At 73.0% G+C, this 56,319-nt stretch carries 51 protein-coding genes (2 of these 51 cut by a window edge); 27 read left to right on the top strand and 24 right to left on the bottom strand.

The features are described 5' to 3' along the window. The 6 genes from dacB to folE form a co-directional block, all read left to right on the top strand. A protein-coding gene (dacB, locus tag ACSURM_RS16580; RefSeq protein ID WP_436955891.1) for a D-alanyl-D-alanine carboxypeptidase/D-alanyl-D-alanine endopeptidase crosses the window boundary here: on the top strand, nucleotides 1-1,432 show its 3' portion. 113 nt of this gene lie to the left of the window's left edge; 1,432 of the gene's 1,545 nt are visible here — the last part of the coding sequence; its start codon lies beyond the left edge, outside the window; it ends in the stop codon at nucleotides 1,430-1,432. 93 nt (nucleotides 1,433-1,525) lie between these two features. Further along, entirely contained in the window at nucleotides 1,526-2,659 is a 1,134-nt protein-coding gene (locus tag ACSURM_RS16575; protein WP_436955890.1) for a zinc-dependent metalloprotease, read from the top strand. 192 nt (nucleotides 2,660-2,851) lie between these two features. Next, nucleotides 2,852-3,880 (top strand): tRNA lysidine(34) synthetase TilS, encoded by a 1,029-nt coding sequence (gene tilS / locus ACSURM_RS16570; RefSeq protein WP_359047386.1) that lies wholly within the window; start codon nucleotides 2,852-2,854, stop codon nucleotides 3,878-3,880. A gap of 126 nt (nucleotides 3,881-4,006) precedes the next feature. Next, nucleotides 4,007-4,567 carry a hypoxanthine phosphoribosyltransferase gene (gene hpt / locus ACSURM_RS16565; protein ID WP_030606186.1) on the top strand — a complete coding sequence of 187 codons (561 nt, stop codon included), beginning with the start codon at nucleotides 4,007-4,009 and terminating at the stop codon, nucleotides 4,565-4,567. 196 nt (nucleotides 4,568-4,763) lie between these two features. Beyond that, complete coding sequence (gene ftsH / locus ACSURM_RS16560) at nucleotides 4,764-6,803, top strand: ATP-dependent zinc metalloprotease FtsH (RefSeq protein ID WP_436955888.1); 2,040 nt, start codon at nucleotides 4,764-4,766, stop codon at nucleotides 6,801-6,803. 134 nt (nucleotides 6,804-6,937) lie between these two features. Then, nucleotides 6,938-7,543, top strand: a complete 606-nt coding sequence (folE, locus tag ACSURM_RS16555) for a GTP cyclohydrolase I FolE (protein WP_436955886.1) — start codon at nucleotides 6,938-6,940, stop codon at nucleotides 7,541-7,543. Between the two features lie 25 nt (nucleotides 7,544-7,568). Here the strand turns inward: folE and ACSURM_RS16550 are convergent, their stop codons facing one another. The 6 genes from ACSURM_RS16550 to ACSURM_RS16525 form a co-directional block, all read right to left on the bottom strand. Continuing rightward, nucleotides 7,569-8,057 carry a DUF3180 domain-containing protein gene (locus tag ACSURM_RS16550; protein WP_189755623.1) on the bottom strand — a complete coding sequence of 163 codons (489 nt, stop codon included), beginning with the start codon at nucleotides 8,055-8,057 and terminating at the stop codon, nucleotides 7,569-7,571. Nucleotides 8,058-8,135: 78 nt separating this feature from the next. Beyond that, complete coding sequence (folK, locus tag ACSURM_RS16545) at nucleotides 8,136-8,747, bottom strand: 2-amino-4-hydroxy-6-hydroxymethyldihydropteridine diphosphokinase (RefSeq protein ID WP_359047381.1); 612 nt, start codon at nucleotides 8,745-8,747, stop codon at nucleotides 8,136-8,138. Further along, nucleotides 8,744-9,103 carry a dihydroneopterin aldolase gene (folB, locus tag ACSURM_RS16540; RefSeq protein WP_189997850.1) on the bottom strand — a complete coding sequence of 120 codons (360 nt, stop codon included), beginning with the start codon at nucleotides 9,101-9,103 and terminating at the stop codon, nucleotides 8,744-8,746. Before folB ends, folK begins: the two co-directional genes overlap by 4 nt. A 264-nt stretch (nucleotides 9,104-9,367) precedes the next feature. After that, complete coding sequence (locus tag ACSURM_RS16535; RefSeq protein WP_436955883.1) at nucleotides 9,368-9,898, bottom strand: nuclear transport factor 2 family protein; 531 nt, start codon at nucleotides 9,896-9,898, stop codon at nucleotides 9,368-9,370. Next, nucleotides 9,895-10,809, bottom strand: a complete 915-nt coding sequence (folP, locus tag ACSURM_RS16530) for a dihydropteroate synthase (protein ID WP_359047376.1) — start codon at nucleotides 10,807-10,809, stop codon at nucleotides 9,895-9,897. Before folP ends, ACSURM_RS16535 begins: the two co-directional genes overlap by 4 nt. 95 nt (nucleotides 10,810-10,904) lie before the next feature. Continuing rightward, nucleotides 10,905-12,740, bottom strand: coding sequence for a phosphatidylglycerol lysyltransferase domain-containing protein (locus ACSURM_RS16525; protein ID WP_436955881.1), 1,836 nt, complete (start codon nucleotides 12,738-12,740; stop codon nucleotides 10,905-10,907). Nucleotides 12,741-12,942: 202 nt separating this feature from the next. Here ACSURM_RS16525 and ACSURM_RS16520 point away from each other — a divergent pair, with 202 nt between their 5' ends. Further along, the gene (locus ACSURM_RS16520; RefSeq protein ID WP_436955880.1) at nucleotides 12,943-14,070 is read left to right on the top strand and encodes an alpha/beta hydrolase; all 1,128 of its coding nucleotides are present in this window, start codon (nucleotides 12,943-12,945) and stop codon (nucleotides 14,068-14,070) included. 97 nt (nucleotides 14,071-14,167) lie between these two features. After that, nucleotides 14,168-15,484 (top strand): hypothetical protein, encoded by a 1,317-nt coding sequence (locus ACSURM_RS16515; protein ID WP_436955879.1) that lies wholly within the window; start codon nucleotides 14,168-14,170, stop codon nucleotides 15,482-15,484. 76 nt (nucleotides 15,485-15,560) lie between these two features. Here ACSURM_RS16515 and ACSURM_RS16510 read toward each other — a convergent pair whose 3' ends face one another. Continuing rightward, nucleotides 15,561-16,868 (bottom strand): PH domain-containing protein, encoded by a 1,308-nt coding sequence (locus ACSURM_RS16510; RefSeq protein WP_436961114.1) that lies wholly within the window; start codon nucleotides 16,866-16,868, stop codon nucleotides 15,561-15,563. 134 nt (nucleotides 16,869-17,002) lie between these two features. After that, nucleotides 17,003-17,506, bottom strand: coding sequence for a PH domain-containing protein (locus ACSURM_RS16505; RefSeq protein ID WP_436955877.1), 504 nt, complete (start codon nucleotides 17,504-17,506; stop codon nucleotides 17,003-17,005). Between the two features lie 31 nt (nucleotides 17,507-17,537). Here ACSURM_RS16505 and ACSURM_RS16500 point away from each other — a divergent pair, with 31 nt between their 5' ends. Beyond that, a complete protein-coding gene (locus ACSURM_RS16500; RefSeq protein ID WP_436955876.1) occupies nucleotides 17,538-18,689 on the top strand; it encodes an NADH-quinone oxidoreductase subunit D in 1,152 nt (383 codons plus the stop codon). 24 nt (nucleotides 18,690-18,713) lie between these two features. Here ACSURM_RS16500 and ACSURM_RS16495 read toward each other — a convergent pair whose 3' ends face one another. After that, entirely contained in the window at nucleotides 18,714-19,835 is a 1,122-nt protein-coding gene (locus tag ACSURM_RS16495) for an SAM-dependent methyltransferase (protein WP_436955874.1), read from the bottom strand. A gap of 118 nt (nucleotides 19,836-19,953) precedes the next feature. Between ACSURM_RS16495 and ACSURM_RS16490 the strand changes: the two genes are divergently transcribed. After that, entirely contained in the window at nucleotides 19,954-21,159 is a 1,206-nt protein-coding gene (locus ACSURM_RS16490; RefSeq protein WP_436955872.1) for a sensor histidine kinase, read from the top strand. 71 nt (nucleotides 21,160-21,230) lie between these two features. Continuing rightward, nucleotides 21,231-21,902, top strand: a complete 672-nt coding sequence (locus ACSURM_RS16485; protein WP_181797495.1) for a response regulator — start codon at nucleotides 21,231-21,233, stop codon at nucleotides 21,900-21,902. Between the two features lie 222 nt (nucleotides 21,903-22,124). On the opposite strand, the gene ACSURM_RS16480 is transcribed toward ACSURM_RS16485, so the two are convergent. Continuing rightward, a complete protein-coding gene (locus ACSURM_RS16480; RefSeq protein WP_436955870.1) occupies nucleotides 22,125-23,228 on the bottom strand; it encodes a DUF5937 family protein in 1,104 nt (367 codons plus the stop codon). Between the two features lie 163 nt (nucleotides 23,229-23,391). On the opposite strand from ACSURM_RS16480, the gene ACSURM_RS16475 reads away from it, so the two are divergent. Then, nucleotides 23,392-23,598: a hypothetical protein gene (locus ACSURM_RS16475; protein ID WP_436955868.1), complete on the top strand. Its 207-nt coding sequence runs from the start codon at nucleotides 23,392-23,394 to the stop codon at nucleotides 23,596-23,598. A gap of 33 nt (nucleotides 23,599-23,631) precedes the next feature. Here the strand turns inward: ACSURM_RS16475 and ACSURM_RS16470 are convergent, their stop codons facing one another. Then, nucleotides 23,632-24,828 carry a threonine aldolase family protein gene (locus tag ACSURM_RS16470; protein ID WP_436955866.1) on the bottom strand — a complete coding sequence of 399 codons (1,197 nt, stop codon included), beginning with the start codon at nucleotides 24,826-24,828 and terminating at the stop codon, nucleotides 23,632-23,634. 179 nt (nucleotides 24,829-25,007) lie between these two features. Here ACSURM_RS16470 and ACSURM_RS16465 point away from each other — a divergent pair, with 179 nt between their 5' ends. The 10 genes from ACSURM_RS16465 (at nucleotide 25,008) to ACSURM_RS16420 (ending at nucleotide 33,413) form a co-directional block, all read left to right on the top strand. Further along, nucleotides 25,008-25,964 carry a Rossmann-like and DUF2520 domain-containing protein gene (locus ACSURM_RS16465; RefSeq protein ID WP_436955864.1) on the top strand — a complete coding sequence of 319 codons (957 nt, stop codon included), beginning with the start codon at nucleotides 25,008-25,010 and terminating at the stop codon, nucleotides 25,962-25,964. Then, nucleotides 25,961-26,953, top strand: coding sequence for a pantoate--beta-alanine ligase (gene panC / locus ACSURM_RS16460; RefSeq protein ID WP_436955863.1), 993 nt, complete (start codon nucleotides 25,961-25,963; stop codon nucleotides 26,951-26,953). The genes ACSURM_RS16465 and panC overlap by 4 nt, the downstream gene beginning before the upstream one ends. After that, entirely contained in the window at nucleotides 26,950-28,671 is a 1,722-nt protein-coding gene (locus ACSURM_RS16455; RefSeq protein WP_436955862.1) for an L-aspartate oxidase, read from the top strand. Before panC ends, ACSURM_RS16455 begins: the two co-directional genes overlap by 4 nt. A gap of 5 nt (nucleotides 28,672-28,676) precedes the next feature. Next, nucleotides 28,677-29,654 (top strand): carboxylating nicotinate-nucleotide diphosphorylase, encoded by a 978-nt coding sequence (nadC, locus tag ACSURM_RS16450; protein WP_436955860.1) that lies wholly within the window; start codon nucleotides 28,677-28,679, stop codon nucleotides 29,652-29,654. A 5-nt stretch (nucleotides 29,655-29,659) separates the two neighbouring features. Further along, a complete protein-coding gene (locus ACSURM_RS16445; RefSeq protein WP_362200543.1) occupies nucleotides 29,660-30,457 on the top strand; it encodes a type III pantothenate kinase in 798 nt (265 codons plus the stop codon). Nucleotides 30,458-30,636: 179 nt separating this feature from the next. After that, nucleotides 30,637-31,269: a hypothetical protein gene (locus ACSURM_RS16440; protein WP_436961113.1), complete on the top strand. Its 633-nt coding sequence runs from the start codon at nucleotides 30,637-30,639 to the stop codon at nucleotides 31,267-31,269. 153 nt (nucleotides 31,270-31,422) lie between these two features. Further along, the gene (locus ACSURM_RS16435) at nucleotides 31,423-31,599 is read left to right on the top strand and encodes a hypothetical protein (protein WP_359047345.1); all 177 of its coding nucleotides are present in this window, start codon (nucleotides 31,423-31,425) and stop codon (nucleotides 31,597-31,599) included. Between the two features lie 309 nt (nucleotides 31,600-31,908). Beyond that, nucleotides 31,909-32,331, top strand: coding sequence for a BlaI/MecI/CopY family transcriptional regulator (locus ACSURM_RS16430; protein WP_391343548.1), 423 nt, complete (start codon nucleotides 31,909-31,911; stop codon nucleotides 32,329-32,331). Nucleotides 32,332-32,340: 9 nt separating this feature from the next. After that, a complete protein-coding gene (locus ACSURM_RS16425) occupies nucleotides 32,341-32,874 on the top strand; it encodes an amino-acid N-acetyltransferase (protein ID WP_030781644.1) in 534 nt (177 codons plus the stop codon). A gap of 203 nt (nucleotides 32,875-33,077) precedes the next feature. Beyond that, on the top strand, nucleotides 33,078-33,413 hold the full coding sequence (locus ACSURM_RS16420) for a histone-like nucleoid-structuring protein Lsr2 (protein WP_030606126.1): 336 nt from the start codon (nucleotides 33,078-33,080) through the stop codon (nucleotides 33,411-33,413). Here the strand turns inward: ACSURM_RS16420 and ACSURM_RS16415 are convergent. Further along, nucleotides 33,392-34,084, bottom strand: coding sequence for an SCO3374 family protein (locus ACSURM_RS16415; protein ID WP_436955856.1), 693 nt, complete (start codon nucleotides 34,082-34,084; stop codon nucleotides 33,392-33,394). The two genes, ACSURM_RS16420 and ACSURM_RS16415, sit on opposite strands and share 22 nt — an antisense overlap. Nucleotides 34,085-34,514: 430 nt before the next feature. Between ACSURM_RS16415 and ACSURM_RS16410 the strand changes: the two genes are divergently transcribed. Further along, nucleotides 34,515-37,040 carry an ATP-dependent Clp protease ATP-binding subunit gene (locus ACSURM_RS16410; RefSeq protein ID WP_030781638.1) on the top strand — a complete coding sequence of 842 codons (2,526 nt, stop codon included), beginning with the start codon at nucleotides 34,515-34,517 and terminating at the stop codon, nucleotides 37,038-37,040. A 54-nt stretch (nucleotides 37,041-37,094) separates the two neighbouring features. Here the strand turns inward: ACSURM_RS16410 and ACSURM_RS16405 are convergent, their stop codons facing one another. Both ACSURM_RS16405 and ACSURM_RS16400 read right to left on the bottom strand, forming a co-directional pair. Continuing rightward, nucleotides 37,095-40,118, bottom strand: a complete 3,024-nt coding sequence (locus ACSURM_RS16405; protein ID WP_436955854.1) for an NACHT domain-containing protein — start codon at nucleotides 40,116-40,118, stop codon at nucleotides 37,095-37,097. A gap of 61 nt (nucleotides 40,119-40,179) precedes the next feature. Then, complete coding sequence (locus ACSURM_RS16400) at nucleotides 40,180-40,839, bottom strand: HAD family acid phosphatase (protein ID WP_436955853.1); 660 nt, start codon at nucleotides 40,837-40,839, stop codon at nucleotides 40,180-40,182. A gap of 474 nt (nucleotides 40,840-41,313) precedes the next feature. On the opposite strand from ACSURM_RS16400, the gene ACSURM_RS16395 reads away from it, so the two are divergent. Beyond that, a complete protein-coding gene (locus ACSURM_RS16395) occupies nucleotides 41,314-41,865 on the top strand; it encodes a M23 family metallopeptidase (RefSeq protein ID WP_436955851.1) in 552 nt (183 codons plus the stop codon). 1 nt (nucleotide 41,866) lies between these two features. Here ACSURM_RS16395 and ACSURM_RS16390 read toward each other — a convergent pair whose 3' ends face one another. Continuing rightward, nucleotides 41,867-42,469 carry a TetR/AcrR family transcriptional regulator gene (locus ACSURM_RS16390; protein WP_436955849.1) on the bottom strand — a complete coding sequence of 201 codons (603 nt, stop codon included), beginning with the start codon at nucleotides 42,467-42,469 and terminating at the stop codon, nucleotides 41,867-41,869. A 125-nt stretch (nucleotides 42,470-42,594) separates the two neighbouring features. Between ACSURM_RS16390 and ACSURM_RS16385 the strand changes: the two genes are divergently transcribed. Next, on the top strand, nucleotides 42,595-44,163 hold the full coding sequence (locus tag ACSURM_RS16385; RefSeq protein ID WP_436955847.1) for an MDR family MFS transporter: 1,569 nt from the start codon (nucleotides 42,595-42,597) through the stop codon (nucleotides 44,161-44,163). Between the two features lie 196 nt (nucleotides 44,164-44,359). Here the strand turns inward: ACSURM_RS16385 and ACSURM_RS16380 are convergent, their stop codons facing one another. The 6 genes from ACSURM_RS16380 to ACSURM_RS16355 all read right to left on the bottom strand — a co-directional run bounded on the left by ACSURM_RS16380 (nucleotide 44,360) and on the right by ACSURM_RS16355 (nucleotide 49,637). Next, nucleotides 44,360-45,124: an SDR family oxidoreductase gene (locus tag ACSURM_RS16380; protein WP_436955845.1), complete on the bottom strand. Its 765-nt coding sequence runs from the start codon at nucleotides 45,122-45,124 to the stop codon at nucleotides 44,360-44,362. An 82-nt stretch (nucleotides 45,125-45,206) separates the two neighbouring features. Then, a complete protein-coding gene (cseC, locus tag ACSURM_RS16375) occupies nucleotides 45,207-46,559 on the bottom strand; it encodes a two-component system sensor histidine kinase CseC (protein WP_436955844.1) in 1,353 nt (450 codons plus the stop codon). Between the two features lie 10 nt (nucleotides 46,560-46,569). Further along, complete coding sequence (cseB, locus tag ACSURM_RS16370; protein ID WP_392115562.1) at nucleotides 46,570-47,268, bottom strand: two-component system response regulator CseB; 699 nt, start codon at nucleotides 47,266-47,268, stop codon at nucleotides 46,570-46,572. A gap of 38 nt (nucleotides 47,269-47,306) precedes the next feature. Continuing rightward, nucleotides 47,307-47,906: a hypothetical protein gene (locus tag ACSURM_RS16365; RefSeq protein ID WP_436955842.1), complete on the bottom strand. Its 600-nt coding sequence runs from the start codon at nucleotides 47,904-47,906 to the stop codon at nucleotides 47,307-47,309. 41 nt (nucleotides 47,907-47,947) lie between these two features. Continuing rightward, entirely contained in the window at nucleotides 47,948-48,487 is a 540-nt protein-coding gene (locus ACSURM_RS16360) for a SigE family RNA polymerase sigma factor (RefSeq protein WP_436955841.1), read from the bottom strand. 274 nt (nucleotides 48,488-48,761) lie between these two features. Further along, on the bottom strand, nucleotides 48,762-49,637 hold the full coding sequence (locus ACSURM_RS16355; protein WP_436955839.1) for an A/G-specific adenine glycosylase: 876 nt from the start codon (nucleotides 49,635-49,637) through the stop codon (nucleotides 48,762-48,764). 179 nt (nucleotides 49,638-49,816) lie between these two features. Here ACSURM_RS16355 and ACSURM_RS16350 point away from each other — a divergent pair, with 179 nt between their 5' ends. Further along, complete coding sequence (locus ACSURM_RS16350; protein WP_436955837.1) at nucleotides 49,817-50,653, top strand: hypothetical protein; 837 nt, start codon at nucleotides 49,817-49,819, stop codon at nucleotides 50,651-50,653. A 128-nt stretch (nucleotides 50,654-50,781) separates the two neighbouring features. Here the strand turns inward: ACSURM_RS16350 and disA are convergent, their stop codons facing one another. Together disA and radA are read right to left on the bottom strand one after the other, a co-directional pair. Next, nucleotides 50,782-51,906 (bottom strand): DNA integrity scanning diadenylate cyclase DisA, encoded by a 1,125-nt coding sequence (disA, locus tag ACSURM_RS16345; protein WP_030781598.1) that lies wholly within the window; start codon nucleotides 51,904-51,906, stop codon nucleotides 50,782-50,784. 80 nt (nucleotides 51,907-51,986) lie between these two features. After that, on the bottom strand, nucleotides 51,987-53,396 hold the full coding sequence (gene radA, locus ACSURM_RS16340) for a DNA repair protein RadA (RefSeq protein WP_436955836.1): 1,410 nt from the start codon (nucleotides 53,394-53,396) through the stop codon (nucleotides 51,987-51,989). 186 nt (nucleotides 53,397-53,582) lie between these two features. Here radA and ACSURM_RS16335 point away from each other — a divergent pair, with 186 nt between their 5' ends. Next, nucleotides 53,583-55,526, top strand: a complete 1,944-nt coding sequence (locus tag ACSURM_RS16335) for a BACON domain-containing protein (protein ID WP_436955834.1) — start codon at nucleotides 53,583-53,585, stop codon at nucleotides 55,524-55,526. A 115-nt stretch (nucleotides 55,527-55,641) separates the two neighbouring features. Here the strand turns inward: ACSURM_RS16335 and ACSURM_RS16330 are convergent, their stop codons facing one another. Then, a protein-coding gene (locus ACSURM_RS16330) for a hypothetical protein (RefSeq protein ID WP_436961112.1) crosses the window boundary here: on the bottom strand, nucleotides 55,642-56,319 show its 3' portion. It continues 96 nt past the right edge of the window; the window shows 678 of its 774 coding nt (coding positions 97-774); the start codon falls outside the window, past its right edge; it ends in the stop codon at nucleotides 55,642-55,644.

The following is a 56,319-nucleotide window of genomic DNA, read 5'->3' as shown; positions in this document are numbered from 1 at the left end:
CCGTCTCCCCCGTCCGCGCACCGTCCGGACCTGGCAGTACACCGCGGGCGCCGCCACCGCCGGCCTGGCGCTGGCCGCCGGAGCGGTGACCGCGGCCGGACCCTGGGACGCCTCGGGTCAGCGTACGGCCGAGCGGGACCGCGCCGCCGCTCCGGAGCGTGCGGGTGGCGCAGATCACGGCCGCCCCGGTGCGGCGCCCCGCCCGGCACCGAGCGCCGGACCCGTCCTGACGGGCCTCGGCGACGTCACGGGCCCCGTGGGCACCAAGCGGACCGCACCGGACGCGCAGGCCGTCTCCGACGCCCTGAAGCCCTTCCTGGACGCCCCCGCGCTCGGCGACAGCCACACGGCGGCCGTCGTGGACGCCACGACCGGCGAACGCCTGTACGACACCGACGCCGGCAAGGCCCTCGTCCCCGCCTCCACCACCAAGCTCGCCACCGCCGTCGCCGCCCTGTCCGCCCTCGGCCCGGACCACCGCCTCACCACCCGCACCGCCATGGAACCCGACACCCGGGAACTCGTCCTGGTCGGCGGCGGCGACCCCACCCTCACCGCGCGCGCCCGGAGCGGCGGCTGGGCGAGCCTGCGGACGCTGGCCGCGGACACCGCGAAGGCCCTGCGCGAGCGCGGCATCCGCGAGATCACCCTGTCCTACGACACCACCCTGTTCACCGGCCCCGCCCTGCACCCCATCGGCGTCAACGACAACCTCGCCCCGGTCGGCGCCCTGACCGCCGACGAGGGCCGCACCGACGACTCCACCAGCGGCCCGGCGATCCGCGTGGGCGACCCGGCGGCGGACGCGGCGGCCCGGTTCGCGGGCTTCCTGAAGGAGGCCGGCATCACGACCACGCCGCCCGGCCCGTCCAAGGCCGGCACGCGCGCGCAGACCCTCGCCCGGGTCTCCTCGCCCCCGCTGTCCGCCCTGGTCGAGCGGATGCTGACCAACAGCGACAACGACATCGCGGAGGCCCTGGCCCGGCACACCGCGCTGGCCGGCGGGCGTCCGGCGAGCTTCGCCGGCGGCGCCGAGGCCATCGCCACGCAGCTGCGGGGGCTGGGCCTGCCGATGGCGGGCGCCGTCTTCCGCGACGGCAGCGGCCTGGACCGCGCCGACCGGCTCACCGCCGACCTCCTGACCGGCCTCCTGGTCCGGGCGGCCGACCCGGACCGCCCCGGCCTGCGCCCGGTCCTCACCGGCCTGCCGGTGGCCGGCTTCACCGGCACCCTGAGCAATCGTTTCACCGACGGCGCGTCCGGTGTCGTACGGGCCAAGACCGGCACCCTGACCGGCGTGAACGCCCTCGCCGGCACGGTCGTGGACGACACCGGCCACCTCCTCGCCTTCGCCTTCCTGGCCTCCGGCACCACCGACCCCGCGCAGGCCCAGTCGACCCTGGACGAGGCGGCGACGGCACTGGCGAGGTGAGCACCGCCACCGGGTGCCACGGCAACTCCCTCGGCCCCCCGCCGGGCCGCCACGGCCTGCCCCAAGCGGCGGCGAGCACGTACGGTTGACAACATGACTGGCTTCGGTGGCACCGCATCTCCCGGGATGGTCGACTGGAACCTCGCGGTGGCGACCGCGACACGGCTCGTACGGCCCGGCCCCGACGTCAGCCGCGACGAGGCCCGGGCCGTCGTCGCGGAGCTGCGCCGGCACGCGAAGGCCTCGGAGGAACACGTCCGGGGCTTCACGCGCATGGGCACGGAGGACACCCACGACACCCCCGTCCTCGTGGTCGACCGCCCCGGCTGGGTCCGCGCCAACGTCGCGGGCTTCCGGGAGATCCTCAAACCGCTGCTGGAGAAGATGCAGGAACGGCGCGGCGGCGGTCCGGGCGGCGCCGTCCTGGGCGCCGTCGGCGGCAAGGTCACCGGCGTGGAGCTGGGCATGCTCCTGTCGTTCCTGTCCTCCCGGGTCCTCGGCCAGTACGAGACCTTCGCCCCCGCCGGCCGCGACCTGCCGGCCGGCTCGAACGGCGGCGGCCGGCTGCTGCTGGTGGCGCCCAACATCGTCCACGTGGAGCGCGAACTCGACGTCGAGCCGCACGACTTCCGCCTGTGGGTGTGCCTGCACGAGGAGACCCACCGCACCCAGTTCACCGCCGTGCCCTGGCTGCGCGACCACCTGGAGGGCGAGATCCAGTCGTTCCTCGCGGAGACCGACGTCGACCCGATGACCTTCCTGGAGCGCATCCGGGACGCCGCCCAGTCCCTGGCCGGCGGCCGTCCCGAGGGCGAGGAGGAGGACGGCGGGCGCTCCTTCGTGGAACTGGTGCAGACCCCGGCCCAGCGGGAGATCCTCGGGCGGCTCACCGCCGTGATGTCGCTGCTGGAGGGCCACGCCGACTACGTGATGGACGGCGTCGGCCCCAGCGTCGTGCCGAGCGTCGCCGAGATCCGCGAGAAGTTCCAGCAGCGCCGCGCCAAGGGCGCCTCCCGCCTGGACGCCGCCCTGCGCAAGCTGCTGGGCCTGGATGCCAAACTGAGGCAGTACCGCGACGGCGAGCGGTTCGTGCGAGCCGTGGTGGAAGAGGTGGGCACCGACGGCTTCAACCGCGTGTGGACCTCGCCCAACACCCTGCCCACCAAGGCGGAGATCGCCAAACCGGCGGACTGGGTCGCGCGGGTGCACGGCAGGGCCGAGGGGTGAACGGCAGGGCGGAGTCGTGAAGGGAGTCCGGCCGACGGCAGGCGAACGCCCCTCCAATCACCCGTCCGAGGGACCGTATGCCATGCGTAGGCGTGCGATGCTCGGGGAACACCCCGGTTCTGTCACCATCTACACACTCTGAGTGACCGACCCGGGCTCACCCCCCGGAAAACTTCATGAAGGGAACCGGACATGGGTCCCCATCCTGCGGTCGCGGCGATACGCCTGGCGGTCCGCCGCGTCCTCCACGACATCCTGAACGACCAGACTTCCCGCGCCCCCGCGGGCCGGACGGCCGAGCGGCTCCCCTCCCCGCTCGTCCTCGTCGCGTGCTCCGGCGGCGCCGACTCCATGGCCCTCGCCTCCGCCCTCGCCTTCGAGGCCCCCAAGCTCGGCGTCCGGGCCGGCGGGGTCACCGTCGACCACGGCCTCCAGCCCGGCTCCGACCTCCGCGCCGAGGAGGTCGTCGTGCGACTGCGCGAGCTGCGCCTCGACCCGGTCGAGTCCGTCGCGGTGACCGTCGGCCGCGAGGGAGGCCCCGAGGCCGCCGCCCGGGACGCCCGCTACGCCGCCCTGGACGCCGTCGCCGAACGCCACGGCGCCACCGCGATCCTGCTCGGCCACACCCGCGACGACCAGGCCGAGACCGTCCTGCTGGGGCTCGCCCGCGGCTCCGGCATCCGCTCCCTGTCCGGCATGGCCGCGGTCTCGGGGGCCGGCGGCCGTTACCGGCGGCCCTTCCTGCACCTGGACCGGCAGACCGCCCGCAAGGCCTGCATGGTCCAGTCCCTGCCGGTCTGGGACGACCCGCACAACGCCGACCCGGCCTACACCCGCTCCCGGCTCCGGCACGAGGGGCTGCCCGCCCTGGAGAAGGCCCTCGGCAAGGGCGTGGTGGAGGCGCTGGCCCGCACCGCCCAGCTCTCCCGCGACGACGCCGACGCCCTGGACACCTGGGCCCGGCAGGCCGAGGCGTCCGTACGGGACGCGGCCGGCCTGCTGGAGTGCGCCAAGCTGTACGCCCTGCCGCCCGCCGTACGCCGCCGGATCCTGCGCCGCGCGGCCATCGAGGCGGGAGCCCCGGCCGGCGCGCTGTTCGCCCGCCACATCGAGGAAGTCGACCGCCTGATCACCGGCTGGCGCGGCCAGGGAGCCATCAACCTCCCGGGCCGGGTCGTCGCCCAGCGGCAGGGTGGCAGACTGGTGATTCGGCAAGGCTGACGACCGGCCCCCGCGGAGTGCCCACATCCGGTGCCCTCCGGCGGGCCGGGCGGCCCCCGGTGGCCGCACACGCGGCCGCAGCCGGTGGCCGCACACGCGGCCGTAAGTGCGGGACGACCGAAAGTGATGCGGGTGGACGCGAAAGACATGGGTGCCGACCTCCAGCGGGTGCTCATCACCAAGGAAGAGATCGACGCGAAGCTGGCCGAGCTGGCCGCGAAGATCGACGCGGAGTACGCGGGCAAGGACCTGCTCATCGTCGGCGTCCTCAAGGGCGCGGTGATGGTCATGGCGGACCTCGCCCGGGCGCTGTCCACCCCCGTCACCATGGACTGGATGGCCGTGTCCTCCTACGGCGCGGGCACCCAGTCCTCCGGTGTGGTCCGCATCCTCAAGGACCTCGACACCGACATCAAGGGGCGGCACGTCCTGATCGTCGAGGACATCATCGACTCCGGCCTGACCCTGTCCTGGCTGATCAACAACCTCGGCTCCCGCGAGCCCGCCTCCCTGAAGGTGTGCACGCTGCTGCGCAAGCCGGACGCCGCCAAGGTCGCCATCGACGTCGAGTGGGTCGGCTTCGACATCCCGAACGAGTTCGTCGTCGGCTACGGCCTCGACTACGCCGAGAAGTACCGCAACCTGCCGTTCGTGGGTACGCTCGCGCCTCACGTCTACGGCGGCTGAGCCACTCGGCCCAAGCCCTGTAGGACGATCGGGAACCCCAGCGGGTTCCGCGCCGTTGAAGCAAGCGGAGACGGGTTTTCCCAGCCGTCGAATCGGCTCCGTGCGGCTTCGGGCAACAATGCTGGGGTACCGTCAGAAGAACTGTCTTATCAAACTCACTATGGCAGGAGGGACGGGGCGGCACCGCTCCGTATGGATGGACGTGAAGCGATACTTCCGTGGGCCGGTCATGTGGATCGTGCTGGCCGTCCTTGCCGTGGTCGTGTTGATGCAGGTCGTCGGCTCGTCCGGCGGCTACAAGACGGTGGACACCGGCCAGGTCGTGGCGGCGATCAACGCGAACAAGGTCGAGTCGGCCAAGCTCACCACCGGTGACGAGCAGAGCATCAAGGTCACGCTGAAGGACGGCTACAAGGTCGAGGGCAGCTCGAAGATCCAGGCGAGCTACATCGGCGACCAGGGTGTGCAGCTCGCCGGCACGCTGCAGACCAAGTACCAGGAAAAGCAGATCACGGACGGCTACACGGTCTCGCCGTCCAAGCAGAACCCGTTCGTCGGCGTCCTGCTCTCCCTGCTCCCCTTCGTCCTGATCGTCGTCGTGTTCCTGTTCCTGATGAATCAGATGCAGGGCGGCGGCTCCCGGGTCATGAACTTCGGCAAGTCCAAGGCCAAGCTCATCACCAAGGACACCCCGAAGACGACCTTCTCCGACGTCGCCGGCTGTGAAGAGGCCGTCGAGGAGCTCCAGGAGATCAAGGAATTCCTCCAGGAGCCGGCCAAGTTCCAGGCCGTCGGCGCCAAGATCCCCAAGGGTGTGCTGCTCTACGGCCGCCCGGGTACCGGCAAGACCCTGCTCGCGCGTGCCGTCGCGGGCGAGGCGGGCGTCCCGTTCTACTCGATCTCCGGTTCCGACTTCGTCGAGATGTTCGTCGGTGTCGGTGCCTCCCGGGTGCGTGACCTGTTCGAGCAGGCCAAGGCGAACGCCCCGGCGATCGTCTTCGTGGACGAGATCGACGCGGTCGGCCGTCACCGCGGCGCCGGCCTCGGCGGCGGTCATGACGAGCGCGAGCAGACCCTGAACCAGCTGCTGGTCGAGATGGACGGCTTCGACGTCAAGGGCGGCGTCATCCTGATCGCCGCCACCAACCGGCCGGACATCCTCGACCCGGCGCTGCTGCGCCCGGGCCGCTTCGACCGGCAGATCGCGGTCGACCCGCCGGACCTCCAGGGCCGTCTGGAGATCCTCAAGGTTCACCAGAAGGGCAAGCCGGTCGCGCCCGACGTCGACCTGTCCGCCGTGGCCCGCCGCACCCCGGGCATGACCGGTGCCGACCTCGCCAACGTGCTGAACGAGGCAGCGCTGCTCACCGCCCGCGGCGACCAGAAGCTGATCGACAACAAGGCGCTGGACGAGGCGATCGACCGCGTGGTCGCGGGCCCGCAGAAGCGGACCCGGATCATGTCGGACAAGGAGAAGAAGATCACCGCGTACCACGAGGGCGGTCACGCCCTGGTCGCGGCGGCCTCGCCGAACTCCGACCCGGTCCACAAGATCACGATCCTGTCCCGCGGCCGTGCCCTCGGTTACACGATGGTCCTGCCCGACGAGGACAAGTACTCGACCACCCGCAACGAGATGCTCGACCAGCTCGCCTACATGCTGGGCGGCCGGGCGGCCGAGGAACTGGTCTTCCACGACCCGACCACCGGTGCCGCGAACGACATCGAGAAGGCCACCAACCTGGCCCGCGCGATGGTCACCCAGTACGGCATGACCGAGCGTCTCGGCGCCATCAAGTTCGGCGGCGACAACAGCGAGCCCTTCCTCGGCCGTGAGATGGCCCACCAGCGGGACTACTCGGAAGAGGTCGCCGCGCTGGTCGACGAAGAGGTCAAGAAGCTCATCGAGACCGCGCACAACGAGGCCTGGGAAATCCTGGTCGAGAACCGCGACGTCCTCGACAACCTCGTTCTCCAGCTGCTGGAGAAGGAGACCCTGGGCAAGGAGGAGATCGCCGAGATCTTCGCCCCGATCGTCAAGCGCCCGCCGCGGCCGGCCTGGACCGGTTCCTCCCGCCGCACCCCGTCCACCCGCCCGCCGGTGCTCTCCCCGAAGGAGCTCGCACTGACCAACGGCGCGAACGGCGCGACGGCGTCGATCAGCACCGCGAAGTCGACGGCGGCGGAGTCCGCCCCGGTGACGGACCAGTCCCCGGAGGACCGCTCCGAGAGCTGACCGCCCCGCGGACATATGGCCCGGAATGAATGCCGCGCCCCCCAGGTTCTAGCCTGGGGGGCGCGGCATTTCGCATGTCCGCAGTTTCGGAACGCGAGACAGACGCGCGTCATGGCGCGGGAACGAGGAACCAGATGACCGACCCGGTGACGCTGGACGGCGAGGGCCGCATCGGAGAATTCGACGAGAAGCGCGCCGAGAACGCCGTGCGGGAGCTGCTGCTCGCGGTCGGGGAGGACCCGGACCGCGAGGGGCTCAGGGAGACGCCGGCCCGGGTCGCGCGCGCCTACCGGGAGATCTTCGCCGGTCTGTGGCAGCGGCCGGAGGAGGTCCTGACCACGACGTTCGACCTCGGGCACGACGAGATGGTGCTCGTGAAGGACATCGAGGTGTACTCGACCTGCGAGCACCACCTGGTGCCGTTCCGGGGCGTCGCGCACGTCGGCTACATCCCGTCCGAGAGCGGCAAGATCACCGGGCTGTCCAAGCTGGCCCGCCTCGTCGACGTCTACGCCCGCCGGCCGCAGGTGCAGGAGCGTCTGACCACGCAGATCGCGGACTCCCTGATGGAGATCCTGGAGCCGCGGGGCGTCATCGTCGTCGTCGAGTGCGAGCACATGTGCATGTCGATGCGTGGCATCCGCAAGCCGGGCGCGAAGACCATAACGTCCGCCGTGCGCGGTCAGCTGCGCGATGTGGCCACGCGCAACGAGGCCATGAGCCTGATCATGGCGCGCTGACCCGGCCGCCGGGCGCGGCGGGCGGTCAGGCCGCCGGCTGCGCCCCCGGAGGGTTCTGGTCGTCGTCCTCGGGGAGTCGGCACACCCGCTCCAGGAACAGGGCGGCCGCTATCACGCCGAAGCCGGCCAGGGCCGAGAATCCGGCGTAGATCGCCTGGTCGCGGCGGGCCGGGAAGTCCAGCAGCTCCAGCAGGAAGACGCCCGTGCCGCCGTACATGCCGGCGACGAGGGCCGCGACCAGGGCGCTGGCCTGGCCGAAGACCACCGCCCGGGCGGCCATCAGCGGATCGACACCCTTGGCGCCGGGCCGGCGCTCGCGCTGGGCCTTCAGCCGGGCGCGCAGCGAGAGCGCCGTGGAGAGCAGCACCACCGCGATCAGCGCGAGGACCACGGGGGCGGCCAGGGGGACGCTGGGCAGGGTCCCGGTCGAGTTCCAGAGGCGGGCGCCCGCCCAGGACAGGACGCCGGCCACGACGAACACGCCCGCCAGCACCCTGATGCGCAGCTCTCTCACGGTGTCCCTTCAGTTGTTCCCCCGGACCGCCTCGGACGGTGGTCGTTCTCCGGTCTTGATCCGTCTCGACCTTAACGACTACTCGGGCAGCCGGAGTTCCAGGTCCTCCCGGTGCGCCACACCCTCACGGGTGATCGTGGTCAGCAGTTCGGCGACCGTGCCGCGGCCGGGGAGCTGGGCCTCCGGGTCCACGTCGTGCCAGGGCGCCAGCACGAAGGCGCGCTCGTGGGCGCGCGGATGGGGCAGGGTGAGCTGCGGGTCGTCCGAGGTGACGTCGGCGTAGGCGACTATGTCGACGTCCAGCGTGCGCGGGCCCCAGCGCTCGTCCCGGACGCGGTGGAATGCCTCTTCGACGGCGTGCGCCCGCTCCAGCAGGGAGGCGGGGGGCAGGGTCGTCTTCAGGACCACGACCGCGTTGAAGTACGACGGCTGGCTGCCGGGCTCGACGCCCCACGGCTCGGTCTCGTACACCGGCGAGACGGCCTTCACCCGGACGCCCGGGGTGTCCTCCAGGGCGTCCACGGCGCCCTGGAGGGTCTCCAGGCGGTTGCCGAGGTTGGAGCCGAGGGAGATCACGGCCCACTGCGGGTTGTGCAGGGTCGTGTCCGCGGCGTCCACCTTCTCGACGACCGAGGCGGGTACCGGCTGGACGGTCGGGTCGCTGTGACCCTGGCGGAAAGGTCGGGTCATACTCGGCTCCGGGTGATGGTGACGGTCACGTCGTCGAAGGGGACGGTGATCGGCGCGTCCGGTTTGTGGACGCACACCTCGACCTCCTGAACCCCTTCGTGCTTCAGGCAGGTCCGGGCGATCCGCTCGGCGAGGGTCTCGATGAGGTCCACCGGGTCGCCCTCGACCACGGCCACGACCTCCTCGGCCACGATGCCGTAGTGCACGGTCTTCGACAGGTCGTCGTCGGCCGCGGCCGGCCGGGTGTCCAGGCCGAGGACGAGGTCCACGATGAAGGTCTGGCCCTCCTCGCGCTCCTTGGGGAACACCCCGTGGTGCCCACGGGCCTTGAGGCCGCGCAGCGCGACACGGTCCACGCGAATCACTCCTGCAATCGTCGGGAACGACCGGCCCGTACCACGTGCGGGCGGCACGCCGGTCTCAGACGAATCTACCCGCGGGCACCGACAGCGCCCGGCCGAGGGGGCGCGGGGCCGGGCCGGAACCCGCAGGGTTCACCGCAGGTTTTCCCCGCGGAACCCGGCCCAGTCACGGACCGGTAGCCGCTGCTACCAGGTGGTAGGTGATTCCGGCCACGTGGCCGTCCGCCCGCTCGTCCGCCGCCGGGCGCGGGTGCCCCGTCAGGCGAGGGAGCCGTCGTCCGGGTCCACGCCGTCCGCACCGGTGTCGTCGTCCTCGGCGGTCTCGGCCAGGACGGGGGAGGCGTGGTGCGACCACAGCTTCCAGCCCGAGGGGGTGCGCCGGAACACGTTCGTGGCGACGACGAGCTGGCCGACCAGCGGCCCCAGCTCCGCGCCCTCCTCCGGGGCGGGCCCGCCGCTGAGGATGTTCTCGGTGCAGGTCACCAGCGCGGTGTCGCCGGTGACGGAGACGTGCACATCGGTGAGGAAGAACTGGATGTAGTCGGTGTTGGCCATGATCAGGGCGTACGACCTGAGGACCTCGCCGCGGCCGGTCAGCACCGGCCAGCCGGGGTGCACGCAGGAGATCACGCCGGTGTCCGCGGGGTCGTGGTACGTCTCGTCCACGCCCAGTTCCGCGGGCGTCAGCCAGAGCGCGGAGACCTCTTCGAAGTCGCCGCGCTCCAGTGCCTCGTAGAAGGCGGTGTTGGCGGCTTCCACCTGCTCGACGTCGGTGTGGGGGGCGCTCACCGGGCTCCTTCCGGTCCGCGCTCGCCGTCCGCGCCGGGCGTGCGTACCGTGCCGCGCGCCTCCTCCACGGCCCGCGCGACCCGTACCGCGTCCGCCGTGGCGCGCACCTCGTGGACGCGCACCGCCCACGCGCCGGCGTGCGCGGCGAGCGCGGAGACGGCGGCCGTGGCCGCGTCCCGCTCCCGGGCGGGCGGGGGCGGGCCCTGCGGTCCGGCCAGCACCCGGCCGAGGAACCGCTTGCGGGAGGCGGCGACCAGCAGCGGGTGCCCGAGTCCGCGCAGCCGGTCCAGGTGGGAGAGGAGGGCGAGGTCGTGCTCGGCCTCCTTGGAGAAGCCCAGGCCCGGGTCGACGACGACGCGGTCCGGGGCGACGCCGCCGGCCAGCACGGCCTCCACGCGCGCGTGCAGCTCCTGGACGACTTCGGCGACCACGTCCGCGTAGACGCCCTTGACGTTGCCGCCCTGGAGGAAGCCGCGCCAGTGCATGACGACGAAGGGGGCGCCCGCGGCGGCCACCACCGGGATCATCGCGGGGTCGGCCAGGCCGCCGCTGACGTCGTTGACGAGGGCGGCACCGGCCGCGAGGGACTGCTCGGCGACGGAGGCGCGCATGGTGTCGACGGAGACGACGACCCCCTCGGAGGCCAGACCGCGCACCACGGGGACCACCCGGCGCAGCTCCTCGGCCTCGTCCACGCGGGTGGCGCCGGGCCGGGTGGACTCGCCGCCCACGTCGACCAGGTCCGCGCCCTCGGCGACCAGGTCCAGGCCGTGCTTGACGGCGACGGTGGTGTCGAACCAGCGGCCGCCGTCGGAGAAGGAGTCGGGGGTGACGTTCACGACCCCCATGACCGCGCACCGGTCCCATGCCGGAAGGCCGGCCACCCGGCCGCGCCCGCTGATGCTGTTCATACGTTCAGCGTAGGCCCAGGCCGGTGCCGGGAACGCGCGGCGGCCCCCGCTCGGAGGGGGCCGGCCGGCGGGCCGCGGCGCTCGGTGCGTGGGGCTCAGGCGGCCCGGACGTCCCGCTCGCCCACGTGCCCGCACGGGCGCGGGGGCGCCGGGCGGCGCCGGCGCAGGAAGCGCGGCAGCGGCACGGCGAGGGTGACGAAGCCCTCGGCCTGCATGGCGGCGAAGCCGATGCGGGGCAGGTCGGCGGAGGCCCGGTAGACCAGGAACCGCGGCTCCCAGCGCGGCCGGAACTTGGCGTTGAACTTGTACAGCGACTCGATCTGGAACCAGCGCGAGAGGAACACCAGCAGCCCGCGCCAGGCGCGCAGCACCGGGCCGGCACCGATCTTCTCCCCGCGCGCGAGGGCGGAGCGGAACATCGCGAAGTTCAGCGAGACCCGGGTGATGCCGAATTTCCCGGCGGCCTGGAGGGCGGCGACGATCAGCAGCTCGTTCATGCCCGGGTCGGCGGAGCGGTCGCGGCGCATCAGGTCCAGCGAGACGCCGTCCTTGCCCCACGGCACGAAGTGCAGGATCGCCTTCAGGTCGCCGTACTCGCCGGGCTCGTCGTCCTGCTTGTGCGCGGTGGCGATCAGGCAGTCGCCGTCGGCCGGGTCGCCGATGCGGCCGAGCGCCATGGAGAAGCCGCGCTCGGTGTCCGTGCCGCGCCAGTCCTCCGCCGCCCGGCGGATCCGCTCCAGCTCGGCCTCGCCGAGGTCACGGATGCGCCGCACCCGGGTTTCGTAGCCGGCCCGCTCGATGCGCTTGACCATCTGGCGCACATTGCGCATCGCGCGTCCGGCGAGCGAGAAATCCGCCACGTCCACCACCGCCTCGTCGCCCAGTTCCAGGGCGTCCAGGCCGGTCTCGCGGGTCCACACCTCGCCGCCGGTCTCCGAGCAGCCCATGACGGCGGGCGTCCAGGAGTGGGCCCGGGCCTCGTCCATGAAGCGCTCGATGGCGCCCGGCCATGCCTCGACGTCCCCGATGGGGTCGCCGCTGGCGAGCATCACCCCGGAGACGACCCGGTAGGTGACCGCGGCCTTGCCGCTCGGCGAGAACACCACCGCCTTGTCGCGGCGCAGCGCGAAGTGGCCGAGCGAGTCGCGCCCGCCGTGCCTGGCCAGCAGGGCGCGCAGCTTCTCCTCGTCCTCCTCGGTGAGGCGGGCGGCCGGGTGCTCCGGGCGGAAGGCCAGGTAGATGGTGGTCACCGCGGTGATCCAGCCGAGCGCGCCGAGCGAGAAGGCGACCGTCCAGGACGTGTTGCCCTGGTAGTCGACCGGGCCCTCGAAGCCGAACAGGCCGTAGATGACGTGCGTCAGCCGGTCGGCCAGGCTCGGGTCGCCGATCGTCCGGCCCGGGTGGACGCTGACGATGACGAGCCCGAGGAGCACCGAACCGGCGCTCATGAGCACGAAGTTGGCGAGGGCGCGCCACCGGCTGCGCGGATCGGGCAGCGCGGCGAACTGGTCCCGGTGGCGCAGCAGCGGCACCAGCAGGGCGACCGCGATGAGCGCGCCGACGATCGAGTGCCGGTACGCGAACTGTGCCGCCGCGCCCACCGGCAGCAGCGCCACCGCGGCCCGCCAGGCCCGGCGCTTGCGCCGCTTGAGCCCGTGCGCGAGCAGCAGCAACAGCACGCCCGAGCTGAGCGAGAGCGCCGCCGCGAACGGTCCGAACGAGCCCGGCAGCACCTCGGCCAGGGCGTGCATACGGCTGTGCCGGAAGCGCGGGAAGACACCCGCGGCGATGTCCAGGAGGCCCACGAGCGTGGCCGCCCGGCCGACCAGAACGGGAACGGACTCGGGGCGTGGACCGCGCGGCAGGCGCCGCCCGCGGCTTGAGCGGCCCGGAACCCCGCCCGACACTTCCCCATCTATCCTGACAGACATCGCATCCCGTAGTTCTGCGAGAGACCTTGAATCCGGTGCCATCGGGGCATCCGGCGACATTGCGCCCTCTAGGACGGTGTCTGGGGGAGGGAGGTTCACTCCCCACCGGAAAGTCGGGTCAAAGGCCAAGGAAAGCCCCGGGCAAGCGCGCGCACCAGGCGTGGGTACGGCACGGGCGGAAAGCGCGGACAGGAAACAGCCCATGGGTCTCACGAGCAACAAAGTGCTGTGGCTGGCGATAGTGATCGCCGCCGTGCTGTTCATCGGCACGGTGTGGCTGTGGCCGCGCCTGGCCCGGCAGCACTGGCGGTCCGTCGGCGGCCGGGTCGGTCTGCTGCTGGCCACCCAGGTGGCGCTCTTCGCCTCCGTCGGGCTCGCCGCCAACCAGGCCTTCGGCTTCTACGCCAGCTGGGCCGACCTGTTCGGCACGGAGACCGGGCAGGGCGTGGTGGTCGACCACTCGGCGCACGGCGGCAGCGGCGGCCCGCTCCAGGTGGTCTCCACCTCCGAGGTGCCCGGTGCGCACTCCGCGCGGCCGGAGCGGGGCGGGCAGATCCAGAAGGTGGACATCGTCGGCCGTACGACGCACATCGCGACCCCGGCGTACGTGTACCTGCCGCCGGAGTACTTCCAGCCGCAGTACCGCACCCGCTCGTTCCCGACGACCGTCGTGCTGACCGGCTACCCGGGCACCGCGCGGTCGCTGGTGGACAAGCTGAACTACCCGAGCACCGCGCAGCGGATGGCCAGGGACGGGCGCGTGCAGCCGATGATCCTGGTGATGCTGCGGCCGACCGTGGCGCCGCCGCGGGACACCGAGTGCGTGGACATCCCGGGCGGGCCGCAGACGGAGACGTTCTTCGCCAAGGACCTGCCCGACGCCGTCCTCGGTCACTACCGGGCCGGCAAGCGGCCGGGCGGCTGGGGCATCGTCGGCGACTCCACCGGCGGCTACTGCGCCCTCAAGCTCGCCATGCACCACCCGCGCGTGTACGCGGCCGGCGCCGGCCTGTCGGCGTACTACAAGGCGCCGATCGACCCCACCACCGGCGACCTCTTCCACGGCGACGCCAAGCTGCGCGACCGTGCCGACCTGTTCTGGCTGCTGCGGCACGAGCCCGCGCCGGACACCTCGCTGCTCGTCACCAGCAGCAAGGTCGGCGAGCACAACTACAAGGACACGCTGGACTTCATCCAGCGGGTGCGGGACACCGACCGGACCCGGATCTCGTCGATCATCCTCGACAGCGGCGGGCACAACTTCAACACCTGGCGGCGCGAGATCCCGCCGACGCTCCAGTGGCTCAGCGGGCGGCTGGCCGGCCACTGAGCCGGCGTACGTCCTGACGCCTCGTGAGGCGCCTGGTGTGGCCGTGTTTTTACGGGCCGGGGCCCACGATCTCCCTACGCGCGGTAAGTTTCTGGCCATGCCACGTGGACGCCACCGCCATTCCTCTCCTCTGCACCGGCTGTTGCCTCCCTCGGCGATCGCCGGCGTCTCCGTCGTCTGCGCGTCGGCCCCCTGGGTGTTCTCCGAGGCCGCGCTGTTGCGCGCGCTGGCCGCCGCGGCAGCGGCGACGGCGGTCGTCGGCGCGTTCGTGATGCGCCGCTGGGACGTGCAGGCGGGCCGGCGGGTCGCCGAGCTGACGCGCGCGCGTGCCGGTGACGAATGGCGCTTCGAGGAACGCGTCGCCGAACTGGAGACCGACCTGGAGGAGTCCCGCGAACTGCGCGCGAAGCTGGAACAGCGGCTGCGCGCCAAGCGCGCCGAGCTGGCCGGCCTGCGCAACGAGCACGCGGCCCTGCTGCGCCGGTACGCCACCGCCGAGACCGAGCGGGCCAGCGCCCTGGAGGGCCGCCGGCTGCTGGAACTCGAAACGGCGGCGCCGGAGCCCGCTCCCGCGCGCCCGTCGGCTCCCGCGCTGCCGCCCGCGCGCGCCGGCGAACCCTCCCGGCCCGCCGGGGCCGCCCCGATGACACCCGCGGTGTTCTCCCCCGAGGGCGCCCGGCTGTACCGGCGAGCCCTCACGGCACTGGCCCGCCTCGAACGGCGGCCCCCGGACGAACCCGGGGACGGCCCGGAGGGCCGACGGGACACGACGACGGAGAACGCTTCCGAGGGCGAGTCAGGGGCGGCTGGGTCCGGGGCAGATGAGGCTGGGTCCGGTGCGTCCGGGGCGGCTGAGGCCGGGTCCGCCGCGTCCGGGGCGGCGGAGCCCTCGGCCGAGAAGCCCGGGGCCGTGGAACTGGGAGCCGGGGTGTCTGGTGCGAAGGCTCCGGAGGTTCCGGTGGCCGCCCCGGCGCCGGTGGCCGCTCCCGCCTCCCGGCCCGTCCCCGTTGAGCAGGAGCAGGCGCAGGGCGCCACGGACCGTCCGCACGGCGCGGTCGACGCCGTACCGCCGGCCGGTGGCGGGCCCGTGGTGCCGCCCGCCGGGAGCCTCGGGGTGCCGCCCGCCGTGGCCGTCGTACCGGCCGCGCCCGCGCGGCGGCCGGTGACCGAGGGCGGGTTCGACTTCTTCGGCACGCAGAAGGACAACCCGAAGGCGGAGCTGGACTCCATGCAGAACGAGGACCTGGCCGACGTCGTGGGCCCCGAGGCGCTCGCCGTGCACAAGGCCGAGGCGGAGGCCGGGTTCGAGCCCGCCGACGAGCGGTCCCGCGAGGTCGGTCAGATCATCGACCTGACGGCGCACGACGAGACCGAGCAGATCGACGTCCAGGGGCTGCGCAGCGCGGCCTCCTGAACCACCGGCGACAGCACGGCGACGGGCCCGGCCTCCCTTGAGGGAGCCGGGCCCGAGTCGTGTCGGCCCGCGTCGGTCAGCGTGCCGTCATCCAGCGGTCCGGTGGGGCGTCCCTGCGGCCCGTGCGGGATCTCTCCGCCTGCTCGGCGAGGAGCCGCGCGGCCTCCCCGGCGTCGCGCAGCCGGGCCGTCACGGTCTTGTCGGCGCCGGTGTCCACGTGTACGTCGGCGAGCTTCCAGCGGCGCTTCCAGGGCCCCTGGGTGAGCCGTACGCTCTGCACCTTGGCGTGCGGCACCAGCGAGAGCCGGCGGCACAGCAGGCCGCTGCGCGCGGCGAACACCGGGCCGGTGACCGCGAGCCGGTGCCCGCGCCACCACACCGGCACGCACCAGCGGGCCCGGCGCGGCGCGGGCGACAGCCCGGGCGGCACCGACGCCCCGGGCAGCACGCGCGCGAGGACCGCCTCGGCGACCTCGCGCGGGGCGACCGGCACCAGCACGGAGTTGTCGGATCCGGCCACATCGAGTTCGACCCGGACCCAGCCGCGCCACCGCCACAGCAGCGGTTCCACGATCCGTACCGTCTGCACCCGGCCCGGCGGCACCGTCTCGTGGGCGCGGTCCAGCAGCCCGCGGTCGATGCGCAGCCCGTCCGGCGACTCGCTCACCGTCCAGTCGAACTCGGTGACGAACCGGCCCACGCTGCTCGCCCCGGCCGTGCCGAGCAGCGGCAGGGCGGTGACGAGGGCCGTCCACGGGTTGTCCGTGAAGAGCCACACCAGGGTGGGGACGATCAGCGCGGCGCACAGCGAGCCCCAGGTGGCACCCGTCAGTACCAGGGAGCGCGCCAGCTCGCGCGGGGGCACGCGCAGCAGGACCTGCGCCGGTGCCTCTCCGACCGTACGCGCCGTCTCGGGCGCGAAACCGGCCGCGCGCGCGAGCAGTTCCGCGCGCAGGGCGCGCGCCTCGCGCTCGCTCAGAAAGGCCAGTTCGTCCTTGTCGTCGGTGCCTACGACGTCGATGCGCAGCTTGGCGACGCCCGCCACGCGCGCGAGGAGCGGACGGGAGACGTCCACGGCCTGGACGCGCTCCAGCCGTATGTGCGCGGTGCGCCGGAACAGCAGTCCGGTGCGTATGCGCAGCTCGGTGTCGGTGACCGCGTAGTGCGTGTACCACCAGGACAGGAAGCCGTAGAGACCGGCCGCCGGCACCAGGACCGCGATGGCCAGCAGGAGCATGGTGCCCGTGAGCCGGGCGAGCTGCTCCTGCGCGCCGTTCGGGTCGTGCACCGCCCAGCCGGCCAGCACGGCGAGCGGCGCCCACGCCCGGCGCAGGGGCGTGACCGGGTGCAACCGGCGCTCGATGACGGGCGCGCGCCCGGCCACGCCGCCGTCCGCGCGCTGGGTTGGCCCGGGCCCGCCGCCCTCCGCGCGCTCGACCCGCTCCGGTGCGCCGCCCTCCGCGCGTTCTCCCCGCCCGGGTATGCCGCCGCCCGTGCCCTCGGCCCGCTCCCGGGACGTCACAGGCCCGCCGATCGTGCCTCGCCCAGCTCGGTGAGCCGGTCGCGCAGCCGTTCCGCCTCGGCCGGGTCCAGGCCGGGGATGGTCGCGTCGGTCGCGGCGGCGGCCGTGTGCAGCTGTACGGTGGCCAGCCCGAAGCGCCGCTCCACGGGCCCGGAGGTCACCTCCACCAGCTGCATCCGCCCGTACGGCACCACCGTCTCCTCGCGCCACAGGACACCGCGGCTGATCAGCAGGTCGTCGGCGCGCTCGGCGTACCGCCAGGACCGCCAGTTGCGTTCCAGCAGCCTCCAGCACGCGGCGGCGCACACCGGCGGCAGCAGCGCGCACGCGGCCCACGCCGGGCCCGCGAAGAGCCCCGGCAGCAGCCCGGCCGCCACCGCGAGCACCCCCGCCCACACCGCCAGCAGCAGCCGCCGCACCCGCAGCAGTCCCGGCTCCGGCCGACGCCACACCGGCTGCTCCGCCGCCGCTCCCGTCCCGTCCAGGCTCCCCGTTTCCATGTGCCCAGCGTACGTAGGGGAAACTGGGCCCATGACTCCTACGACGGAGACCACGGTCGGCATCGGCGGTGCGGCGGAGAGCACCGACATGGTGCTCAACATCGGGCCCCAGCACCCGTCCACGCACGGCGTGCTGCGGCTCAGGCTCGTGCTGGACGGGGAGCGCATCGTCCGCGCGGAGCCGGTGATCGGCTACATGCACCGGGGCGCCGAGAAGCTCTTCGAGGCGCGCGACTACCGGCAGATCATCGTGCTCGCCAACCGCCACGACTGGCTGTCGGCGTTCTCCAACGAGCTGGGCGTGGTCCTCGCCGTGGAGCGGATGCTCGGCATGGAGGTCCCCGGGCGGGCGGTGTGGACGCGCACCCTGCTCGCCGAGCTGAACCGGGTGCTGAACCACCTGATGTTCCTCGGCTCCTACCCGCTGGAGCTGGGCGGGATCACGCCGGTGTTCTACGCGTTCCGGGAGCGCGAGGTGCTCCAGAACGTCATGGAGGAGGTCTCCGGCGGGCGCATGCACTACATGTTCAACCGCGTCGGCGGCCTCAAGGAGGACCTGCCGGCGGGCTGGACGGCACGCGCGCGTGCGGCCGTCGCCGCGGTGCGCTCGCGCATGGACGTCTTCGACGACCTGGTGCTCGGCAACGAGATCTTCCGGGGGCGCACGCGCGGGGTGGGGGCGCTCGCGCCCGAGACGGTGCACGCCTACGGCGTGAGCGGGCCCATCGCGCGCGCCTCGGGCGTCGACTTCGACCTGCGCCGCGACGAGCCGTACCTGGCCTACGGCGACCTCCAGGACGTGCTGAAGGTGGTGACCCGTACCGAGGGCGACTGCCTCGCCCGCTTCGAGGTGCTGCTGGGGCAGACCCACAACGCCCTGGACCTCGCCGACGCCTGCCTGGACCGGCTCGCCGAGCTGCCGCCCGGGCCGATCAACCAGCGGCTGCCGAAGGTGCTGAAGGCGCCCGAGGGACACACGTACGCGTGGACCGAGAACCCGCTCGGCATCAACGGCTACTACCTGGTGAGCAAGGGCGAGAAGACCCCGTACCGGCTGAAGCTGCGCTCGGCCTCGTACAACAACATCCAGGCGCTGACCGAGCTGCTGCCGGGGACGCTGGTGGCGGACATGGTCGCGATCCTGGGCTCGTTGTTCTTCGTGGTCGGCGACATCGACAAGTAGGCGGCGCCGGGCCCGCCCCGGGGCCTACGCGTCCGCTTCCAGGGGGTCCGGGATGCCGACGGGCTGGAGCAGCCAGCCGAAGTCGCCGAGGCCGCCCGCCGCCGTGAGCTCGGCGGCCTCCCCGGCGCTCGCGAGGGCGCGTACGTAGCCGGCGGGGTCCGTGGAGGCCAGCGCGAGCGGGGGGCGTGCGCCGGTGATGTCCAGGGTGCGCAAGGCGGCGCGTTGTGTGAGCAGGCGCGGGCGGGGCAGTACGCGCGCTGTCCCGGGAGTTCCGTCCGCCGCCCCGGACGGTGCCTGCGCCGGAGCCGACGGCGTGCAGGGCGCGCCCGGCGGGTACGGCGCGCCCGGTGCCGCCGCGCACGCGTCCAGCGCGACGTGCGCCGTGATGTCGCACGAGCCGTCCGGCACGGGCGCCGTCTCGCGTCCCTCCCGGAAGCCGGTGAGCGTCCCGAAGGGCGGGCGCGTGTCCACGGTGTGCGCGTAGTCCACGGCCACCGCGAGCCCCCGTGCCAGCCGCGCCACGGCCGACGCCCACGCCTCGTCCCGGGGCAGCCCGACCTCCGCCCGCAGCCCCTCCTCGGCCGGCAGCGGCCACCAGCGCGCGAGCCAGTCGGCCGCCGCCCCCGTCACCGGCTCCCCGAGCCGCTCGGAGCCGTCCCGCGCGACGAGCACCAGCCGGGGAACCCCGGCCGCGTCCACCTCCACGACGTCCACGGGAACGTTGTCCAGCCACTCGTTGGCGAACAGCAGCCCGGTGACCTGGTCCGGGAGCTCGCCGCGCCAGAGGATCCGCTCGTCCAGTCCGGCCGGGCGCCCGGCGACCTCGACGGCGTACGCGCGGGTGCGCGCGGCCACCTCGGCCGGCAGCGCGGCGAGCACCCCGCGGGTCAGCTCGCCCCGCCCGGCGCCCATGTCGACGAAGTCCAGCACGGCGGGCCGGCCGAGCGCCGCGTCGACCCGGCACAGCAGCCGGGCCACGGCCCGCGCGAACAGCGGGGAGGCGTGCACGGAGGTGCGGAAGTGACCGGCCGGCCCCTCCGGGCGCCGGTAGAAGCCACCCGGCCCGTACAGCGCCGCCCCGGCCGCCGCGCGCCAGCCGCGCGGGCCCGGCTCCCCGGGGAGTGCCCCCGCCGTCTCATCCGTCACGGAGCCAGACTAGGCGCACAGGTGATCACGGCATCCACCTTGCGGAGTACGCGCGCCGGGCGCGGATCGGCCCTTCGGTTGACCCCTACACGCACCCGGTTTCCCTACGCTGGGTTACGTGCAGCGCCTCTATGACTTCCTCCGTCGCCACCCGACCTGGGTCGACACCTTCTGGGCCGTCGTCCTGTTCGGGATGTCCGGCCTGAGCGAGGTCAGCTGGGACGGATCGCCGCATCACCACGGGTCGCTGCCCGCCGGTCTGGCCGTGTCCGCCGTCCTGTGCGTGGTCGTGGCGCTGCGCCGCCGTTTCCCTGAGCCGATGCTGCTGGTCGCCCTGGTGACCGGGCTGGCCCAGCTGGTCCTGGACGTCGAGACGACCGTCGCCGACTTCGCCATGCTGGTGATCACGTACACGGTCGCGGCGGTCGGGGCGCGCTGGGCCTCCCGGCTCGCGCTCACCGTCAGCCTCTGCGCGGCGACCGCGGCCCAGATCCGCTGGCCGCAGGAGCAGGCCAGTTTCGGCGGGCAGATCGCCATCGCGGTGTTCCAGACGGTGCCCTTCGCCCTCGCCTGGGTGCTCGGTGACTCCATGCGCACCCGGCGCGCCTACTTCGCCCAGCTGGAGGAGCGCGCGGCCCGCCTGGAGAAGGAGCGCGAGGCGCAGGCGAAGGTCGCGGTCGCCGCCGAGCGCGCCCGCATCGCGCGCGAGCTGCACGACGTGGTCGCGCACAACGTGTCGGTGATGGTGGTGCAGGCCGACGGCGCCAACTACGTCATGGACACCGCGCCCGACCAGGCGAAGAAGGCCCTGGAGACGATCTCCTCCACCGGCCGCCAGGCCCTGGCGGAGATGCGCCGCCTGCTGGGCGTGCTGCGCACCGGCGAGCACCAGGAGACCGGGGAGTACGTCCCGCAGCCCGACGTCGAGCAGATCGACGACCTGATCGAGCAGTGCCGCAGCTCCGGCCTTCCGGTCGACTTCAAGGTCGAGGGCACCCCGCGCCCGCTGCCCAGCGGGGTCGAGCTGACGGCGTACCGGATCGTGCAGGAGGCGCTCACCAACACCCGCAAGCACGGCGGGCCGGGTGCGGGCGCGAGCGTACGGCTGGTCTACTTCGACGACGGCCTGGGCCTGCTGGTCGAGGACGACGGCAAGGGCGCCCCGCACGAGCTGTACGAGGAGGGCGGCGCCGACGGCCGGGGACACGGCCTGATCGGCATGCGCGAGCGCGTCGGCATGGTCGGCGGCACGCTGGACGCGGGACCGCGCCCCGGCGGAGGATTCCGCATCAGCGCCCTGCTGCCGCTCAAGCCAGCGCACTGACCTCGTCGCACGCCCCCGCGCGCCCCACCGCACGACCAAGACGGCAACCGAGAAGACACGGAAGAGGACCCATGACGATCCGCGTGATGCTCGTCGACGACCAGGTGCTGCTGCGCACCGGGTTCCGGATGGTGCTCGCCGCCCAGCCGGACATGGAGGTCGTCGCGGAGGCGGGCGACGGCGTGGAGGCCCTCCAGGTGCTGCGGTCCACCGCCGTCGACGTCATCCTGATGGACGTCCGGATGCCGAAGCTGGACGGCGTGGAGGCCACCCGGCGGATCTGCTCCGAGCCCGACCCGCCGAAGGTGCTCATCCTGACCACGTTCGACCTGGACGAGTACGCCTTCTCCGGGCTGAAGGCGGGCGCCTCCGGCTTCATGCTCAAGGACGTGCCGCCCGGTGACCTGCTGGCCGCGATCCGCGCCGTGCACAGCGGTGACGCGGTCGTCGCGCCCTCCACCACCCGGCGGCTGCTGGACCGCTTCGCGCCGATGCTGCCCGCCACCGGCAAGGAGCCCCGGCACAAGGAGCTGGAACGGCTCACGGAGCGCGAGCGCGAGGTCATGGTGCTGGTCGCGCAGGGCCTGTCCAACGGCGAGATCGCGGCCCGGCTGGTGCTGAGCGAGGCGACGGTGAAGACCCACGTGGGCCGCATCCTGACCAAGCTCGGCCTGCGGGACCGGGTGCAGGTGGTCGTCCTGGCGTACGAGACGGGACTCGTGCGCGCGGGCGGCCACGGCTGACGGAGACGGCCGGCACCGGCGGGCGGCCCGGCGCGGGATGTCCCTGGCCGGCCCGGCGTAGGGGCTCGGCACGGGACGCCCACGGTCGGTTCCGGGAGCCGATGGCCCGGCGCGGGACGTCCTCGCCCGGTTCCGGGAGCCGATGGCCCGGCGCGGGACGCCCTCGCCCGGTTCCGGGCAGTGACTCGGCGGGACGCCCCTCGGTCCGCTCCCGCCGGTGGGTCAGCGCAGGACGCCCTCGATGAAGTCGCTGCCCAGCCGGGCCACCGCGGTCAGGTCGAGCTGGTGCTGGACGTACCGGCCGCGCCGGCAGTCGGTGATCAGGCCCGCCTTCTTCAGCACCGACAGGTGCCGGGATATCTCGGGCGCGGTCATGCCGTGCGCCTCGGCCAGCTCGCTGGTGGTGTGCGGGGAGCGCGCCAGATGCCGGCACAGCCGCATCCGCACCGGGTGCGCCAGCGCGTCCAGCCGGCGCGTGAGCTGCTCCACGGACGGGGCCTGCGGCCGGGGACCGCTCGCCGGATAGGTGATCGTCGGCTGCCAGCCGTACCGGTGCAGGACCATCAGGTGCGGCCAGCCGAGGCTGGTCGGCACCAGCACCAGACCGCCGTCGCCGGTGGCGGTGCGGCCCACCAGCAGCTTGTCCACCGTGATCACCCGGCCGTCCTCGGCCAGCGACACCGCCCCGGACAGGGAGGCGAGGGCTTCCCCGAGCCCCTTGCGGCGCAGCAGCTCGGTCTTGTGCCGGGCGTCCGCGGCCAGCTGGGGCTGGATACGGGCCCAGGTGTCGGCGAAGAACGCGTCGTCGCAGTCGAGCATCAGCTGCCGGAACCAGGCGCGCACGGCCGGCGGATCCGCCAGCAGACGGCGGGTGAACCGCTCCTGCACGGACCCGCGCGCGGCGGCCAGCTCCAGGGAGCGCCGGCGCAGCTCCGGATCGTCCAGCGGACCGGCCTCCTGGACGTCGTAGCGCAATTGGCAGGTGAACTCCAGCGCCGCGTGGACGAACTGCGCGTCCGTCAGTTTGTCCAGCAGGTCCAGCTCTTCGGCGAGCGTGGCCCCGGGCATCGCGCGCCCGCCCGGGATGCCGGCGAACGGCGCGAAGACGTCCGAGAACGTCGAACGCCACAGGAAGTCCGCCTCGCACAGCCGGTCGGCCAGGCAGGGCTCCAGCCGGGAGGAGACCGCCGTCGCCCAGCCCCGCAGGTCGGGATGGTGGCCGGGCTCGCTCAGCGCGTGCAGCGCCATCCCCAGCTCCGCCAGCGGAGACGGCACGACGGTGACCCGCTCCAGGGGCAGTCCGGTGATGTCGATGGTCACGCTCATGCCCCTATCGTGCACCCGCCCACTGACAGCGCCCCCGTCGATTGACGGCAGCCGTCAATCGACGGGACAACCGCACGGCACGCGCAGCAGGCTGAGGTCACCGGGGCAGCCGCGGAGCCCGATCAGTCACCCGATCAGCCACGTCCCGAGAAGGCGATCCGCCATGAGCATCACCCAGCAGTACCTCCTCGACAGCTACCGCGCCCGCCTGCGCGGCGAGCCCGAACCGCCCGCGCCGGGCCGGCACGACCTGGACGCGCTGCGTGAGGTGCGGGAGTACCGGCGCTTCAGCGCCGTCGTCGCCGAGCGCCCGGCCCGCGGCCGGCTGCGGTACGCCCTGCGCCGGTGGCTGAGCCCGAGAGCCCTGTGACGGCCCGCGCGGGCGGCCCCTCCTGCCCGCCGGTCAGACGCCGGGCAGCCGGCGCGTGAAGTCGGCGACGGCCGCCCGTACGTCGTCCGCCGTCCAGTCCAGGCCCGGCGCGCGCACCGAGACCTCGGTGAAGGCCAGCCCGGGGCCGCCTTGGTCCCAGGGGTCGGCGAAGAGAAACGTGCCCGTCTCCTCGGCCTGGGACACGGCGGCCTCCATCAGCACGTCGGCGTCGTACGGCAGCCAGACCCGGAACTCGTGGGTGTGCGGCTCCTCGGGGTGCACGCGGACCCACGGCACCCCGGAGGCCGCGAGGCCCTCGCGCAGCGCGGCGGCGACCACGCGCGCGTGCCGCACGTAGTCCGGCAGCCGCGGCAGCTCGCGCTCCAGCCCGACGAGCGCGGACAGGACGGTGGGGAACTGCTGGAAGACCGCGCCGCCGTACCGGTGCCGCCAGGTCCTGGCCTCGTCCACCAGCGTCCTCGGGCCGGCCAGGGCTGCCCCGCCGAAGCCGTCGAGGGACTTGTAGAACGACACGTACACGCTGTCGGCCAGGCCCGCGATCTCCGCCAGGGACCGGCCGAAGTAGGGCGTGCACTCCCACAGGCGCGCGCCGTCGAAGTGCACCACCGCGTCCCGCTCCCGCGCGGCCTCGACGACCTCGGTCAGCTCCTCCCAGGAGGGCAGCACGAAACCGGCGTCCCTGAGCGGCAGTTCCAGCATCAGCGTCCCGAAGGGCTCGGGGAAGTCGCGTATCTCGGCCGCCGTGGGCAGCCGGGGCTCCCCGGTCACACGCACCGGCCGCAACCCGCTGACCTGGCTGAACGCATGCCGTTCGTGCACCTCGGGGTGGGCCAGGGCGTGCAGGGCCACCGTGGGGTCACCGGTGCGGCCCGCCCAGCAGCGCAGGCCCACCTGCTGGGCCATCGTGCCGGTCGGGAAGAACGCGGCGGCCTCCGTGCCGAGCAGGGCCGCGACCCGCTGCTCCAGGTCCTCCACGATCCCGTCGCCGTAGATGTCCGCGTACCCGTCCAGGTCGTACACCTCGGACGCCGCGTCCAGGACCGCCAGCCGCTCGCGGACCGTGCGCCGGAAGCCCGGCCGCCACAGCACCCGTTCCGCCTTCGCGAAGGCGGCCCGGCGCCGCTCCCGCATCCGTTCCGCCGCCGTGGGCCGCGCGCCCGTCCGCCGTTCGTCGTCCTCGTGCCCGTCCGGCACCACCGCGTCAGTCATGGACGGATCATGCCGCCCCACGCGCGCGTGGGCAGCGGGTTTTCGTGCCGGAGGGTGCCGGAGGGTGTGGACAAACCCACAGCCTGTGGACAACCGGCCGCCGCCCCACCCGATAGCGTTAACATGACGAGAAATCGTCCGGTACCCAGAGCGGACTGGAACGGGAAGGCCTCCGTCGCGTGAGTACAGTCCACCAGCCAGATCCCAAGGACCGCCCCGCGCGGCTCACCGTCGGTGTCGTCGGCGCCGGCCGTGTGGGCCCCGCGCTGGCCGCGTCCCTCCAGCTCGCCGGGCACCGCCCGGTGGCCGTCTCCGGAGTCTCCGACGCCTCCCGCAGGCGCGCCGAGGCGATGCTCCCGGACGTCCCGCTGGTGCCGCCCGCCGAGGTGCTCCAGCGCGCCGACCTGGTGCTGCTCACCGTCCCCGACGACGCCCTGCCCGGCCTGGTCGCCGGCCTCGCCGAGACCGGCGCGGTACGGCCGGGACAGCTGCTGGTGCACACCTCCGGCCGGTACGGCGCGAAGGTCCTGGACCCCGCCCTGCGCGCGGGCGCGCTGCCGCTGGCCCTGCACCCGGCGATGACCTTCACCGGCACCCCCGTGGACGTGCAGCGCCTGGCGGGCTGCTCCTTCGGCGTCACCGCGCCCGAGGAGCTGCGGCTGGCCGCCGAGGCCCTGGTGATCGAGATGGGCGGCGAGCCGGAGTGGATCAGCGAGGAGAACCGCCCGCTGTACCACGCGGCCCTCGCCCTCGGCTCCAACCACCTGGTGACCCTGGTCGCCCAGGCCATGGACCTGCTGCGCACGGCCGGCGTCGGCGCGCCCGACCGGATGCTCGGCCCGCTGCTCGGCGCCGCCCTGGACAACGCGCTGCGCTCCGGCGACGCCGCCCTGACCGGCCCGGTCGCGCGCGGGGACGCCGGCACGGTCGCCGCGCACATCACCGAGCTGCGCAAGCACGCCCCGCAGACCGTGGCCGGCTATCTCGCCATGGCCCGCGCGACCGCCGACCGCGCGCTGGCCGGCGGCCTGCTGAAGGCGGAACTCGCCGAGGACCTCCTGGGGGTACTCGCCGACGGGGGCCAACCGGACCAGGGAGACGACGGCACGACCGGCACCGAGGGGAACGACCGATGACCACCGACCTGCTGAGCACCGCCGAAGAGCTGCACGCGCGCGTGCGCCACGGCCGCCGCGCCGTCGTGATGACCATGGGCGCCCTGCACGAGGGCCACGCGACCCTGATCCGCTCCGCGCGCGAGATCGCGGGCCCGGACGGCGAGGTCGTCGTCACCGTCTTCGTCAACCCGCTCCAGTTCGGCGCCGGCGAGGACCTGGACCGCTACCCGCGCACCCTGGACGCCGACCTGGAACTCGCCGGGCGGGCCGGCGCGGACGCCGTGTTCGCGCCCTCCGTGGACGAGGTGTACCCCGGCGGCGAGCCCCAGGTGCGGGTCTGCGCCGGGCCCATGGGAGAGCGCCTGGAGGGTGCCGCGCGGCCCGGCCACTTCGACGGCATGCTGACCGTCGTCGCCAAGCTGCTGCACCTCACCCGCCCGGACGTCGCCCTGTTCGGGCAGAAGGACGCCCAGCAGCTGGCCCTGATCCGGCGCATGGTGCGGGACCTGAACTTCGGCGTCGGGATCGTCGCCGTACCGACCGTGCGCGAGGAGGACGGGCTCGCCCTGTCCAGCCGCAACCGCTACCTGTCGCCGGACGAGCGCCGGACCGCGCTCGCGCTGTCCCGCGCGCTGTTCGCCGGCCGGGACCGGCACGCGGCCCAGGAGGCGCTGCGCGCGCGGGCCCGGGAGGTGCCCTCCACGCAGGCGCGTGCCGAGGCGCTGAGCGCCATAGGCGAGTCCCGCGCGGCGGCCGACGCGCACGCCGTGGCCACCGCCGCGCCCGGCGGCCCGGCGGCCGTGCGTGCCGCCGTCCGCCAGGTGCTGGACGAGGCCGCCCGCCTCGACCCGCCGCTGCGGCTGGACTACCTGGCGCTGGTCGATCCCGCCGACTTCACCGAGATCGGCGACGACTTCACCGGCGAGGCCGTCCTCGCCGTCGCCGCCCGGGTCGGCTCGACCCGGCTGATCGACAACATTCCCCTCACCTTCGGAGCCGCCTCGTGACCAGCACAGGCATACGACTGCACGCGCCCGCTCCCGGCTGGGCCATCTCCGCGGACGTGGTCGTCGTCGGCTCCGGCGTGGCCGGCCTGACCGCGGCCCTGCGCTGCCAGGCCGCCGGCCTCACCACCGTCGTGGTCACCAAGGCGCGGCTGGACGACGGCTCCACGCGCTGGGCGCAGGGCGGCATCGCCGCCGCCCTCGGCGAGGGCGACACACCCGAACAGCACCTCGAGGACACCCTCGTGGCCGGCGCGGGCCTGTGCGACGAGGAGGCCGTACGGATCCTCGTCACCGAGGGCCCCGACGCGGTCCGGCGGCTGATCTCCACCGGCGCCCACTTCGACACCGACGACGGGGGCGACATCCACCTCACCCGCGAGGGCGGCCACCACCGGCGCCGCATCGCGCACGCCGGCGGTGACGCCACCGGCGCGGAGGTCTCCCGCGCCCTCGTGGCGGCGGTCCGCGCGCGCGGGCTGCACACCATCGAGAACGCGCTGGTCCTGGACCTGCTGACGGACGCCGACGGCCGTACGGCCGGGGTCACCCTGCACGTGATGGGCGAGGGCCAGCACGACGGCGTGGGCGCCGTGCACGCCCCCGCGGTGGTCCTCGCGACCGGCGGCATGGGCCAGGTGTACTCCGCGACCACCAACCCGTCGGTGTCGACCGGCGACGGCGTCGCGCTGGCGCTGCGCGCGGGCGCCGAGGTCTCCGACCTGGAGTTCGTGCAGTTCCACCCGACCGTGCTGTTCCTCGGCGCCGACGCCGAGGGCCAGCAGCCGCTGGTCTCCGAGGCGGTCCGCGGCGAGGGCGCCCACCTGGTCGACGGCGACGGCGTGCGCTTCATGCTGGGCCGGCACGAACTGGCCGAGCTGGCGCCCCGCGACATCGTCGCCAAGGGCATCCTGCGGCGGATGCTGGAGCAGGACGCCGAGCACATGTACCTGGACGCCCGGCACTTCGGCGCCCGGATGTGGGAGCAGCGCTTCCCGACCATCCTGGCCGCCTGCCGCGCCAACGGCATCGACCCGGTCACCGAGCCCATCCCGATCGCCCCGGCCGCCCACTACGCCTCCGGAGGCGTGCGTACCGACGCCCACGGCCGCACCACCGTGCCCGGCCTGTACGCGTGCGGCGAGGTGGCCTGCACCGGCGTGCACGGCGCCAACCGGCTCGCCTCCAACTCCCTGCTCGAAGGGCTCGTCTACGCCGAGCGGATCGCCGCCGACATCGCCGCCGAGCGGACGGCGGGCGGCCTGCACGCGCGCGTGCCGGTGCCGGTCCCGCAGCCGGACCAGCCGGACCACCCGCTGCTCGCCGCCGAGACCCGGTTCGCCATCCAGCGGATCATGACCGAGGGCGCGGGCGTGCTGCGCTCCGAGGAGTCCCTCGCCCGGGCCGCCGGCCGGCTCCAGCGGCTGCACGCCGACGCGCGGGAGGCGCTGGAGGAGAACGGCAAGACCGCCGAGCCCGGCGTGGACACCTGGGAGGCCACCAACCTCCTGTGCGTGGCCCGGGCCCTGGTCGCCGCCGCCCTGCTGCGCGAGGAGACCCGCGGCTGCCACTGGCGCGAGGACCGCGCCGACCGCGACGACGCCCACTGGCGGCGCCACATCGTCGTACGGCTCAACCCCGACCGGTCGCTGGCCGTACGCACCACCGACACCGCAGACTTCCCCCCTACCCGGCAAACCCAGCGCCCTCAGGAGCAGTGACAGACGTGAGCACCGACGACCTTCCTCTCGTCCCGACCGGCGGCTGCGGCGACGGCTGCGGCTGCGGCGCCGAGGGCGACGAGGAGTACCTGGAGTGCGGGCTGGACCCCGCGCTCGCCGAGCTGCTGGCCGCCGCCGGGCTCGACCCCGTGGAGGTCGAGGACATCGCCACCGTCGCCATCCAGGAGGACCTGGCCGGCGGCGTGGACGTGACCACGGTCTCGACCATCCCCGAGGACGCGGTGGCCACCGGCGACTTCACCGCGCGCGAGGCGGGCGTCGTGGCCGGCCTCCGGGTCGCCGAGGCCGTGCTCTCCGTGGTCTGCACGGACGAGTTCGAGGTCGAGCGGCACGTGGAGGACGGCGACCGGATCGAGGCCGGGCAGAAGCTGCTGTCGGTCACCACGCGCACCCGCGACCTGCTCACCGCCGAGCGCAGCGCCCTGAACCTGCTGTGCCGGCTGTCCGGCATCGCGACCGCCACGCGCGCGTGGGCGGACGCGCTGGAGGGCACCAAGGCGCGCGTGCGCGACACCCGCAAGACCACCCCGGGCCTGCGCGCGCTGGAGAAGTTCGCCGTCCGCTGCGGCGGCGGCGTCAACCACCGCATGTCGCTGTCCGACGCGGCCCTGGTGAAGGACAACCACGTGGTCGCCGCCGGCGGCGTCGCACCGGCCTTCAAGGCCGTACGGGAGGCCTTCCCGGACGTGCCGATCGAGGTCGAGGTCGACACCCTGCACCAGCTGCGCGAGGTGGTGGACGCGGGCGCCGACCTGATCCTGCTGGACAACTTCACGCCCGGTGAGTGCGAGGAGGCCGTAGGCATCGTCGGCGGCCGGGCGCTGCTGGAGGCCTCCGGCCGGCTGACGCTCGCCACCGCGCGCGCGTACGCCGAGACGGGCGTGGACTTCCTGGCCGTCGGCGCGCTCACCCACTCCTCGCCGATCCTGGACATCGGCCTGGATCTGCGCGAAGCGGAGTAACGCCCATGCTGCTCACCATCGACGTCGGCAACACGCACACTGTCCTCGGCCTGTTCGACGGCGAGGACATCGTCGAGCACTGGCGCATCTCCACGGACGCGCGCCGCACGGCGGACGAGCTCGCGGTGCTGCTCCAGGGCCTGATGGGCATGCACCCGCTGCTCGGCGAGGAACTGGGCGACGGCATCGACGGCATCGCGATCTGCGCGACCGTGCCGTCGGTGCTGCACGAACTGCGCGAGGTCACCCGGCGGTACTACGGCGACGTACCCGCCGTCCTGGTCGAGCCGGGCGTGAAGACGGGCGTGCCGATCCTCACCGACAACCCCAAGGAGGTCGGCGCCGACCGGATCATCAACGCGGTCGCGGCCGTCGAGCTGTACGGCGGGCCGGCGATCGTCGTCGACTTCGGCACGGCGACCACGTTCGACGCGGTCTCCGCGCGCGGGGAGTACATCGGCGGGGTGATCGCGCCCGGCATCGAGATCTCCGTGGAGGCGCTGGGCGTCAAGGGCGCGCAGCTGCGGAAGATCGAGGTGGCCCGGCCGCGCAGCGTGATCGGCAAGAACACGGTCGAGGCCATGCAGGCGGGCATCGTGTACGGGTTCGCCGGGCAGGTCGACGGGGTGGTGGACCGGATGGCCCGGGAGCTGGCCGACGACCCGGACGACGTGACGGTGATCGCCACGGGCGGACTCGCGCCGATGGTGCTGGGGGAGTCCTCGGTGATCGACGAGCACCAGCCGTGGCTGACGCTGATCGGGCTGCGCCTGGTCTACGAGCGGAACGTGTCCCGGCTCTGAACGGGCGCCGGCGCCCCCGCGGGCGCCGGCCCGCCCCGGGGCGCCCGGTCGACTCGCCGGTGGCCCCGGACGGGGGAACCGCGGAGCGACACGCAGCGCGTAAACATCCCTTTCGGTCACTTTTGTCCGATTAGCGATAGCGTCGCCGCATGCCCACGCCATACGGATCCCGCGGCGGCATGGCGTTCGGCGCGGAGGAGCTGCGTGTGCTCCGCCGCGCCCTCGCCCTCGCCCTCCACCCCGGCCACGTCTCCGCCGAGGACGTGCAGGACTGCCTCCGGCTCGCCGAATCGCTGGACGAGGCGCTGAGCGAGGGCGCCAGACTGCGCGCCTTCCTGGTGGCCGACCTGGGCCGGTACCGGGCCGCTCTGCCGGGTACGGCCGCCGGTTACCTCGCCCTTCTGGAGGAGGCCCTCGGGGCCGGGCACCGCCCGACGCCGGACGATCTCGCGGCGCTGCGGGCGCTGCGCGGGAACCGGATGGCGGCGGCGCTGCTGGACCGCTGCCAGGCGCTGGCCGAACAGGACGTACGGGCGCGGTTCGCCCAGGGGGCGCGCAGGGTGCCGGCGCCCGCCGTGCCGCCCGCGCGGACGCGGCTGCTGGCCCTCGCGGGTGGGGCGGGAGAGCCCGGGGCGCGACGGGAGGAAGGGGCGGCCGAGGAGCCGCCGGCGCCTCCGGCGGAGCGGCCGGGTGCGGAACCGGGGAAGGGCGAGCCGGGGGAGCCGAAGCGGCCCATCCCCACGCCGGGGGAGGTCTTCCCGCGACGCAAGCCGACGCCGCCGGCCGCTCCGCAGCGGTTGGCCGCGGTCTGACCCGGCCTCCGGCCGGACACGTCGTTCTCACCCGCACCTCCGTGCGACTTCCGCGGCCGGGTGCGGGTGGCCCTGTCGGGGGGCTGGGACACGTGGTGCGGGGTTCGTGCCCCCCGCCCCTTTCGCCCGTTCCGCCGTGGCTACTCTGGAGGCATGGACTACGTCTCCGCGCTCGTGCCGCCGGTCGTCATGGCCGCGTTCTTCATCGGTGTGGTCAGGGTGATCGTGAAGACCCAGGGTGGGGCCGCCAAGACCAAGGAGGATGCGGCCGTCGACGCCGCGCTCGCCCGCGCGGACGGCTCGCCCGAGAGCCCCGCCGCCGGCGCCTGAGCGGTACCCCCGGCCGTACCGGGCCCCCGGCTGAGCGCCTGCCCCGGCGACGCGCGCCCGCTTCGCGGATGACGTGCGCCCGCGTCGCGGAGAGCCCGGCCGTGGTTCCCGCCTGCGCTCAGCCGCCCGCCCGTGGGCCCTCGGCGGTGGTCCTGGCATGCCCACCCTCACCGGGCCCCTTCTTTCCGGCCGCGCGCCCTTTTTGCTCGGGTTTGTAGTCTTAGCGCACGTCCGGCACGTCATTGGGCGGATCTCCCACTATTGTTCTGAGCTGTGCCTCGCCCATTGGGAGAACTCGAAGACGCGGTCATGACGCGGGTGTGGAAGTGGAACCGCCCGGTGACCGTTCGAGAAGTCCTGGAAGACCTCCAGCGGGAACGGTCGATCGCGTACACCACCGTGATGACCGTTTTGGACAATCTCCATCAGAAGGGCTGGGTGCGCCGGGAGGCGGAAGGCCGGGCCTATCGATATGAGGCCGTGTCGACACGTGCCGCGTACGCCGCCGCCCTGATGAACGACGCCTGGTCCCAGAGTGACAACCCGGCCGCCGCTCTCGTCGCCTTCTTCGGCATGATGAGCGAGGAACAGCGCCAGGCCCTCAGAGACGCCGTACGCATCGTCCAGGGCCCGGAAGAAACCCGGGAAGCACCCGAAGCCCGGCAACCCCGAGCCGCCGAAGCCCCGCAAGAGGAGAACCCCGGCTCGGCGGAGGACGCCGACGGGCGATAGCGTCCGCTCATGTCAGCAGAGCGTCCTGAAGTCTCCGCAAAAGCCATCACCGTCCGGCGGGCCCGGACCAGCGATGTCCCGGCCGTGCGCCGCCTCCTCGACGCCTACGTCCGCGACCGCATCCTGCTCGACAAAGCGACCGTCACGCTTTACGAGGACATCCAGGAGTTCTGGGTGGCCGAACGCGATGACAACGCCGAGGTGGTCGGCTGCGGGGCGCTGCACGTCATGTGGGAGGACCTGGCGGAAGTGCGGACTCTGGCGGTGAAGCCCGGCCTCAAGGGCGCCGGCGTGGGCCATCAGTTGCTGGAGAAGTTGCTGGAGACAGCGCGCTGGCTCGGCGTTCGCCGGGTTTTCTGCCTGACCTTCGAAGTGGACTTCTTCGGGAAGCACGGCTTCGTCGAGATCGGCGAGACGCCGGTCGACACCGATGTCTACGCGGAGCTGTTGCGTTCCTATGACGAGGGCGTCGCGGAGTTCCTCGGTCTCGAACGAGTGAAGCCGAACACCTTGGGCAACAGCCGGATGCTTCTGCATCTGTGATCGCCAATGCCCTGGTGGCCTATGTCCGAAACGCGCATGTTTCCGGGCGGGGTCGGGGTGTCGAGTCGCTGCCGAGGGTTTGTGTTTTTCCGGCAAAAGCGGTTTGCTTTCCGACGTACTGCAGTACTGCATATAACAGGGGCGGCGAAACGGCGGACGCCGCACACCCCTGGTCCTCAACGTTATCGATGAAAGGAAATGCGGTGGCACAGAAGGTTCAGGTCCTTCTTGTCGACGACCTCGACGGCGGCGAGGCGGACGAGACCGTGACGTTCGCGCTGGACGGCAAGACGTACGAGATCGATCTCACGACCGCCAACGCGGACAAGCTGCGCGGTCTTCTGGAGCCCTATGTGAAGGGCGGACGCCGTACCGGTGGCCGTGCTTCCGGCGGGCGTGGAAAGGCGCGTGCCGCTTCCGGCGGCAACCAGGACACCGCGGCCATCCGCGCCTGGGCGAAGGAGAACGGTTACGAGGTCAACGACCGCGGCCGCGTTCCGGCGTCGATCCGTGAGGCCTACGAGAAGGCCAACGGCTGATCCCGCGGACCGGCGGGGCGCCCGGCGCTCCCGCGCCGCAGCCGGACCCGGTGACAGTGTGCTGCCACCGTGTCCACCAGCCGCACCAGATCGGGGGCGCTCCCCTCGCGCCCCACGGCCGGAGCGGCCGTCGTACCCGGCATGCCCGGCATGGCCGGCAGCGAGGTCTCGACGTCCTCGCGTCCCGGCCCGGGGGGCCGCAGCCACACAGCGGCCCCCTGCGCTGACGCCGGCCGCCCGGACGAGGCCCATGCGGGGCCGGCCGGTGCCGGGGCCTCCAGCGTGCCGCCGGGCCCCAGGGCCCGCAGGTCCAGGGAGACCGGGCCCCACTCCAGCCACTCCAGGAGTCCCGGCAGCTCCTCCGCGCTGCCCGGGGCCACCAGCAGCTCCACGCGGTCGCCTCGGAGGATCACCGGGGAGCCCGGCGCGAGATGCCGGAGCGCTCGGGCGCCCGCCTCGGCCGGCACCTCAAGCACGTCGAACCGCACCCCCGTGACCAGCCGCAACGGCGGTCCGGGCACGGTCGGCCAGCCCAGTTCGTCCTCGTACCAGCGCCGGGCCCGGGCGTCCGGGCCGACATCGGTGCCGGGACCGCCGGCCTCCGGTGCGTCCGGGACGACGGGGCGGCGGGGGACGGGGATCGTGGGCGTCACGGGGACCGGGCCAGCCATGCCAAGCGCAACCGCCACAGTGGCATTCGGGTTACGCTGGGTGCCCCAACGGCTGCGCTCAGTGCCGGAGGAGGGGGCGCGTGGGGGTCCGGGGAGGCGCAAGGTTGTTCGCCCATAGCGGAGGGAACCGGGGCGCGCGGCATGGAGTGTCAGTCCGTGCGGGTAAGACATCCCTAGTGGGAGGGGGCGACACGCAGGACGGGCCGTCTCACGTTCGCCAACGGCGTACTGGCGAGTGGGGTAACTGCCTGGCCTGCGGGAACATCGTCTCGCACCATCGGGTTGGAGCAGATGTCGGCGCACACGGTCAGGAGGCCATCGACGGTGTCGGCAGTTGGAATGAGCGGTCCCCGCTTGCGGGACTAAGCTGCGGAAGGACAGGGAGGGGAAGTTCCCCCCACTGCCTGACCGCTCTGAGGAGCGATTAACGATGTTCGAGAGGTTCACCGACCGCGCGCGGCGGGTTGTCGTCCTGGCTCAGGAAGAAGCCCGGATGCTCAACCACAACTACATCGGCACCGAGCACATCCTCCTGGGTCTCATCCACGAGGGCGAAGGTGTCGCCGCTAAGGCCCTGGAGAGCCTCGGCATTTCGCTTGAGGCGGTCCGCCAGCAGGTGGAGGAGATCATCGGTCAGGGCCAGCAGGCCCCGTCCGGCCACATTCCCTTCACCCCCCGTGCCAAGAAGGTCCTGGAGCTGTCGCTCCGCGAGGCCCTTCAGCTGGGCCACAACTACATCGGCACGGAGCACATCCTGCTCGGCCTGATCCGCGAGGGCGAGGGCGTCGCCGCCCAGGTCCTGGTCAAGCTGGGCGCAGACCTCAACCGGGTGCGGCAGCAGGTCATCCAGCTGCTCTCCGGTTACCAGGGCAAGGAGACCGCCACCGCGGGCGGCCCGGCCGAGGGCACCCCCTCGACCTCTCTCGTCCTGGACCAGTTCGGCCGGAACCTCACCCAGGCCGCTCGTGAGTCCAAGCTCGACCCGGTCATCGGGCGCGAGAAGGAGATCGAGCGGGTCATGCAGGTGCTGTCCCGCCGTACGAAGAACAACCCCGTCCTGATCGGTGAACCGGGCGTCGGCAAGACCGCCGTCGTCGAGGGCCTCGCCCAGGCCATCGTCAAGGGCGAGGTGCCCGAGACGCTCAAGGACAAGCACCTCTACACGCTGGACCTCGGCGCCCTGGTCGCCGGCTCCCGCTACCGCGGTGACTTCGAGGAGCGCCTGAAGAAGGTCCTCAAGGAGATCCGCACCCGCGGCGACATCATCCTGTTCATCGACGAGCTGCACACGCTGGTCGGTGCGGGTGCCGCCGAGGGCGCCATCGACGCCGCGAGCATCCTGAAGCCGATGCTGGCCCGCGGTGAACTCCAGACCATCGGTGCGACCACGCTGGACGAGTACCGCAAGCACCTGGAGAAGGACGCCGCCCTGGAGCGCCGCTTCCAGCCCATCCAGGTCGCCGAGCCGTCCCTGCCGCACACGATCGAGATCCTCAAGGGCCTGCGCGACCGGTACGAGGCGCACCACCGCGTCTCGATCACGGACGAGGCCCTGGTCCAGGCGGCCACCCTGGCCGACCGCTACATCTCGGACCGCTTCCTGCCGGACAAGGCCATCGACCTGATCGACGAGGCCGGCTCCCGGATGCGCATCCGCCGGATGACCGCTCCGCCGGACCTGCGCGAGTTCGACGAGAAGATCGCCGCCGTCCGCCGGGACAAGGAGTCCGCGATCGACTCGCAGGACTTCGAGAAGGCCGCCTCCCTGCGCGACAAGGAGAAGCAGCTCCTCGCCGCCAAGGCGAAGCGGGAGAAGGAGTGGAAGGCCGGCGACATGGACGTCGTCGCCGAGGTCGACGGCGAGCTGATCGCCGAGGTCCTCGCCACGGCCACCGGCATCCCGGTCTTCAAGCTGACCGAGGAGGAGTCCAGCCGCCTGCTCCGCATGGAGGAGGAGCTGCACAAGCGGGTCATCGGCCAGAACGACGCCGTCAAGGCGCTGTCGAAGGCGATCCGCCGTACGCGTGCGGGCCTGAAGGACCCGAAGCGTCCGGGTGGTTCGTTCATCTTCGCCGGCCCGTCCGGTGTCGGTAAGACCGAGCTGTCCAAGGCGCTCGCCGAGTTCCTCTTCGGTGACGAGGACGCGCTGATCTCCCTCGACATGTCGGAGTTCAGCGAGAAGCACACGGTCTCGCGCCTCTTCGGTTCGCCCCCCGGCTACGTGGGCTACGAGGAGGGCGGCCAGCTGACGGAGAAGGTCCGCCGCAAGCCGTTCTCGGTCGTCCTGTTCGACGAGGTCGAGAAGGCCCACCCGGACATCTTCAACTCGCTGCTGCAGATCCTGGAGGACGGTCGGCTGACCGACTCCCAGGGCCGGGTCGTGGACTTCAAGAACACGGTCATCATCATGACGACCAACCTCGGCACCCGGGACATCTCCAAGGGCTTCAACCTCGGCTTCGCCGCCGCGGGTGACACGAAGACCAACTACGAGCGCATGAAGAACAAGGTGTCGGACGAGCTGAAGCAGCACTTCCGCCCCGAGTTCCTCAACCGCGTCGACGACGTGGTCGTCTTCCCGCAGCTGACGCAGGAGGACATCCTGCGGATCGTCGACCTGATGGTCGGCAAGGTGGACGAGCGCCTGAAGGACCGGGACATGGGCATCGAGCTGTCCCAGTCCGCCAAGGAGCTGCTGTCCAAGAAGGGTTACGACCCGGTGCTGGGCGCCCGGCCGCTGCGCCGCACGATCCAGCGCGAGATCGAGGACACGCTCTCGGAGAAGATCCTCTTCGGCGAGCTGCGTCCCGGTCACATCGTGGTCGTGGACACCGAGGGCGAGGGCGACGCCGCCACCTTCACCTTCCGCGGTGAGGAGAAGTCGGCCCTGCCGGACGTCCCGCCGATCGAGCAGGCCGCGGGTGGGGCTGGTCCCAACCTGAGCAAGGACGCGTAAGCCTCCGGCGGTTCAGCCGGGTGAAGGGGCCGGTGCCTTCGGGCGCCGGCCCCTTCAGTGCTGTTCGAGGGTGACTTCGGCGTGGGGGAAGAGGGCCTCGACGTGGAAGAGCGGGTCGCCGGGGAGGGCCACCACGCTGACCGAGCGCAGGCCCGGGAGCCTGGAGGCCAGTACGGACAGCCCCTCCGCGCCGAATGCCGAGGAAACCCGCAAGTCCCGGACGCGGGGAAGTTCCGGTACGAGGTGCAAGCTCCAGCGGGGGCTCCATTCCAGGTGGAGCCGTACGAGCCCGGGCAGTTGGGCGACCCGGCTCCAGTCGTCGGCCGTCAGCTCCGTGGTCAGCATTCCGAGACTGAGCGTGCGCAGCTCCGTCCAGTGCTCCAGCCCGCGCAGCCCTGTGTTGTCGACGCTGCGCTCGCCGAGGTGGAGGAATGTCAGCGGAGCGTCGACAGGCAGGGTGAGGCGCAGGTCGGTGCCCGGCAACGGCTGGCTCACGGAGAGCCTGGTGAGTGACCGCAGGGCCCGCAGTCCGGCCGGGTCCGTGATGCCGGCGCAGTCGAACTGCACGAGCGGCAGTGAGGCGAGGCGGTCCACACCGTGTGCCTCGGGACAGCCGAACACCGACAGGGCGCGCAGGGACGGGAACGGTGTCAGGGCGCCCAGATCAACGGGACACGGATTGGCCGACAGGGTGAGTGCCGGCACCGCCGCGGGGTCCGGCACCGTGGCGATGATGTCCTCGATCGCGTGCTCGCCCCGGAAGTGCAGGCGCTGCCAGGGACGCATCCGGGCCAGCGCCGCGCGCTGTTCGGCCGACTCGCAGGTCAGGATGAGGTTCCCACGCTCCAGATGGTCCAGGACCTCCGCCGCGTAGACACCGGCGTCGAAACGCGACCACGTCCCCACCAGTTGCCGCCGGACGTTCAGATCCGGATGTTCCCGGAACCGTCGCAGTACCGCCAGTGCCCCCTCCGGTTCCTCCTCCCCGAGCAGGGAGGCGGTGACCGTGACCCCGTGTGCCTCCTCGGCCGTCAGGCCCTCCGGGCCCGGCAGCAACTCCAGTACCAAGGGGCCCGCCTCCGCCAGGGCCTTCGCGTCCTCCGTCGTCCGGGGCGGGATCAATGCGCTCGCCCGTTCCTCGACCTCCGCCCGCACGGCCGGGTCCAGGGCCGTCGCGTGTTCCAGGCAGGCCAGGGCCAGCAGGGTCAGGCGGGGGGTGTCACGGGTCAGCAACTGTCGGAGGACCGAGGCCCGTTCACGTGGTCTCGCGTGGGCCACCGCCATGCGGATGACGTCCTCCCACTGGGTGTCGTCGGCGTGGCTGACGAGGACGTCGAGGTGGCCCTCCTCCACCGCGTAGCGCGCGCCCAGGTAGTCCTGGAAGGTGCGGTGGACGAAGTCGACCACGCCCTCCGCCGGCTGTCGCAGCAGGCCGCTGCGCAGCAGCAGCGCGCGCAGTACCGTCGCCGCGTCCCCGGACGCCGACGCGATCGTGGGGAGGCAGCGCTCCACGATGCCCTCGGCCGTAACGAGGTCCATCTCCGTGCGGCCGCTCAGCACCAGCGCGTACGCCAGCCGCTGGAGCAGCTCCAGCTGCGCCTCCTCGCCCAGTTCGGCGCCCATGCCCCGCTCCCGGTCCCGGCGGGCGAGGAGCATGGTGAGGGCGGCGTCGTACAACTCCTTGCGGCCGGTGGGCAGATAGCCCCGGCGCTCGCGGTGCAGGGCGCAGATCAGGCCGCACATCAGGGGGTTGGTGGCCAGCCGGGCCAGGTCGCGCTTGGTGCGCAGGGAGTCCAGGAGCGGCTGTTCGTACTCCGGTGCCCGGGCGGCCTCGTGCCAGCGGTGCACGAACGTGGCCACCTCGGCGCGGCGCATCGGGGCCAGGGTCAGTTCCCGGAACCCCTCCTCGGCCAGCCAGTCGGGGCGTACGGCGGTCGGGCGGGAGGTCAGGAGGACGGGGTTGCCGGGGTAGGCCGCGAGCAGGGAGCGCAGCCAGTCGCGGGTGCGGTGGCGGTCGGCGGCCGGGATCTCGTCCAGGCCGTCGACCAGGAGCAGGCCCCGGCCCGCGGCCAGCACGCGCTCGGCCCAGCCCTGGGGCGGGGTCAGTGGACAGCCCACCGCCGCCAGGAAGACGTCCGGCGCGGGCAGCGAGCCGGTGCGGATCAGGGTGCGCAGCGGGAGGACGTACGGGATCCGGCCGGCCTCGCGGGCCGCGGTGACCGCCAGCCACTGCACCAGCGTCGTCTTGCCGGAGCCGGCGTCGCCGCGCAGCAGCACCCGGGAGCCGCCGGTCAGCGCCTCCTCGGCGGGTAGCCGGCCGGGTGTCGCGGGCGGGCGCTCATGGAGCCCAAGGCCGGACGGCCGCTCCTCCCCGGTGGTCGCCTCCAGGCTCAGATAGGCGACTTCGAGCGGCCAGCGGTCGGGGGAGTCGCGCAGGTCGATGCCGTAGATGGTGATGTGGTCGTGGCGGTCGGCGAGGTAGGGGAGGTAACGGCGTTCGAAGGCCGCGTCGCGGGAGTCCGGGCGCGGGGTGCGGGCGATCAGCTCGTCCACCTTCGCTATGAGCTCCGCCTGCGCCCGGCTCTGCTCGACCAGGGTGCGGGCCACGAAGGTGGACCGCCGGGTGAAGAACTCCAGGATGTGCAGGCAGGCCCACTCGGTCGCGGAGGCCAGGAAGGCGTGGGCGTCGGCGGACAAGCCGTCCGGCGGCGGGGCGTGGCGCAGCAGCAGCCGGGCGAGTTCCGCGCTGCCGAGCCGTACGGCCTGCACGTCGTCCATCTCCAGTTCGCCGAGGGCGAGCAGGCGGCGGGCGAGCGCGTCGGCCACGGCCGCCTGCTCGTCGGCGGGGAACGGGGGCTCGCCCGGCGACTCCACCGCCTGGGTCACGATCCGCTCGGCGAGCCGGTGGACCTCCTTCTCGCCCAGCGTCCGCTTCTCGCCCCGGAAGGACACCAGTGCCGACAGCCGTACCGGCCGGTCGACCAGGCCCGCGCCCGGGCCGTCCTGGACGAACAGCTTCCGCACCAGCGGGCCGATCAAGCCGGAGACCAGCTTGCCGCCCAGTACGACCGGCTCCATCCGTCACCCCCGTGTGCGTACCGCGTACGGAGGGAGCCTAGCCAAGCGTGCGCGGCGCGCGTTACGACAACTGGCCGTCGTAGTCGGGCAGCTTGAACGTCTTCTCGGCGTGGCCGCCGGAGAGGTCCGTGGCGTTGTTGCCGATGTTGGCGATGATCGTGTAGCCGTCGTTCTCGATGCCGACGCGCTGGGCGGTCTTGTAGGCGGCGACGTCCTTGAAGAGGTCGGTGAGGCCGCGGACGTGCAGGCCGGAGACCTCGTAGCCGTCGTGTTCGAGGTTGTACTCGGTGGGCCAGTACAGGACGCCGGGGCGGGCGGTGACGAAGAAGAGGGAGACGCCGTGCTCCTGGGCGTAGCGGGCGGCGTCCAGGACGGGCCGGTTGGCCGGCTGGGGGTAGCTGAAGCCGAAGTCGGTCTCCAGCGCGGTGTTGTCTATGTCGAGGACGATCGCCTGCTTCTCGCCGGGCCGGGCGGCGGCGATGCGCTGCTTCAGGTACGGCAGGGCCTGGTCCATGACCGCCTGGCAGTCCTTCTGCCAAGTGGCGTAGTCGACCTTCGCGGCCGAGGCGGCGGCCGGGGCGGTGGCCGCGGCGCGGGCCGGGGCCGTCGCCGTGCCGTCCGCCGCCTGCACGGCCGGGGCGGTCTGTACGGCCAGGGCGGCCAGCGCGGCCACGGAGACGGCGGTCACGGAGCTGCGGCGCGCCCAGGGGCGTCTGGTCATCGGTGGGGGTCCTCTCACGTCCGGACGCGCGTCCGTGCGCGTCCTGAATGTCAGGGGCATGATCTGAGCCGAGGATGGCGCGAGAGGAACCGTAGGGTTACCGGACGGTAGGTAGATAGAGGTCTGCGTCACAATTCCGTGCTCGCCGGGTTATCCGACCGGTGATGTGCCGCACAGGACGTACGTCACCTACTAAGGCGCCCGGTGGATGGAAATAGGCGGATAAAAGGGACTTTTGCCCTCGAAATCGCGGGGGAAGGTGAAGGGAACTCCGACGTCAGGAGTGGTGCCCGCCGAGTGGGGCGCGTGCCGGGAATTGCCCTTTATGAAGGGCATCTACTACTCGTCGCCGTAGATGGGCCCTTTGTCAGGCTTCGGGGTGCTCGGTTACCAAGTAATGGCCGCTCCGGTGGATGTCCTCGTGGACGTCCGTGCACCGGGTGGCCGACCAGTCCCCGAATTCACGAGGTCACGATGTTCCGACGCTTCACGTCCCGCTCCGCCCGTACGTCCTCGCTCCGCACCCGCGTGGCCGTCCTGGCCGCCGGTTTCGGCGCCACGGCCGTCCTGGGCACCGGGGTCGCGAGCGCCGCCACCGCGTCCGCCACTTCCTGGGTCGACCCGGTGAAGCACTACACGCTCTCCGCCGGCTACATGCAGGCCGGCAGCCACTGGGTCGCCAAGCACAGCGGCCAGGACTTCGCCGTACCGACCGGCACCGAGGTCGTCGCCGTGCACGGTGGCACCGTCGTCAAGGCCGGCCCCAACGGCGCCGGTGACGGCCCGGCGTACGGCAACGCCATCGTCATCAAGCACGGCAACGGCACCTACTCGCAGTACGCGCACCTGTCCCGCATCGACGTGCGGATCGGCCAGGTCGTGGCGACCGGCCAGCACATCGCGCTGTCCGGCTCCACCGGCAACTCCACCGGTCCCCACCTGCACTTCGAGATCCGCACCACCCCGAACTACGGCTCCGCCGTCAACCCGGCCGTGTTCCTGCGCGCCCACGGTGTGAAGGTCTGACCTAGTCCTCCTTCCGGCAGGCGTGCTCATGCGCCTGCCGGATCATGTCCAAGGCGACTTCGAGAACGGCCTCGCGCCTCTTCTCGGGGTCGCCTTCGACGTCCTGCATCACGAACATCCCGGCGTGCAGCGTGAACATCGCGCTGACCGAGCGGACCTGGTCCACCAGTTCCGCGTCGGGGTTGATGAGGATGTCCCGCAGCATGCGCATCCGGTCCTTGAAGGTGTCGCCGATGCGCAGTTCGCGGACCGTCGCCTGGTTCTCCTGCATGAAGCGGAAGAGGGGTTCCGCGCCCGCGAGCGCCTCGCTGTAGCGGCGGATGATCTCCTCTTTGGTCTCCAGGGTGCCCGGCTGCCGTCCGCCCCACTCGATCAGGTCTTCGATCGGCTTCGTCAGGTCCTCGAAGAGGCTGACGATGATCTCTTCCTTCGTCTTGAAGTGGTAGTACAGCGCCGCCTTGGTGACGTCGAGGCGCTCGGCGATCTCCCGCAGGGAGGTCTTCTCGTATCCCTGCTCCGCGAAGAGCTCGAGGGCAACGTCCTGGATGCGCTGGCGGGTGTTGCCGCGGCGCTGCTGCTTGGTGCCGTCCATGGTGCCGCCCATCCTCGTACTCCTCGGGCCCCCACGGAAACTTACTTGACGCCCGGCTAGTGATCCCTCTACCGTCCCAGTGTACTGAGAACTAGCCGGGCGGCAAGTAAGTATGCCCCGGGGGGAAACGGAAGACGATGGCGGACACGGCAGAAGGCGTTATAGCGGGCAAACGCCCCCGAAGTGTGCGAGCGGTCCTGCTCGCGCTCATGATCGCGATGATGCTCGCGATGCTCGACAACATGATCGTCGGCACGGCGATGCCCACGATCGTGGGCGACCTGGGCGGCCTGGAGCACCTCTCCTGGGTCGTCACCGGTTACACCCTCGCCACCGCGGCCTCCACGCCGGTCTGGGGCAAGGTCGGCGACATGTACGGGCGCAAGGGAGCCTTCCTCGGCTCCATCGTGATCTTCCTCATCGGCTCGGCGCTGAGCGGCATGGCCCAGGACATGGGCCAGCTGATCGGGTTCCGGGCGGTGCAGGGACTCGGCGCCGGCGGTCTCATGGTCGGCGTCATGGCGATCATCGGCGACCTGGTGCCGCCCCGGGAGCGGGGCAAGTACCAGGGCATGATGGCCGGCGTCATGGCGCTGGCCATGATCGGCGGCCCGCTGGTCGGCGGCACCATCACCGACAACTGGGGCTGGCGCTGGGCCTTCTACATCAACCTGCCGCTGGGCGCGATCGCCCTCGCGCTGGTCACCGTCGTGCTCCAGCTGCCGAAGAAGCGGTCCAAGGCGGGCATCGACTACCTGGGCGTCGTCCTGCTGACCGTCGGCATCACCGCGATCGTGCTGGTCACCACCTGGGGCGGCACCGAGTACGCCTGGACCTCCGCGCGGATCATGGAGCTGACCGGCATCGGCGTGGCCGCGCTGATCGGGTTCGTGTTCTGGCAGACCAAGGCCGCCGAGCCGGTGGTGCCGCTGCACATCTTCAAGAGCCGCAACTTCACCCTGATGGCCGTCATCGGCTTCATCACCGGCTTCGTGATGTTCGGCGCCACCCTCTTCCTGCCGCTGTACCAGCAGGCCGTGCAGGGCGCGTCCGCCACCAACTCCGGTCTGCTGCTCCTGCCGATGCTCGGCGCGATGCTCCTGACCTCGATGGTCGCGGGGCGGATCACCACCAACAGCGGCCGGTACAAGATCTTCCCGATCGCCGGCGGCGTCCTGATGATCGCCGGTCTGTACCTGCTGTCGACGATGGACACCGGCACGAGCCGGTTCACCTCCGGCGTCTACATGGCCGTGGTCGGCGCGGGCATGGGCTGCCTGATGCAGATCACCATGCTGGTCGCGCAGAACAGCGTGCAGATGAAGGACATGGGCGTGGCCTCGTCCTCGTCCACCCTGTTCCGTACGCTCGGTTCCTCCTTCGGCGTCGCCATCATGGGCGCGCTGTTCAACCACCGCGTCCAGGACGTCATGGCCGAGCGGGCCGGTGCGGTCGGCGCGAAGATGACCGCCCAGTCGGCGCAACTGGACGCGGACAGCCTGGCCAAGCTGCCGGCGGCGGCCCGCGAGGCGTACCAGCACGCGGTGTCCTCGGGAACGCACTCCGCGTTCCTGCTCGGCGCCCTGGTCGCGGTGCCGGTGCTGATCGCGGCCCTGTTCGTCAAGGAGGTGCCGCTGAAGGGCGGTCCGAAGGCGGCCGGTGAGGGTGCCGACGCGGCACCGCAGCCGATGGCCGAGGCCCTCTGACCCTTCCGGCCCGGGAGGCTCCGGCGGGCTCGTGCCCGCCTCAGCCGCCCCGCCGACCGAGGCCCCGGTCTTGCCGGCCCCGGTCCCGAAGGCCCCGGTGCGTGTCCGCCACCGGGGCCTTCGGCCGTCTTCCCGGTGCTTCTGTCGTCTCCGAGGGCGCCGGAGACCCGAGGTGCCCCTCGCGGCGCCGGGCGGGTCAGCGCAGTGTGTAGCCGCCGTCGGGATACAGCGTCGAGCCGGTCGTGAAGCCGTTGGTGAACAGGAACACCACGGCCTGCGCGATCTCGTCCTCCGTGCCGAGCCGGTGCAGCAGCGTGTCCCCGCGGTACTGCGCGAACGCGGCCTCCCGGTCCGCGGCGGGACGGCCCGCCCACAGGTTGCCGTCGACGGTGCCGGGCGAGACGACGTTGACCCGGACCGGCGCCAGCTCGACCGCCAGGCCGCGCCCCAGCCCCTCGATCGCCGCGTTGCAGGCCGCGTAGGCGGGCGCGGGCGCCGGCGGGCGGGCCCCGGCCGCGCCGGACATCAGGACCACCGAGCCGTCGGCGGCCAGCTTCGGCGCGGCGTGCCGGACGGCGTGGTACTGCCCCCAGAACTTGGAGACGAACGGGCTCTCGGCATCCTTGTCGCTCAACTCCAGCATCGGGCCCACCCGGTAGGAGGCGGCGGACGTGAACAGGTGGTCCACCCGCTCCAGCGGCGCGAAGAACGCGGCCAGCGACGCCCGGTCGGTGATGTCCACGGTCCGCCAGGAGGCCGCCGGTCCCAGCCGCCGCGCGGCGTCGGCCAGCCGGGCCGGTGTCCGCCCGCCGAGCACCACCTCGGCACCCGCCGCCACGACCTGGTGCGCCACCCGCAGCCCGATGCCCGAACCCCCGCCGATCAGGACCACGGTGCGCCCCCGCAGCGCCGGGGCACCCGGCACGGGCCCGGGGTCGGGGGAGGGGACGCGACTGCTCATCGGGGGCTCCGTTTCCGTGGGCGGACCGGGTCGACCGTGATCAACCGGCCCGCTCCCGGCGGTATTCCGCGCCCCCGACGCGCTAGCCCGCGCCGGACACCGGCAGTACCGGATAGCTGCCCGTGTTGGTCGGGGCGTGCTCCGGCAGCCACAGGACGGCCACCGCGCCCTCCGCGGGCTGCTCGGCGGGCGTGCCGACGGGGCGTACGTTGCGGAAGGTCAGCCGGGCACCGAGCACCCGGGCCTGGCCGGCCGCGATGGTCAGCCCCAGCCCGTGGCCCTGTCCCGCGCGGTCCTCGCTGCCGGTGCGGAACCGGCTCGGCCCCTCGGCCAGCAGCTTCTCGGGGAAGCCGGGGCCGTGGTCGCGCACCCGGATGACCCGGCCCTCCACGCTGACCTCGATCGGCGGCCGGCCGTGCCGGGCGGCGTTGGCGAGCAGGTTGAACAGCACCCGCTCCAGCCGCCGCGGGTCGGTGGTGACCTCCGACTCGTGCACCACGTGCACGGCGACGTCCGGGTCCTTGGCCGCCACCCGGCGCGCCACGAACTCGCCCAGCATGATGTCCTGGAGTTCCGCTCGCTCCGAGGCGCTGTCCAGGCGGGCCACCTCCAGGACGTCCTCGACCAGCGTGCGCATCGCCTTGGCCCGGTCCAGGACCAGCTCCGTGGGCCGGCCGGGCGGCAGCAGCTCGGCCGCCGTCAGCAGCCCGGTCACCGGAGTGCGCAGTTCGTGCGCGATGTCGGCCGTGACCCGCCGCTCGGCCTCCAGCCGCTGCCGCAGCGCGTCCGCCATGGCGTCCACCGCGCGCGCCAGATCGTCGGTCTCGTCCCGTACGACCCCGCCGATGGCCTCCCGCACCCGCACGTCGGTCTCGCCCTTGGCGACCCGGTTCGCCGCCGCTGCGGCCTTGCGCAGCCGGCGGGACAGCTGGCCGCCGATCAGCACGCCGAGCGCGCTGCCGCCGAGCACCACCGCGACCGAGCCGATGACCAGGGCCTGGTCCAGGTCCCGGAGCATGTCGACGCTGCGGTCGGGCAGGTGCATGTGCACGGACAGCACGTGCCCGCCCTTGACCGGCACGGCCGCCCAGATGTCCGGGTCCTCGCCGTGCCGGGAGACGTCACTGGCCCGCCGGCTGCGCCCGACGGTCTCGCGCAGCGCGTCCGGCAGCTCGGGGTCGTCCACCTTGACATAGGGGAAGACCGGTCCCCGGTTCAGCTCGTAATTGCGCTGGGCCAGCACCAGCCGGTCGTTGGCCAGCTCGCGCGCGTTGTCCAGCATCGAGACCCGGGCCGCGTTGTGCACGACCAGGCTGAGCACGACCGCCACCAGACCGGCCACCAGCGCGATCGCCGCGCTCAGCTTCCATCTGAGCCCCGTACGCAGTCCCGCGCGCTCCATGCGCCGGACCGGATGCCGCAGGATCCCCCGCATACCGCCCCGCTCAGGCCTTCAGTTTGTAGCCGAAGCCGCGGACCGTCTCGATCCGGTCCTGGCCGATCTTCTGCCGCAGCCGCTGGACGTGCACGTCCACGACCCGGGTGTCCCCGCCCCAGCCGTAGTCCCACACGCGTTCCAGCAGCTTGTCGCGGGAGAGCACGGTGCCCGGCGCGGAGGAGAACTCCAGCAGCAGCCGCATCTCGGTCGGGGTGAGCGCCACCGGCCGCCCGGCCCGCCGTACCTCCATGCCGTCGGTGTCGATCTCCAGGTCCCCGAAGGCCAGCGTGCCGGTGACCGCGTCCCCGGACTCCTGCGCCCGCTCCCCGCCGGCGTGCCCGAAGCGGCGCAGCACGGCGCGGATCCGGGCGACCAGCACGGCACCGTCGAACGGCTTGGTCACGTAGTCGTCGGCGCCCGCCTCCAGGCCGAGGACGACGTCGATGGAGTCGGCGCGCGCCGACAGCATGATCACCGGCACGGTGGACTCGTCCCGGATCCGCCGGCACAGGCTGACCCCGTCCAGGCCCGGCACCATGACGTCCAGCAGGGCGATGTCGGGACGGTTCGCCCGGAACGCCTCCAGGCCCGACAGGCCGTCGGGCATCGCGGTGACCGCGAAGCCGTCCCGCTCCAGGGCGAGCTGGGTGGCCTCGCGGATGACGTCGTCGTCCTCGACGAACAGGACGTGGGTCTGGTCTGCCATCCCGGTGCTCTCAGTCCTCGTGGTGTGCGTGTGGGGGATCAGGTGCTCGGCACGGGCCGCGGGGACCCGTCGGCGGACTTGCCGTACTCGTTGCGGGTGGGTTTGCCGGGGACGAACCGCCCGGCCTTCCAGGTGTAGGGGGTCACGATGTCCCCGGACGGGCTGGAGATCGGGTCGTCCTGCTCGTAATACTGCCTGGTCACCGACAGGGCGCCGCGGTCGATCTCCGCGTAGACCGGGGACTCCTCGCTCTTGAAGACGTTCTTGAACACGCCGTCGTCGTCCCGGTACACGTACGAGCCGATGCCGACCCAGTCCGCGCACGTCATCACGTTGATGACGACGTCGTCCACCGGGGCGTCGGTGAGATCGCCGTACGAGACGTCCACCTGGTAGTCGTCGCCGTCGCACGGCTTCAGCTCGCGTTTGACCGCCGGGGACACCTGGGGGTCGCGTTTGAGCAGCGCCACGGCGTCCACCCGCCGGAACTTGCCGAAGGCGCTCGCGGAGGGGGAGGCGCCGGCCACCGCCGCGGCCGAGGCGTGCGCCGGGCCCTCGTCCCGGGCACCGGTGCCCCCGCTGCCGCAGGCGGCGAGGAAAAGGGCGAGGGCGGCGAGCGCGGTCCCCACCGCGATCACCGCCTGTGAACTTCTTCGGACCCCTTCGGGTCCGGCCCCGGTCAGGCCGCGCAACGCTCCCGCTCCTCACGCTCCAGCGCGCGTGCGTCCAGATCGCGGGCCTCCAGCTCCTCCCGGAGCCGGGCGAGCGCCCGGTGCAGCGTGCTCTTGACCGTACCGGCCGACATGCCGAGGGCCGCGGCCGTCTCCTCTGTGGACATCTGCTCCCAGTGTCGCAGCACCACGACACTGCGCTGCTTCGGTGCGAGCACCTTCAAGACGTCCATCAGCAGGGCCCGGTCGGCGTGCTGCTCGGTGGAGTCGTCGACGGAGGCGTCCGGCAGCTGCTCGGTCGGCACCTCTTCCAGCTTGCGCGCCCGCCACCACTCGGTCCGCGTGTTGATCATGACCCGGCGCAGATAGGCGTCGGCGAGCCGCTTGTCGGCTATGCCCTCCCAGCGGCCGTACGTCCGCACCAGCGCGGTCTGCAGCAGGTCCTGGGCGTCGACCGGGTCCGGGACCAGCCGGCGGGCGCTGCGCAGCAGCGCGTCCTGCCGGGTGCGGACGTACTCCTCGAACTCGAGCACCTCGCCCTGCGACATGATCAACCGCCTCCGTTCCCCGTCGTGCCTCCGGCTCGTGCCGGAAGTCCCGCTGTCCCCGCGCCCGGTGGTCCGCCGGGCACGGAGAAGAAGCTACGGAGTGGTTGTCACGGGGCTGTGCGGACCAGCCTGCGGCCGGCAATCGGCTATCCGTCGGTTGTGTAACGGAAGCGGCGACGGGGAAGGGTGTGCGGAAGTTACGTCCCATTATGGGAGGTTTTGCCGCGTCGGATCCTTCGTAACGGACGCCGGAGGACTGTGACCTGGCTGTGCGTCAGCCGAGCGGCAGCCGGTACAGGCCGCCGGGCAGCGGCTCCACCAGACCGTCCGCGACCAGCCCGTCCAGCGCGCGGGCCCGCTGCACCGGCTCGTGCCACACCCGGTCCAGCACCGTCTGCGGCACCGGCGCGAGCGCCTCCCGCAGCACGGCCAGCAGCTTGCCGCGCACCTGCCGGTCCGTGCCGGCGTACGTCTGTCCGCGCCGCGGCGGTCCGGAGTGCTCCGGCTTGCCCGCCAGCCGCCAGGCGCACTGCCCGGCGATCGGGCACCGCCCGCACCCCTCGTTCTTCGCCGTGCACACCAGCGCGCCCAGCTCCATGGAGGCGGCGGCCCAGCGCGCGGCGGTCCGCTCGTCCGCGGGCAGCAGCTCCCGCGCCAGGCGCCGCTCGGCGGCCGTGGTCGCGTTCGGCGGGTACTGCACCCCGGTCACCGCCCGCGCGATCACCCGCCGCACATTGGTGTCCAGCACCGCGTGCCGCTGCCCGTACGCGAACGAGGCGACGGCCGCCGCCGTGTACTCGCCGATCCCGGGCAGCGCCAGCAGCTGCGCGTGGTCCGTCGGCACGTCCCCGCCGTGCCGCTCCGTTATGGCGACGGCGGCACCGTGCAGCCGCAGGGCCCGGCGCGGGTAGCCGAGCCGGCCCCAGGCGCGCACCGCCTCGCCCGGTGCCTCCTTCGCCAGGTCGGCGGGGCGCGGCCAGCGGGCCAGCCATTCCTCGTAGACGGGCAGGACCCGGTTCACCGGGGTCTGCTGGAGCATGAACTCGCTGACCATCACGCCCCACGGGCCCGCCTCCGGGCGGCGCCAGGGGAGGTCACGGGCATGGGCGTCGAACCAGGCGATCACGGGGGCGTGGAGCTTCTCAGTCATGGCCCTTCGATCCTGCCACGGGTGGCCGGGCATCGGGCGTGAGGGCGCGGTCACCGAGCGTGGCGAAATATGAAAAACCGTGCCGCCCACCGCAGTTACCGGAATGATGATCCGGAAAAGTTCACGTCGGCGCGGCGGGTGACGCGAGCAAGCGCGGCGATCTCTCGTACAGTTTCCGCGTGGGATCTCTGCGCAATCCGGTCGGGCCGCTTCCCTCCTCCATCTACTGGCGTCGGAGGGTCGTACTGCTGTCCGTGGTCGCCCTGTTGGCGCTCGTGATCACGCTGATCGTCACCACCGGTGGCGGGGGCGGCAAGAAGGACACCACCGGATCCGACGGCAAGAACCCCACGCACGTCATCACGCCCGGACCGAGCCAGTCCGGCCCCGCGATCAGCCAACACCCGGGCGGACGCGACGAGTCGGGCGGCGGCGGCACCGGCGGCGGCACGGGCTCCGGGGGCTCCGACGGCGGCGCGACGGGGTCGTCCGGCGGCTCCGGCGGCTCGTCCGGCGCCGGTGGTTCCTCCGGCTCGGCCGGTTCCTCCGGTGCGGGTGCGGGTTCCGGTGTCGCCGTCGCCGCGGGCGACGCGCTCCCCGGATCCTCCACGCTGCCCGACTGCCCGTCCGGCGCGGTGGAGTTGAGCCTGCGCAGCGTGCGCAACTCCTACTCGCCGGACCAGACCCCGACCTTCGAACTCACCGCGAGGAACGGCTCGTCGGCGGACTGCAAGGTCGATCTCGGCCCGGGCCGCGCGGTGTTGACGATCACCCCGGCGGACGGCGACGACACCTTCTGGTCCTCGGACGACTGCCCCAAGGGCCCGGGCAGCCTGGCCTTCCGGGTGCCGGCCGGCCAGAGCATCACCTACACCGTCGAGTGGGACCGCAAGCCGAGCGCCGCCCGCTGCGGCACCCCGGTCGGCGGCCCGGCCAAGCCCGGCACCTACCTGCTGGAGGCCAAGGCCCCCGGCCACGGCAAGCTCCAGGCGTCGTTCGTACTGTCGGCGGACTGAGGGCGCCCCGAAGGGGCGCGGGGCCGTGGCACCGTGCGGCTCCGCCGCGTGGGCGCGAGCGACCACAACGAACCCGCAGCCGCCGAGCGACCGGGCAGACCCGAGCTCTCAGGCGCCCGGCCGAATCCTCAGACGTACCGCTCCAGGATCGACGACTCGGCCAGCCGCGACAGCCCCTCCCGTACGCTGCGCGCCCGTGCCTCGCCCACGCCGTCCACGGTCTGCAGGTCGTCCACGCTCGCGGCCAGCAGCTTCTGCAGGCCCCCGAAGTGCTCCACCAGCCGGTCGATGATCGCGCCCGGCAGCCGCGGCACCTTCGCCAGCAGCCGGAAGCCGCGCGGCGAGACCGCCGAGTCCAGCGACTCGGGCGACGCGGTGTAGCCCAGCGCACGCGCCACCGTGCCCAGTTCCAGCAGCTCCGCGTGGGTCAGCGCGTCCAGCTCGGCCAGCGCCTCCTCGACCGTGCGGGAGCGCTTGGCCGTCGGCTCGGGCACATAGTCGCGGACGACCAGCTCGCGGTCCGGCTCGACGCCCGCGATCAACTCCTCGAGCTGGAGCGCGAGAAGCCGGCCGTCGGTGCCCAGCTCGACCACGTACTCGGCGATCTCGGTGGCGATCCGGCGGACCATCTCCAGCCGCTGCGCGACCGCCGAGACGTCCCGGACCGTCACCAGGTCCTCGATCTCCAGCGCCGACAGCGTGCCCGCGACCTCGTCCAGCCGCAGCTTGTACCGCTCCAGCGTGGCCAGCGCCTGGTTCGCGCGGGAGAGGATCGCCGCCGAGTCCTCCAGGACGCGCCGCTGACCGTCCACGTACAGGGCGATCAGCCGCATCGACTGGGAGACCGAGACCACCGGGAAGCCGACCTGCTTGCTCACCCGGTCCGCCGTGCGGTGCCGCGTGCCCGTCTCCTCCGTGGGGATCGTCGGGTCCGGCACCAGCTGGACGCCCGCGCGCAGGATCTTCGACAGGTCCGACGACAGCACGATGCCGCCGTCCAGCTTGCACAGCTCCCGCAGCCGGGTGGCCGTGAACTCGACGTCCAGCACGAACCCGCCCGTGCACATCGCCTCGACCGTCTTGTCCGAGCCGAGGACGATGAGACCGCCGGTGTTGCCGCGCAGAACCCGCTCCAGGCCGTCCCGCAGGGGCGTACCCGGCGCCACGGCGCTCAGCGAGGCGCGCATCAGACCATCGGAACCGGCACTCCCACCGGACTTGCCGGGAGCCGCTGCCCGGTCGTTGGCTGCCACTGCACTCCTCCGGTCGCAGGTTCTGACGCGCCCCCGCACCCGCACTCGGTTCGTACGGACGGGCGAGACCAGGGCAAAGTCTACCGGCGCTCCTCCGCCTCCCGTGGGGCCTCTCGGCGACGGGAGCGCGGCAGAACCCGCAGCGCGTCCCCTATGTCGGCGACCTCCAGCACCTTCATGCCGGGCGGCACCTTCCCCGGATCGGACGGCACGAGGGCGTGTGTGAAGCCCAGCCGGTGCGCCTCGGCGAGCCTGCGCTGCACCCCCGTGACCCGTCTGACCTCGCCGGCCAGGCCCACCTCGCCGATCGCCACCAGGTTCTTCGGCAGCGGGGTGTCGCTGGCCGCGGAGGCCAGGGCGAGCGCGACGGCGAGGTCGGCGGCGGGCTCCGACAGCTTCACCCCGCCGACCGTCGCGGAGTAGATGTCCCGCTTGCCGAGCGCGCTGATCCGGCCGCGCTGCTCCAGCACGGCGAGCATCATCGACACCCGCGAGGTCTCCAGGCCGGACGTCGTGCGCCGGGGAGAAGGGATTTGCGAGTCCACGGTCAGCGCCTGCACCTCGGCCACCAGCGGGCGGCGGCCCTCCAGGGTGACGGTCAGGCAGGTGCCCGGCACCGGCTCGGCGCGGCGGGTCAGGAACAGGCCGCTGGGGTCGGCGAGGCCGATGATGCCCTCGTCGTGCAGCTCGAAGCAGCCGACCTCGTCCGTCGCCCCGTACCGGTTCTTCACGCCCCGCACCAGGCGCAGGCGCGCGTGCCGGTCGCCCTCGAAGTGCAGGACGACGTCCACCAGGTGTTCCAGGAGACGGGGGCCGGCGATGGCGCCGTCCTTGGTGACGTGGCCCACCAGCAGCGTGGACATGCCGCGCTCCTTGGAGGCGCGGATCAGGGCGCCGGCCACCTCCCGGACCTGCGCCATCCCGCCGGGCGCGCCGTCGATCTCGGGCGAGGCGACCGTCTGCACCGAGTCGAGGATCAGCAGGGACGGCTTGACCTCGTCCAGGTGGCCGAGGACGGCGGCCAGGTCGGTCTCCGCCGCCAGGTACAGATGGTCGTCCAGGGCGCCGATGCGGTCGGCGCGCAGCCGCACCTGGCTCGCGGACTCCTCGCCGGTGACATAGAGGGTGCGGTGCTCGGCGCTCGCCGACTTGGCGGCCACGTCCAGCAGCAGGGTGGACTTGCCGACGCCCGGCTCGCCCGCGAGCAGGACCACCGCGCCGGGCACGAGACCGCCGCCGAGCACCCGGTCCAGCTCGGGCACGCCGGTGGAGCGGGCGGTGGCCTGCCGGCCGTCGACCTGGCCGATGGGCAGCGCGGAGGTGCTCACCCGGCCCGGCGCCGTCGTGCGGACCGCGGGCGCGCCGTACTCCTCGACCGTGCCCCACGCCTGGCATTCGGGGCAGCGGCCGAGCCACTTCGCCGTCTGCCAGCCGCACTCCGTGCAGCGGTACGACGGGCGGTCCTTGGTGGTCTTGGTACGGGCAGCCATGCGCAAACCGTAGCCCGCGGCACTGACAACGCGGCGGGAGCGATCACTTCCCGGCCGCTGCCTACCGGATCGGCCCTGGAACAAAGCGTTCCTGTCCCCTTATGAGGGATCGTTTCACCCGTATGGATTAAAACTGCTCAAGGTTCCGGAACGAGCACTCCACTGACGCCTACGGTCGCACGGGTGATGAGCAGCAGCCCGGAGACCACCACCCGCACGACGGGGGCGCGCCAGGCGCACAGCGAGGCGTGTGACGCACGACGAGAGGCCCGTGAGGCTGGAAGAGCGGGCGAGGCCCATGAGGCTCGACAAGCACGCGAGGCCCGTGAGGCGCGCGACCGCGCCGCCGCGCGCGCCATCGCCCAGCGCCAGCCGACTCGCTACGAGCCGTATCTGGACGGCCTGTTCACCTACTGTCTGTCGGTGCTGTGCGACCACGACGCGGCCACCGCCGCCCTCGCCGACGCCCTCACGGTGGCCGAGCGGCGCCGCCACCGCCTCCCCGGGGACGCCGACGACCTCAGAGCCTGGCTGTACGCCCTGTCCCGCTGGGCGTGCCTGCGCAGACTGGCCGACCCCAAGCAGAAACGCCAGGGCACGCACGCGGCCGGACGGGGCGGAGCGGAGCGGGGCGCGGGGAGAGGGGCCGCGGCGGCGGGCGGCGTCCGGGCGGGCGGAGGCGCAGGGGGGCCGCTCGGCGCGAGTACTGCTGGAGCCGGGACCGGCGCTGGTGTCGGTGTCGGTATCGGCAGAAGCGTCGGGAGAGGGGGTGGGAAGGGGATCGGGAACGGGGCCGGGAACGGGGCCGGGAACGGCGTCCCGGAGGCGGCGGCTCTCGCGCCGGATGCCGAGGAGCCGCGGCGCCGTGAACTCGCCCTGCTGGCCTGGCCGGAGGCGGCCGGCACCACCCCCGAGCAGCGCGAGGCCCTGGAACTCGCCGTCCGCCACCACCTCACCGCCCACGAGGTCGCCGCCGTCCTCGGCATGCAGCCCGCCGCCGCGCGCGAGCTGCTCGCTTCCGCCGCCTGCGAGGTCGAGCGCACCCGCGCGGCCCTCGCCGTCGTGGAGGCGGGCGGCTGCCCCGGCGTGGCCCACCTCACCGGCGACGGCCGGCTGGTCCTGGGCGCCGCCCTGCGCCGCGAGCTGGTCCGGCACGTGGACGACTGTCCGCGCTGCCGCCGTACCGCCGAGCGCGCCGTCCCCGGCCGCTGGCCCGGTGCCATGGTCACCCCCGCCGAACTGCCCGTCCTGGAGGCCCCGCGCGCGGCCCTCCACATGGTCCTGGCGCATCAGCCACGCGCGCGTGGCGCGGCCGTACCCCGTTTCGACCGGCGAGGCTTCCCGATGGGCCCCAAGGACCGGGCGGCCCGCCGTGACCGGTTGCGGGCGCGGGCCGTCACGACGACGGTGGTCGCCACGGTCGTCGCCGCGCCGGTCCTGGCGCTGTGGGCCGCGTACCGGGGCGGGCCGGCCGGGGAGGGCGACGGCCCGTCCGCGACCGCGCGCGAGGCCCAGGGCCCCGACGCGCTCGGCGACGGCCCGGCCGGGTCCTACGAGAACGCCGGGAGCACCAGGGCCAAGGCGGGCCCGCGTATGCGCAGCGACGGCAAGGCGGATGTCTCCGTGGAGGTCGTCAACGTCGGCGGACGGGGACGCGGGGACGCGGCGCGGCTGGCGGTCGGCGCGGCGAACGACGGGGACACCACGCTGATCACCCTCACGGCGTCCGCGGGGGCGTCCGACATCCGCTGGTCGGTCTCCACGTCGGCCGCGTGGCTGTACTTCAGCCGGTCCTCGGGGACCCTCGCCCCCGGCCGGACGCTGACGATCAAGGTGTACGTCGATCACCTCCGCGAGCCCTCGGGTCCCTGGCACGCGCGCGTGGCGGTGGCTCCGGCGGGCGCGGTGGTCTCCATCGACGGCTACGGCACGGCACCGTCCCGCCCGGCCCCGCGCCCGTCGGCCACACCGCCCTCTCCGGCCCCGTCGACGCCCGCCACCACCCCGCCGACGAGCTCCTCCCCGCCCCCGTCCCCGACCCCACCCCCGTCGAGCCCACCCCCGCCCACCCCGGAAACCCCGCCCGCGCCCCCACCCGCAACGGATCCGCCGATCCCTTCGGGGAGTTAGGCGGCGGGGAAAGCGGGAGTCAGACGGCGGCGGGAAAAGCGGAGCAGGTCAGGTCGCCCGCCGCCCGAGTGGGCAGGGGCAGGCGGATGCGCTCCCCCCTGCCCCCAGGCCCGAGTCAGCTCACCGGATCCGCAGGGTGCGGTGCCACCAGGGGGAGCTGGGAGGCCAGGCGCTGTTCGCACAGTTCCACCAGGCGGTCGTAGCCGGCCTTGCCCATCAGTTCCGTCAGTTCGGCGCGGTACGAGACGTAGACCGGCTCGCCCGCCCCGTGGGCCGAGGTCGCCGAGGTGCACCACCAGTGCAGGTCGTGGCCGCCCGGCCCCCAGCCCCGGCGGTCGTACTCGCCGATGGACACCTGGAGCACGCGCGTGTCGTCCGGGCGGTCGATCCAGTCGTAGGTCCGCCGGATCGGCAGCTGCCAGCACACGTCCGGCTTGGTCTCCAGCGGCTCGCGGCCCTCCTTGAGGGCCAGGATGTGCAGCGAGCAGCCCGCGCCGCCCGCGAACCCCGGCCGGTTCTGGAAGATGCACGAGCCCTGGAACGGCCGCGTCTGCCGGGAGCCCTCCTCGTCCTCCGCGATCCAGCCGCCGCGCGTGCCCTCCTCGTGGTGCTGCCAGATCTCCGGGGTGAGCCGCGCCACGTGCTCGGCCACCCGCTTCTCGTCGTCCTCGTCGGAGAAGTGCGCACCCAGCGAGCAGCACCCGTCGTCGGCGCGGCCGGCCTGGATGCCCTGGCAGCCGCTGCCGAAGACGCAGTTCCAGCGAGAGGTCAGCCAGGTCAGGTCGCACCGGAA

It is taken from the genome of Streptomyces sp. SudanB182_2057, assembly GCF_964272715.1.
Taxonomy (GTDB): Bacteria; Actinomycetota; Actinomycetes; order Streptomycetales; family Streptomycetaceae; genus Streptomyces; species Streptomyces rubradiris.
The sequence above is the reverse complement of the archived record's forward strand: the minus strand, read 5'-3'. Positions and strand labels throughout refer to the sequence as shown.

Coding starts and splice junctions, on each gene's coding strand:
- ACSURM_RS16575 (WP_436955890.1), top strand. CDS start 1,526: ATGACTGGCTTCGGTGGCACCGCATCTCCCGGGATGGTCGACTGGAAC.
- tilS (WP_359047386.1), top strand. CDS start 2,852: ATGGGTCCCCATCCTGCGGTCGCGGCGATACGCCTGGCGGTCCGCCGC.
- hpt (WP_030606186.1), top strand. CDS start 4,007: ATGCGGGTGGACGCGAAAGACATGGGTGCCGACCTCCAGCGGGTGCTC.
- ftsH (WP_436955888.1), top strand. CDS start 4,764: ATGGACGTGAAGCGATACTTCCGTGGGCCGGTCATGTGGATCGTGCTG.
- folE (WP_436955886.1), top strand. CDS start 6,938: ATGACCGACCCGGTGACGCTGGACGGCGAGGGCCGCATCGGAGAATTC.
- folK (WP_359047381.1), bottom strand. CDS start 8,747: ATGACCCGACCTTTCCGCCAGGGTCACAGCGACCCGACCGTCCAGCCG.
- folP (WP_359047376.1), bottom strand. CDS start 10,809: ATGAACAGCATCAGCGGGCGCGGCCGGGTGGCCGGCCTTCCGGCATGG.
- ACSURM_RS16525 (WP_436955881.1), bottom strand. CDS start 12,740: ATGTCTGTCAGGATAGATGGGGAAGTGTCGGGCGGGGTTCCGGGCCGC.
- ACSURM_RS16520 (WP_436955880.1), top strand. CDS start 12,943: ATGGGTCTCACGAGCAACAAAGTGCTGTGGCTGGCGATAGTGATCGCC.
- ACSURM_RS16515 (WP_436955879.1), top strand. CDS start 14,168: ATGCCACGTGGACGCCACCGCCATTCCTCTCCTCTGCACCGGCTGTTG.
- ACSURM_RS16505 (WP_436955877.1), bottom strand. CDS start 17,506: ATGGAAACGGGGAGCCTGGACGGGACGGGAGCGGCGGCGGAGCAGCCG.
- ACSURM_RS16500 (WP_436955876.1), top strand. CDS start 17,538: ATGACTCCTACGACGGAGACCACGGTCGGCATCGGCGGTGCGGCGGAG.
- ACSURM_RS16485 (WP_181797495.1), top strand. CDS start 21,231: ATGACGATCCGCGTGATGCTCGTCGACGACCAGGTGCTGCTGCGCACC.
- ACSURM_RS16480 (WP_436955870.1), bottom strand. CDS start 23,228: ATGAGCGTGACCATCGACATCACCGGACTGCCCCTGGAGCGGGTCACC.
- ACSURM_RS16475 (WP_436955868.1), top strand. CDS start 23,392: ATGAGCATCACCCAGCAGTACCTCCTCGACAGCTACCGCGCCCGCCTG.
- ACSURM_RS16470 (WP_436955866.1), bottom strand. CDS start 24,828: ATGACTGACGCGGTGGTGCCGGACGGGCACGAGGACGACGAACGGCGG.
- panC (WP_436955863.1), top strand. CDS start 25,961: ATGACCACCGACCTGCTGAGCACCGCCGAAGAGCTGCACGCGCGCGTG.
- ACSURM_RS16445 (WP_362200543.1), top strand. CDS start 29,660: ATGCTGCTCACCATCGACGTCGGCAACACGCACACTGTCCTCGGCCTG.
- ACSURM_RS16440 (WP_436961113.1), top strand. CDS start 30,637: ATGGCGTTCGGCGCGGAGGAGCTGCGTGTGCTCCGCCGCGCCCTCGCC.
- ACSURM_RS16435 (WP_359047345.1), top strand. CDS start 31,423: ATGGACTACGTCTCCGCGCTCGTGCCGCCGGTCGTCATGGCCGCGTTC.
- ACSURM_RS16430 (WP_391343548.1), top strand. CDS start 31,909: ATGACGCGGGTGTGGAAGTGGAACCGCCCGGTGACCGTTCGAGAAGTC.
- ACSURM_RS16425 (WP_030781644.1), top strand. CDS start 32,341: ATGTCAGCAGAGCGTCCTGAAGTCTCCGCAAAAGCCATCACCGTCCGG.
- ACSURM_RS16415 (WP_436955856.1), bottom strand. CDS start 34,084: ATGGCTGGCCCGGTCCCCGTGACGCCCACGATCCCCGTCCCCCGCCGC.
- ACSURM_RS16410 (WP_030781638.1), top strand. CDS start 34,515: ATGTTCGAGAGGTTCACCGACCGCGCGCGGCGGGTTGTCGTCCTGGCT.
- ACSURM_RS16405 (WP_436955854.1), bottom strand. CDS start 40,118: ATGGAGCCGGTCGTACTGGGCGGCAAGCTGGTCTCCGGCTTGATCGGC.
- ACSURM_RS16400 (WP_436955853.1), bottom strand. CDS start 40,839: ATGACCAGACGCCCCTGGGCGCGCCGCAGCTCCGTGACCGCCGTCTCC.
- ACSURM_RS16395 (WP_436955851.1), top strand. CDS start 41,314: ATGTTCCGACGCTTCACGTCCCGCTCCGCCCGTACGTCCTCGCTCCGC.
- ACSURM_RS16390 (WP_436955849.1), bottom strand. CDS start 42,469: ATGGGCGGCACCATGGACGGCACCAAGCAGCAGCGCCGCGGCAACACC.
- ACSURM_RS16385 (WP_436955847.1), top strand. CDS start 42,595: ATGGCGGACACGGCAGAAGGCGTTATAGCGGGCAAACGCCCCCGAAGT.
- ACSURM_RS16380 (WP_436955845.1), bottom strand. CDS start 45,124: ATGAGCAGTCGCGTCCCCTCCCCCGACCCCGGGCCCGTGCCGGGTGCC.
- cseC (WP_436955844.1), bottom strand. CDS start 46,559: ATGCGGGGGATCCTGCGGCATCCGGTCCGGCGCATGGAGCGCGCGGGA.
- cseB (WP_392115562.1), bottom strand. CDS start 47,268: ATGGCAGACCAGACCCACGTCCTGTTCGTCGAGGACGACGACGTCATC.
- ACSURM_RS16360 (WP_436955841.1), bottom strand. CDS start 48,487: ATGTCGCAGGGCGAGGTGCTCGAGTTCGAGGAGTACGTCCGCACCCGG.
- ACSURM_RS16355 (WP_436955839.1), bottom strand. CDS start 49,637: ATGACTGAGAAGCTCCACGCCCCCGTGATCGCCTGGTTCGACGCCCAT.
- radA (WP_436955836.1), bottom strand. CDS start 53,396: ATGGCTGCCCGTACCAAGACCACCAAGGACCGCCCGTCGTACCGCTGC.
- ACSURM_RS16335 (WP_436955834.1), top strand. CDS start 53,583: ATGAGCAGCAGCCCGGAGACCACCACCCGCACGACGGGGGCGCGCCAG.